59 protein-coding genes and 1 tRNA gene (1 of these 60 cut by a window edge) are annotated in these 53,996 nt (G+C 70.4%); 25 read left to right on the plus strand and 35 right to left on the minus strand.

The window, feature by feature from the left end:
* The 4 genes from ACYVO7_RS20305 to ACYVO7_RS20320 all read left to right on the plus strand — a co-directional run.
* Positions 1-439, plus strand: partial view of a glycerophosphodiester phosphodiesterase gene (locus ACYVO7_RS20305; protein WP_460451626.1) — the 3' portion only. It extends 311 nt beyond the left edge of the window; 439 of the gene's 750 nt are visible here — the last part of the coding sequence; the start codon falls outside the window, past its left edge; its stop codon occupies positions 437-439.
* Between the two features lie 84 nt (positions 440-523).
* The gene (locus tag ACYVO7_RS20310) at positions 524-1,732 is read left to right on the plus strand and encodes a GNAT family N-acetyltransferase (protein ID WP_460451627.1); all 1,209 of its coding nucleotides are present in this window, start codon (positions 524-526) and stop codon (positions 1,730-1,732) included.
* Positions 1,733-1,824: 92 nt separating this feature from the next.
* Entirely contained in the window at positions 1,825-2,130 is a 306-nt protein-coding gene (locus tag ACYVO7_RS20315; RefSeq protein ID WP_460451628.1) for a hypothetical protein, read from the plus strand.
* A gap of 96 nt (positions 2,131-2,226) precedes the next feature.
* Positions 2,227-2,652: an HIT family protein gene (locus ACYVO7_RS20320; RefSeq protein WP_460451629.1), complete on the plus strand. Its 426-nt coding sequence runs from the start codon at positions 2,227-2,229 to the stop codon at positions 2,650-2,652.
* Between the two features lie 3 nt (positions 2,653-2,655).
* Here ACYVO7_RS20320 and ACYVO7_RS20325 read toward each other — a convergent pair whose 3' ends face one another.
* The 6 genes from ACYVO7_RS20325 to ACYVO7_RS20350 form a co-directional block, all read right to left on the minus strand.
* On the minus strand, positions 2,656-3,015 hold the full coding sequence (locus ACYVO7_RS20325; protein WP_460451630.1) for an AzlD domain-containing protein: 360 nt from the start codon (positions 3,013-3,015) through the stop codon (positions 2,656-2,658).
* On the minus strand, positions 3,012-3,746 hold the full coding sequence (locus ACYVO7_RS20330) for an AzlC family ABC transporter permease (protein WP_460451631.1): 735 nt from the start codon (positions 3,744-3,746) through the stop codon (positions 3,012-3,014). Before ACYVO7_RS20330 ends, ACYVO7_RS20325 begins: the two co-directional genes overlap by 4 nt.
* A 16-nt stretch (positions 3,747-3,762) precedes the next feature.
* Complete coding sequence (locus ACYVO7_RS20335) at positions 3,763-3,951, minus strand: hypothetical protein (RefSeq protein WP_460451632.1); 189 nt, start codon at positions 3,949-3,951, stop codon at positions 3,763-3,765.
* A gap of 255 nt (positions 3,952-4,206) precedes the next feature.
* Positions 4,207-6,711, minus strand: coding sequence for an ATP-dependent Clp protease ATP-binding subunit ClpA (gene clpA / locus ACYVO7_RS20340; RefSeq protein WP_460451633.1), 2,505 nt, complete (start codon positions 6,709-6,711; stop codon positions 4,207-4,209).
* A 14-nt stretch (positions 6,712-6,725) separates the two neighbouring features.
* Complete coding sequence (gene clpS, locus ACYVO7_RS20345) at positions 6,726-7,169, minus strand: ATP-dependent Clp protease adapter ClpS (RefSeq protein ID WP_406853852.1); 444 nt, start codon at positions 7,167-7,169, stop codon at positions 6,726-6,728.
* A 332-nt stretch (positions 7,170-7,501) separates the two neighbouring features.
* Positions 7,502-7,843 carry a phasin family protein gene (locus ACYVO7_RS20350; RefSeq protein ID WP_460451634.1) on the minus strand — a complete coding sequence of 114 codons (342 nt, stop codon included), beginning with the start codon at positions 7,841-7,843 and terminating at the stop codon, positions 7,502-7,504.
* Between the two features lie 358 nt (positions 7,844-8,201).
* Here ACYVO7_RS20350 and ACYVO7_RS20355 point away from each other — a divergent pair, with 358 nt between their 5' ends.
* Positions 8,202-9,959: a serine hydrolase gene (locus ACYVO7_RS20355; protein WP_460451635.1), complete on the plus strand. Its 1,758-nt coding sequence runs from the start codon at positions 8,202-8,204 to the stop codon at positions 9,957-9,959.
* 209 nt (positions 9,960-10,168) lie between these two features.
* Here the strand turns inward: ACYVO7_RS20355 and ACYVO7_RS20360 are convergent, their stop codons facing one another.
* The 9 genes from ACYVO7_RS20360 to ACYVO7_RS20400 form a co-directional block, all read right to left on the minus strand.
* Complete coding sequence (locus ACYVO7_RS20360; RefSeq protein WP_460451636.1) at positions 10,169-10,885, minus strand: DnaJ domain-containing protein; 717 nt, start codon at positions 10,883-10,885, stop codon at positions 10,169-10,171.
* Positions 10,886-10,892: 7 nt separating this feature from the next.
* Positions 10,893-11,621 carry a vWA domain-containing protein gene (locus ACYVO7_RS20365; RefSeq protein WP_460451637.1) on the minus strand — a complete coding sequence of 243 codons (729 nt, stop codon included), beginning with the start codon at positions 11,619-11,621 and terminating at the stop codon, positions 10,893-10,895.
* A gap of 88 nt (positions 11,622-11,709) precedes the next feature.
* A complete protein-coding gene (locus ACYVO7_RS20370) occupies positions 11,710-11,994 on the minus strand; it encodes a hypothetical protein (RefSeq protein ID WP_460451638.1) in 285 nt (94 codons plus the stop codon).
* 87 nt (positions 11,995-12,081) lie between these two features.
* Positions 12,082-12,519 carry a DUF1489 family protein gene (locus ACYVO7_RS20375; protein WP_460451639.1) on the minus strand — a complete coding sequence of 146 codons (438 nt, stop codon included), beginning with the start codon at positions 12,517-12,519 and terminating at the stop codon, positions 12,082-12,084.
* Positions 12,520-12,612: 93 nt separating this feature from the next.
* A complete protein-coding gene (locus ACYVO7_RS20380) occupies positions 12,613-14,583 on the minus strand; it encodes an acetyl/propionyl/methylcrotonyl-CoA carboxylase subunit alpha (protein WP_460451640.1) in 1,971 nt (656 codons plus the stop codon).
* Positions 14,584-14,596: 13 nt separating this feature from the next.
* Positions 14,597-15,217 (minus strand): Uma2 family endonuclease, encoded by a 621-nt coding sequence (locus ACYVO7_RS20385; protein WP_460451641.1) that lies wholly within the window; start codon positions 15,215-15,217, stop codon positions 14,597-14,599.
* On the minus strand, positions 15,214-16,821 hold the full coding sequence (locus ACYVO7_RS20390; protein ID WP_460451642.1) for a carboxyl transferase domain-containing protein: 1,608 nt from the start codon (positions 16,819-16,821) through the stop codon (positions 15,214-15,216). The genes ACYVO7_RS20385 and ACYVO7_RS20390 overlap by 4 nt, the downstream gene beginning before the upstream one ends.
* Before the next feature lie 235 nt (positions 16,822-17,056).
* Positions 17,057-17,482: a rhodanese-like domain-containing protein gene (locus tag ACYVO7_RS20395; RefSeq protein WP_460451643.1), complete on the minus strand. Its 426-nt coding sequence runs from the start codon at positions 17,480-17,482 to the stop codon at positions 17,057-17,059.
* A gap of 46 nt (positions 17,483-17,528) precedes the next feature.
* Positions 17,529-17,654: a hypothetical protein gene (locus ACYVO7_RS20400; RefSeq protein WP_460451644.1), complete on the minus strand. Its 126-nt coding sequence runs from the start codon at positions 17,652-17,654 to the stop codon at positions 17,529-17,531.
* A gap of 191 nt (positions 17,655-17,845) precedes the next feature.
* Here ACYVO7_RS20400 and ACYVO7_RS20405 point away from each other — a divergent pair, with 191 nt between their 5' ends.
* Both ACYVO7_RS20405 and ACYVO7_RS20410 read left to right on the plus strand, forming a co-directional pair.
* Positions 17,846-18,544 carry a DUF599 domain-containing protein gene (locus ACYVO7_RS20405; protein WP_460451645.1) on the plus strand — a complete coding sequence of 233 codons (699 nt, stop codon included), beginning with the start codon at positions 17,846-17,848 and terminating at the stop codon, positions 18,542-18,544.
* Positions 18,545-18,589: 45 nt separating this feature from the next.
* Positions 18,590-18,874 (plus strand): DUF3253 domain-containing protein, encoded by a 285-nt coding sequence (locus tag ACYVO7_RS20410; RefSeq protein ID WP_460451646.1) that lies wholly within the window; start codon positions 18,590-18,592, stop codon positions 18,872-18,874.
* A gap of 12 nt (positions 18,875-18,886) precedes the next feature.
* On the opposite strand, the gene ACYVO7_RS20415 is transcribed toward ACYVO7_RS20410, so the two are convergent.
* The 3 genes from ACYVO7_RS20415 to lipB form a co-directional block, all read right to left on the minus strand.
* Positions 18,887-19,594 (minus strand): ribonuclease activity regulator RraA, encoded by a 708-nt coding sequence (locus tag ACYVO7_RS20415; RefSeq protein ID WP_460451647.1) that lies wholly within the window; start codon positions 19,592-19,594, stop codon positions 18,887-18,889.
* Between the two features lie 119 nt (positions 19,595-19,713).
* Positions 19,714-20,547, minus strand: coding sequence for an aldo/keto reductase (locus ACYVO7_RS20420; protein ID WP_460451648.1), 834 nt, complete (start codon positions 20,545-20,547; stop codon positions 19,714-19,716).
* Between the two features lie 73 nt (positions 20,548-20,620).
* Positions 20,621-21,334 carry a lipoyl(octanoyl) transferase LipB gene (gene lipB, locus ACYVO7_RS20425; RefSeq protein ID WP_460451649.1) on the minus strand — a complete coding sequence of 238 codons (714 nt, stop codon included), beginning with the start codon at positions 21,332-21,334 and terminating at the stop codon, positions 20,621-20,623.
* Positions 21,335-21,498: 164 nt separating this feature from the next.
* Between lipB and ACYVO7_RS20430 the strand changes: the two genes are divergently transcribed.
* Both ACYVO7_RS20430 and ACYVO7_RS20435 read left to right on the plus strand, forming a co-directional pair.
* Positions 21,499-21,753 (plus strand): FliM/FliN family flagellar motor switch protein, encoded by a 255-nt coding sequence (locus tag ACYVO7_RS20430; protein ID WP_460451650.1) that lies wholly within the window; start codon positions 21,499-21,501, stop codon positions 21,751-21,753.
* A gap of 120 nt (positions 21,754-21,873) precedes the next feature.
* Positions 21,874-21,960 (plus strand) — tRNA-Leu (locus tag ACYVO7_RS20435).
* Positions 21,961-22,034: 74 nt separating this feature from the next.
* Here the strand turns inward: ACYVO7_RS20435 and ACYVO7_RS20440 are convergent.
* Both ACYVO7_RS20440 and ACYVO7_RS20445 read right to left on the minus strand, forming a co-directional pair.
* Positions 22,035-22,898 carry a polysaccharide deacetylase family protein gene (locus ACYVO7_RS20440; protein WP_460451651.1) on the minus strand — a complete coding sequence of 288 codons (864 nt, stop codon included), beginning with the start codon at positions 22,896-22,898 and terminating at the stop codon, positions 22,035-22,037.
* A gap of 48 nt (positions 22,899-22,946) precedes the next feature.
* Positions 22,947-24,029 (minus strand): acyltransferase family protein, encoded by a 1,083-nt coding sequence (locus ACYVO7_RS20445; protein WP_460451652.1) that lies wholly within the window; start codon positions 24,027-24,029, stop codon positions 22,947-22,949.
* 157 nt (positions 24,030-24,186) lie between these two features.
* On the opposite strand from ACYVO7_RS20445, the gene mgtE reads away from it, so the two are divergent.
* Both mgtE and ACYVO7_RS20455 read left to right on the plus strand, forming a co-directional pair.
* Positions 24,187-25,596 (plus strand): magnesium transporter, encoded by a 1,410-nt coding sequence (gene mgtE, locus ACYVO7_RS20450; RefSeq protein ID WP_460451653.1) that lies wholly within the window; start codon positions 24,187-24,189, stop codon positions 25,594-25,596.
* A gap of 94 nt (positions 25,597-25,690) precedes the next feature.
* Positions 25,691-26,587: a glycoside hydrolase family 25 protein gene (locus ACYVO7_RS20455; protein WP_460451654.1), complete on the plus strand. Its 897-nt coding sequence runs from the start codon at positions 25,691-25,693 to the stop codon at positions 26,585-26,587.
* Between the two features lie 13 nt (positions 26,588-26,600).
* Here the strand turns inward: ACYVO7_RS20455 and ACYVO7_RS20460 are convergent, their stop codons facing one another.
* On the minus strand, positions 26,601-27,080 hold the full coding sequence (locus tag ACYVO7_RS20460) for a methyltransferase family protein (RefSeq protein WP_460451655.1): 480 nt from the start codon (positions 27,078-27,080) through the stop codon (positions 26,601-26,603).
* 95 nt (positions 27,081-27,175) lie between these two features.
* Here ACYVO7_RS20460 and ACYVO7_RS20465 point away from each other — a divergent pair, with 95 nt between their 5' ends.
* The 12 genes from ACYVO7_RS20465 (at position 27,176) to ACYVO7_RS20520 (ending at position 38,424) form a co-directional block, all read left to right on the plus strand.
* Positions 27,176-28,348: an isovaleryl-CoA dehydrogenase gene (locus ACYVO7_RS20465; protein ID WP_460451656.1), complete on the plus strand. Its 1,173-nt coding sequence runs from the start codon at positions 27,176-27,178 to the stop codon at positions 28,346-28,348.
* A gap of 97 nt (positions 28,349-28,445) precedes the next feature.
* Positions 28,446-29,066, plus strand: coding sequence for a glutathione S-transferase family protein (locus tag ACYVO7_RS20470; protein ID WP_460451657.1), 621 nt, complete (start codon positions 28,446-28,448; stop codon positions 29,064-29,066).
* Positions 29,067-29,077: 11 nt separating this feature from the next.
* Positions 29,078-29,770 (plus strand): SDR family NAD(P)-dependent oxidoreductase, encoded by a 693-nt coding sequence (locus ACYVO7_RS20475; RefSeq protein ID WP_460451658.1) that lies wholly within the window; start codon positions 29,078-29,080, stop codon positions 29,768-29,770.
* Between the two features lies 1 nt (position 29,771).
* A complete protein-coding gene (locus ACYVO7_RS20480) occupies positions 29,772-30,077 on the plus strand; it encodes a (2Fe-2S)-binding protein (protein WP_460451659.1) in 306 nt (101 codons plus the stop codon).
* Entirely contained in the window at positions 30,070-31,449 is a 1,380-nt protein-coding gene (locus tag ACYVO7_RS20485; RefSeq protein ID WP_460451660.1) for an FAD/NAD(P)-dependent oxidoreductase, read from the plus strand. The genes ACYVO7_RS20480 and ACYVO7_RS20485 overlap by 8 nt, the downstream gene beginning before the upstream one ends.
* Positions 31,446-32,606 carry an NAD(P)/FAD-dependent oxidoreductase gene (locus tag ACYVO7_RS20490; RefSeq protein ID WP_460451661.1) on the plus strand — a complete coding sequence of 387 codons (1,161 nt, stop codon included), beginning with the start codon at positions 31,446-31,448 and terminating at the stop codon, positions 32,604-32,606. Before ACYVO7_RS20485 ends, ACYVO7_RS20490 begins: the two co-directional genes overlap by 4 nt.
* A 109-nt stretch (positions 32,607-32,715) precedes the next feature.
* Positions 32,716-34,257 (plus strand): ABC transporter substrate-binding protein, encoded by a 1,542-nt coding sequence (locus tag ACYVO7_RS20495; protein WP_460451662.1) that lies wholly within the window; start codon positions 32,716-32,718, stop codon positions 34,255-34,257.
* An 8-nt stretch (positions 34,258-34,265) separates the two neighbouring features.
* Positions 34,266-35,207 carry an ABC transporter permease gene (locus ACYVO7_RS20500; protein ID WP_406853882.1) on the plus strand — a complete coding sequence of 314 codons (942 nt, stop codon included), beginning with the start codon at positions 34,266-34,268 and terminating at the stop codon, positions 35,205-35,207.
* On the plus strand, positions 35,204-36,103 hold the full coding sequence (locus ACYVO7_RS20505; RefSeq protein WP_460451663.1) for an ABC transporter permease: 900 nt from the start codon (positions 35,204-35,206) through the stop codon (positions 36,101-36,103). Before ACYVO7_RS20500 ends, ACYVO7_RS20505 begins: the two co-directional genes overlap by 4 nt.
* Positions 36,100-37,113: an ABC transporter ATP-binding protein gene (locus tag ACYVO7_RS20510; RefSeq protein WP_460451664.1), complete on the plus strand. Its 1,014-nt coding sequence runs from the start codon at positions 36,100-36,102 to the stop codon at positions 37,111-37,113. The genes ACYVO7_RS20505 and ACYVO7_RS20510 overlap by 4 nt, the downstream gene beginning before the upstream one ends.
* Entirely contained in the window at positions 37,110-38,099 is a 990-nt protein-coding gene (locus ACYVO7_RS20515; protein WP_460451665.1) for an ABC transporter ATP-binding protein, read from the plus strand. Before ACYVO7_RS20510 ends, ACYVO7_RS20515 begins: the two co-directional genes overlap by 4 nt.
* Positions 38,100-38,160: 61 nt before the next feature.
* Entirely contained in the window at positions 38,161-38,424 is a 264-nt protein-coding gene (locus tag ACYVO7_RS20520) for a hypothetical protein (protein ID WP_460451666.1), read from the plus strand.
* 9 nt (positions 38,425-38,433) lie between these two features.
* On the opposite strand, the gene ACYVO7_RS20525 is transcribed toward ACYVO7_RS20520, so the two are convergent.
* From ACYVO7_RS20525 to ACYVO7_RS20535, 3 genes are all read right to left on the minus strand, one after another.
* Positions 38,434-38,895: a gamma-glutamylcyclotransferase family protein gene (locus ACYVO7_RS20525; protein ID WP_460451667.1), complete on the minus strand. Its 462-nt coding sequence runs from the start codon at positions 38,893-38,895 to the stop codon at positions 38,434-38,436.
* 7 nt (positions 38,896-38,902) lie between these two features.
* Positions 38,903-40,906, minus strand: a complete 2,004-nt coding sequence (locus ACYVO7_RS20530; protein ID WP_460451668.1) for an acetyl-CoA carboxylase biotin carboxylase subunit — start codon at positions 40,904-40,906, stop codon at positions 38,903-38,905.
* Positions 40,907-41,039: 133 nt separating this feature from the next.
* On the minus strand, positions 41,040-41,483 hold the full coding sequence (locus ACYVO7_RS20535) for a hypothetical protein (RefSeq protein WP_460451669.1): 444 nt from the start codon (positions 41,481-41,483) through the stop codon (positions 41,040-41,042).
* 221 nt (positions 41,484-41,704) lie between these two features.
* Between ACYVO7_RS20535 and ACYVO7_RS20540 the strand changes: the two genes are divergently transcribed.
* Positions 41,705-42,538, plus strand: coding sequence for a glycosyltransferase family 2 protein (locus ACYVO7_RS20540; RefSeq protein WP_460451670.1), 834 nt, complete (start codon positions 41,705-41,707; stop codon positions 42,536-42,538).
* Between the two features lie 45 nt (positions 42,539-42,583).
* Here the strand turns inward: ACYVO7_RS20540 and ACYVO7_RS20545 are convergent, their stop codons facing one another.
* The 5 genes from ACYVO7_RS20545 to ACYVO7_RS20565 all read right to left on the minus strand — a co-directional run bounded on the left by ACYVO7_RS20545 (position 42,584) and on the right by ACYVO7_RS20565 (position 47,050).
* Entirely contained in the window at positions 42,584-43,219 is a 636-nt protein-coding gene (locus ACYVO7_RS20545) for a hypothetical protein (protein WP_460451671.1), read from the minus strand.
* A 155-nt stretch (positions 43,220-43,374) separates the two neighbouring features.
* Positions 43,375-44,907 (minus strand): acyl-CoA carboxylase subunit beta, encoded by a 1,533-nt coding sequence (locus ACYVO7_RS20550; protein ID WP_460451672.1) that lies wholly within the window; start codon positions 44,905-44,907, stop codon positions 43,375-43,377.
* 128 nt (positions 44,908-45,035) lie between these two features.
* Positions 45,036-45,461 (minus strand): organic hydroperoxide resistance protein, encoded by a 426-nt coding sequence (locus ACYVO7_RS20555; protein ID WP_406853892.1) that lies wholly within the window; start codon positions 45,459-45,461, stop codon positions 45,036-45,038.
* Between the two features lie 94 nt (positions 45,462-45,555).
* Positions 45,556-46,347: an ATP12 family chaperone protein gene (locus ACYVO7_RS20560; protein ID WP_460451673.1), complete on the minus strand. Its 792-nt coding sequence runs from the start codon at positions 46,345-46,347 to the stop codon at positions 45,556-45,558.
* Between the two features lie 67 nt (positions 46,348-46,414).
* Positions 46,415-47,050 (minus strand): HAD-IA family hydrolase, encoded by a 636-nt coding sequence (locus ACYVO7_RS20565; RefSeq protein WP_460451674.1) that lies wholly within the window; start codon positions 47,048-47,050, stop codon positions 46,415-46,417.
* Between the two features lie 197 nt (positions 47,051-47,247).
* On the opposite strand from ACYVO7_RS20565, the gene ACYVO7_RS20570 reads away from it, so the two are divergent.
* A complete protein-coding gene (locus ACYVO7_RS20570; protein WP_460451675.1) occupies positions 47,248-47,433 on the plus strand; it encodes a Flp family type IVb pilin in 186 nt (61 codons plus the stop codon).
* Between the two features lie 134 nt (positions 47,434-47,567).
* Here the strand turns inward: ACYVO7_RS20570 and ACYVO7_RS20575 are convergent, their stop codons facing one another.
* From ACYVO7_RS20575 to ACYVO7_RS20600, 6 genes are all read right to left on the minus strand, one after another.
* A complete protein-coding gene (locus ACYVO7_RS20575) occupies positions 47,568-49,025 on the minus strand; it encodes an RluA family pseudouridine synthase (RefSeq protein ID WP_460451676.1) in 1,458 nt (485 codons plus the stop codon).
* On the minus strand, positions 49,022-49,405 hold the full coding sequence (crcB, locus tag ACYVO7_RS20580) for a fluoride efflux transporter CrcB (protein ID WP_460451677.1): 384 nt from the start codon (positions 49,403-49,405) through the stop codon (positions 49,022-49,024). Before crcB ends, ACYVO7_RS20575 begins: the two co-directional genes overlap by 4 nt.
* A gap of 94 nt (positions 49,406-49,499) precedes the next feature.
* Entirely contained in the window at positions 49,500-50,807 is a 1,308-nt protein-coding gene (locus tag ACYVO7_RS20585; protein WP_460451678.1) for a replication-associated recombination protein A, read from the minus strand.
* 47 nt (positions 50,808-50,854) lie between these two features.
* Positions 50,855-52,276 (minus strand): DegQ family serine endoprotease, encoded by a 1,422-nt coding sequence (locus tag ACYVO7_RS20590; protein WP_460451679.1) that lies wholly within the window; start codon positions 52,274-52,276, stop codon positions 50,855-50,857.
* Positions 52,277-52,437: 161 nt separating this feature from the next.
* Positions 52,438-52,863, minus strand: coding sequence for a 50S ribosomal protein L17 (gene rplQ, locus ACYVO7_RS20595; RefSeq protein WP_460451680.1), 426 nt, complete (start codon positions 52,861-52,863; stop codon positions 52,438-52,440).
* A gap of 103 nt (positions 52,864-52,966) precedes the next feature.
* A complete protein-coding gene (locus tag ACYVO7_RS20600; RefSeq protein ID WP_460451681.1) occupies positions 52,967-53,983 on the minus strand; it encodes a DNA-directed RNA polymerase subunit alpha in 1,017 nt (338 codons plus the stop codon).
* Between the last annotated feature and the right edge of the window lie 13 nt (positions 53,984-53,996).

Here is a 53,996-nt window from a genome sequence, read left to right on the forward strand (position 1 = left end):
CGGCCGCACGCCGCTGGTGCTGGAGATCAAGAGCGCCTTCGAGGGCGACATGCGGCTCACCCGCCGAGTCGTCGAGGTGCTGAAGGACTATGACGGCCCCGTCGCGATCAAGAGCTTCGATCCCGACATCGTCGCCCTGCTGCGCGAGCTCGCCCCGGACCGCCCGCGCGGGATCGTGGCCGAGAACGACTACGAGCACGGCGAATACGCCAGGCTGTCCGCCCAGACCAAGCGGGCCATGGCCAACCTGCTCCACTATGAGCGCAGCCGGCCGGACTTCCTGTCCTGGCAGGTGAAGGACCTGCAGAGCGCCGCGCCCTATCTCTGCCGCAAGGCGGTGGGGCTGCCGGTGATGACCTGGACGGTCCGCACGCCCGAGGAGCGGGCCGAGGCCAAGGCCGGAGCCGACCAGATCGTCTTCGAGGGCTTCCTGCCCTGAGGCGCGCCCGCGACGACGCGCCCGGCTTGCCCTCGGGGCTGCAAAGCCTAGCTTGGGGGAAGCTGCCCGGTTCGAACTGGCGACATGGCCGAACACTCCCCGCCTGAAATCCCCGCCGATTTCGTCCTGAAAGTCGCCTCCAGCCTCAAGGCCGTGGACGCGGCCGCGTGGGACGCCTGCGCCCATCCGGGGGGCGCGCCTGAATCGGCGTCTCAGGACGACCCCGCCAACCCGTTCATCTCGCACGCCTTCCTGTCGGCGCTGGAGGAGTCCGGGTCGGCCGTGGCCCGCACCGGATGGGCGCCGGCCCATGTGCTGGTCGAGGACGGCGAGGGCCAGCTGCTCGCCTGCGCGCCGTGCTACCGCAAGTCCCATTCGCGCGGCGAATACGTCTTCGACAGCGGCTGGGCCGACGCCTATGAGCGGGCCGGCGGCAGCTACTATCCGAAGCTCCAGGTCTCCGTGCCGTTCACCCCGGCGACGGGCCGGCGCCTGCTGGTGCGCCCCGGCCCGCGGGCGGCGCTCGCCCGCGAGGCGGCCATCCACGCCCTGCGGGCGCTCCGCGCCCAGACGGGCTCGTCCTCCATCCACCTCACCTTCCTGCCGAAGGCCGATTGGGACGACCTCGGCGCCCGCGGCTTCCTGCAGCGCACCGACCAGCAGTTCCACTGGTTCAACGACGGCTATGCGAGCTTCGAGGGCTTCCTGGAGGCGCTGGCCTCGCGCAAGCGCAAGGCGATCCGGCGCGAGCGCCGCGACGCGGTGGCGAACGACATCGTCGTCGAACGCCTGACCGGCGCCGCCATCACGGAGGCGCACTGGGACGCGTTCTTCACGTTCTACATGGACACGGGCTCGCGCAAATGGGGCCGGCCCTACCTGACCCGGACCTTCTTCTCGCTCATCGGCGAGCGCATGGCCGACAAGGTGCTCCTGGTGATGGCGCGGCGCGGCGGCCGCTATGTGGCGGGGGCGATCAACTTCATCGGCGGCGACGCCCTCTATGGCCGCAACTGGGGCTGCATCGAGGATCACCCCTTCCTGCATTTCGAAATCTGCTACTATCAGGCCATCGAATTCGCGATCGAGCGGGGCTTCTCCCGGGTCGAGGCGGGCGCCCAGGGCGAGCACAAGCTGGCCCGCGGCTACCGCGCCGTGACCACCTACTCGGCGCATGACCTCGCGGACCCGTCCTTGCGCAAGGCGGTGGCGGACTATCTCGCCCGCGAGCGCAGCTACGTGGCGAGCCTGCACGAGGAATATGAGGAGCACGCGCCGTTCAGGAAGGCGTGATCGGCGCGGACAGGCCGGAACGCCCGGCGCGAGCGGGGCATTGATCGACGGCTGGCGCCCGGGCGGCGCTCGCAAGGCAGGAGAGTCTGGCGATGTGGCGCAGTCTATTCGTCCTGACGGCGGCCGGCGCGGCCGTCGCCGCCCAGGTCCCGGCGATGGCGCAGGGCCGTCCGCAGACCCCCGCCATGACCTGCGCGCAGACGCGCAGCATCGTCGCCGCCAATGGCGGGATCGTGCTCGGCACGGGCGGCTACACCTATGACCGCTATGTCAGGGACGCCAGCGCCTGCCTGCCCGGCCAGGCGGTGAAGCGCCAGTTCGTGCCCACGCGCGACCAGCCCGCCTGCCTGCTCTATGTGTGCTTCGACCCGACCTTCGACCGCTTCTTCGACGACTGAGGCCGGCCCGCCGGCGATGGCCGGGGCGGCTTGACGGCGTGCGCCGCGCGCGCGACATCCGGGGGGCGCCGGCTGGGCGCGCGACGGGGCGGACCGATGACGACCTATGACGACCAGAACGTCTTCGCCAGGATCCTCAGGGGCGAACTGCCCTGCGAGAAGGTCTACGAGGACGAGGCGACCTTCGCCTTCATGGACATCATGCCGCGCGCCGACGGGCACGTGCTGGTGATCCCCAAGACGCCGGCCCGCACCATCCTGGACATCCGCACCGAGGACCTGTCGCGCCTGATGGTCACCGTCCAGAAGATCGCCCGGGCGGTGAAGGCCGGCATGGCGGCGGACGGCCTGACGATCCAGCAGTTCAACGAGAGCGCCGGCGGGCAGGTCGTGTTCCACATCCACGTTCACGTCCTGCCGCGATGGGACGGCGCGCCGCTGCGCCCCCATACGGGCCAGATGGAGAAGCCGGAGGCCCTGAAGGCCCATGCGGACCGGATCCGCGCCGCGCTGGCGGAGTGAGCCTCAGGGCATCGCCGCATAGGCCGCCGCGATGAGCACGGCTTCGCCGACGATGACGCCGGCGAAGAAGGAGCGGCGGAAGGCGAAGAACGCGACGAAGCCGGCCAGCACGCCGCCGACCCTGCCCCACCAGGGCGCGAGGGCCAGCGCGCCGCTGGGGGTGAGCAGCAGCTTGGCGACGACGGCGGCCAGCAGGGCCGTCGCGACCGCCCGGACCCAGACCAGGAACACCGATCCGTCGGACAGCCCCCGCGAGGCGAAGACGCCCAGCGTGCGCCAGATCTCGGTCGGCGCCATCCCGCAGATCACGATCAGCACATAGGGCCAGAGGGGGCCGTGCACGACGGCGAGGTCGAAGCTCACCGGCGCCGCTCCAGTCCCCGCCCGACCCAGAAGGCGGCCGTGCCGCCGATGAGCCCGACGCCCAGCAGGTCGAAGCCGTCGCCCAGCACGGCGCGGATCGGCGGCTCGAGCGCGAAGCCGAGCCCGATCGCGATCCAGTCGGCCGGAACGCGGGCGCCGGCGCTGATCGAGATGGTGAAATAGATCGGGCTGACGAACAGGATCGCGGCGGCCAGCGCCGGCGGCAGCGACGCCACCAGGAAGTAGCCGACGCCCGTCGAGACCGTGCTGAGCAGGATGCAGGCGGCGGCGAAGCCGAAATAATAGGGCGCGCGGGCCGCCGTCGGCAGGTGGGGCAGCCGCCTCAGGCACTCCGTCCACACCGTGACGGCGACGAAATGCGCGGACGCGATCTGGGTGGAGAGCCGCTGGCCGGGGCGGCGCAGCAGCGGCAGGATCGCCACCGTCATCGGAAAGAACCGCACCGACGAAAAGCCGATCGCCGCCGCGATGGCGAAGGGGGTCATCCCGGCCGCGACCCCGCCATAGAAGATCACCTGCGCCGGGCTCGCCCAGATCAGCAGCGTCGACGCCATGGCGGCGCCGACGGGGTGGCCGACGGACTGGGCCAGCCCGCCGACGCCGACCAGCGACAACGCCACCACCCAGGCCGGCAGCGCCAGGGCGTCGCGCACGCCCTTGAGGAACCAGCGGGCGTCCCCGGAGGGCTCCTGCGCGGGCGTCAGCTCCACGGGACCGCGCCGCCGCTCACGGGCCGCCCTTGTCCTTGCCGGTCAGGATGCCCATCAGGGGCGTCGCCTTGACCTGGTCGCGGACCTGCAGCCAGCCCCAATAGAGGCCGAACGCCATCGCGGGCACCAAGATCCAGGCGATCAACTCCTCCAGCCGCTCCCGTTTGCGCCGGCGTTGCCGCCGCTTTTCGAACCACGAGGCCACTTGTCCCCTCCCGACGCCGGCCGCATCCGGCCCCGAACATGAGGATGGGCGGAGCGCTTCCGCCCCGCCCGTCCCTCTCGGTCCGTTCTAGCGCAACACGGCCGCGGCCGAAACCGCCGAAGCGCGTTCCCCCGTCGGGACTGGCCGGCTCTGGACGCCCGGCTGGGCCGCGCGGAAAGACCGGGCGGATGCGAAACGACCCGGACCATGCGGCGCATGATCCGGGTCGGCGATGTCGAAGCGCGGGGAGCCGCGTCAGCTGCGGACCAGCGGCACCTTGGGGACGGTGCGGACCGGCTTGCCGTCGCCGCCGCCCCCGGCGGCCGGGCCGGCCGGCGCGGGGCCGCCCGGGTCCTTCTTCGGTCGGGAGACCTTGCGGGGCGAGGCCGCGGACTTGCGGGTGGCGCGCTTCTCGCGGGTCTTGGTGGCCTCCTCGACGTCCTTTTCGGGCTTGGGCGTGACCGGGCCGGCCGGGAACTCCAGGCCGAGCGCCTTCTTGCCCTCCTTCTCCTCGACCACGACCTTGACCGCGCCGCCGTTCTTCAGGCGCCCGAAGAGCACCTCGTCGGCGAGCGGGGTCTTGATGGTGGACTGGATCAGGCGCGCCATCGGCCTGGCGCCCATCGTCTCGTCATAGCCGTGCTCGACCAGCCACTCGCGCGCCCCGTCGGTGAGCTCGATCGTGACGTTGCGGTCGGCGAGCTGCGCCTCCAACTGCATCACGAACTTGTCCACGACCTTCGAGACGACCTCCTTGGGCAGCTGGCCGAAGGAGATGATCGCGTCGAGGCGGTTGCGGAACTCCGGCGCGAAGAGGCGGGTGATGGCCTCGTTGTCGCCGCTGTCGCGCTTGGACTGGGTGAAGCCGAAGACGGGCTTGGCCAGCTCGGCCGCGCCGGCGTTCGTCGTCATGATCAGGATGACGTTGCGGAAGTCGACCTGTTTGCCGTTGTGATCGGTCAGCTTCCCGTGGTCCATGATCTGCAGGAGGATGTTGAACAGGTCCGGATGGGCCTTCTCGATCTCGTCCAGCAGCAGCACGCAGTGCGGGTGCTGGTCGATGCCGTCGGTCAACAGGCCGCCCTGGTCGAACCCGACATAGCCGGGGGGCGCGCCGATGAGGCGGCTGATCGTGTGCCGCTCCATGTATTCCGACATGTCGAAGCGCACGATCTCCACCCCGAGGCTGGCGGCGAGCTGGCGCGCCACCTCGGTCTTGCCGACGCCCGTGGGGCCGGCGAAGAGATAGTTGCCGATCGGCTTTTCCGGATCCCGCAGGCCGGCGCGGCTGAGCTTGATCGCCGAGGACAGCGCCGTGATGGCGGCGTCCTGGCCGTAGACGACGCGCTTGAGGGTCTCGTCGAGGGCCTTCAGCACCTCGGCGTCGTCCTTCGACACGGTCTTGGGCGGGATCCGCGCCATGGTGGCGATGGCGGCCTCGATCTCCTTGATGCCGATCTGCTTCTTGCGCTTGCCCTCCGGCAGCAGCATCTGCGACGCGCCGGTCTCGTCGATCACGTCGATCGCCTTGTCCGGCAGCTTGCGGTCGTGGATGTAGCGGGCCGACAGCTCCACCGCCGCCTTGATGGCGTCGTTGGTGTAGCGGATATGGTGGAACTCCTCGAAATAGGGCTTGAGGCCCTTGAGGATCTCGATGGCGTCCGGCACCGACGGCTCGTTGACGTCGATCTTCTGGAAGCGGCGCACCAGGGCGCGGTCCTTCTCGAAGTACTGCCGGTACTCCTTGTAGGTGGTCGAGCCGATGCAGCGCAGGGTGCCCTGCGCCAGCGCGGGCTTGAGCAGGTTGGAGGCGTCCATCGCGCCGCCGGAAGTCGCCCCGGCGCCGATCACCGTGTGGATCTCATCGATGAACATGATCGCCTTGGGGTGGTTCTCGATCTCCTTCATCACCTGCTTGAGGCGTTCCTCGAAGTCGCCGCGATAGCGCGTGCCGGCGAGCAGCGTGCCCATGTCCAGCGCGAACACGGTCGCGTCGGCCAGCACCTCGGGCACCTCGCCGGTGGCGATCTTGCGCGCCAGGCCCTCGGCGATGGCGGTCTTGCCGACGCCGGGATCGCCCACCAGGAGCGGGTTGTTCTTCTGTCGCCGGCAGAGCACCTGGATGGTGCGCTGCACCTCGGGCTCGCGCCCGATCAGCGGATCGATGCGGCCCTCGCGGGCCCGCTTGTTGAGGTTGACGCAATAGGCCTCGAGGGCCTCGCCCTTCTTCTTCGGGCCGGCGCCGCCCTCCTCGCCTCCGCTGGACCGTTCCGTCTGCTCCTCCTCGGCGCCGCGCGGCGAACGGGTTTCCGACATGCCCGCGCGCTTGGCGATGCCATGGGAGATGTAGTTCACGGCGTCGTAGCGCGTCATGTCCTGCTCCTGCAGGAAATACGCGGCGTGGCTCTCGCGCTCGGCGAAGATGGCGACCAGCACGTTGGCGCCGGTGACCTCCTCGCGGCCGGAGGACTGCACATGGATGACGGCGCGCTGGATGACGCGCTGGAACCCGGCGGTCGGCTTGGAGTCGTCGCTGCCGTCGGTGATCAGGTTGCCGAGCTCGGCGTCGACATATTCGGTCAGGTTCCGCCGCAGCGCGTCGATGTCGACGTTGCAGGCGCGCATCACGGCCGCAGCGTCCTGGTCGTCCACGAGCGCCAGGAGCAGGTGCTCCAGGGTGGCGTATTCGTGATGGCGCTCGTTGGCGAGCGCGAGGGCCCGGTGAAGAGCTTGTTCGAGATTGCGAGAGAAGGACGGCATCGGGCCTCAGCCTTTCACTTCTTTTCCATCACGCATTGCAGAGGATGCTGGTGCTTTCGCGCGAAGTCCATCACGAGCGTGACCTTGGTCTCCGCGACTTCGTACGTGAAAACGCCGCACTCCCCGACACCGTGCTGGTGAACATGGAGCATGATGCGGGTGGCTTCGTCCGCATCCTTGTTGAAGAACCGCTGGAGCACGTGGACCACGAACTCCATCGGCGTGTAGTCGTCGTTCAGGAGCAGCACGCGATACAGGTTGGGGCGCTTGGTCCTGGTCTTGGTTTGGGTGATGACGGCGGTGCCCGAGCCGCCGTCGCCCGGTCTGCCCGGACCCCGCCTGCGCTCCGCCGAACGCAGGGGATCTGTCCGGATCAGGCCGGATGCGAGGTGCCTGCCGCGCAGGAGCGCACGCTTGAGGCGGAGAACCATGTCGGGAAAGATCAGCTTGAGGTCCATCGCGGAAACGGCGGTCCCATTCGGGTGATCGGCTCGACCCCGGCCGGACGACCGGGGGCGGCGACCGCAGCCCAACGGGAGAGCGTCACGGCCGGTTCCGTTAATCTAGTGTTACCCGGCCCGCTTCGCCAGACCGTACTTCAGGCGATCGCGGCGGCGTCTGTGACGCAGGGCGCGCAGGCGCACGGCGAGCCGCGGCGCGCTTGGACAGCCTGGGCCTGGAGAAAGCGGGGAAGCGGGCCTGAGGGCGCGGGCTTCCGGGCCGCCGGGAACGCAAAAAGGCCCGGGAAACGCCCGGGCCTTTGCGGTCGCCGTCGAAAGACGGAGACGGATTACTTCGCGGCGGCGGTGGCCTTGGCGAACAGGGTCTCGTAGGGCTTCACCGTGTCCTTGGCGAGGCTGGAATAGAGCTCGCCGACCTTGGAGGCGTAAGCCACGAAGCCCTCATAGGCGGTCTTCAGGTAGTCGCTCTGGATCTCGAAAGCCTTGTCGAGCGTCTTGACGCCGACCAGCTTCTCGGCCACGGCCGAGGCGCCTTCGAAAGCCTTCTTGGAGTAGTCGGCCGTCTCGGCGGCGATCGCCTGCACGCCCTTGGAGGCGGTGCCGAGGCTCTTCATCGCCACGTCCACGTTCTCCTTGCCGAGCTTCTGGAAATCTTCGAACTGCGTAGCCATGGTGCACCCCTTAATGTTTGCGCCCTCGGGCGCCTGAAACAGGGTTCCTGGCCTGATCACTCAACGCCGGACCGGCGAACCCGATGCGCCTCTTTTATATGCAGCGCACAACGACGTCAACAAAAATGTTGCACCGCACCATTCTCTGCTCGGGCCAATCGGCGGTTGAGCGGTTAACTCCCGCGTAACCCCAACTCGATACCGTCCAAGACTGTGCCGCGGATGCGACAGTGTGGGCTCCCCTCGCCCGCCGCGCAGGCCCAGGCCCCGGCTGCGTCAACAGGCCGGACAGACGGGGACGAGTGGTATGAGTGCGTGTTTGGGTTCTATCGCGGGGCGTTTCGGAACGTTCGCCTCGGTGGTCGCGACAGCCTCCCTCATCGCAGCCGTCGCGTCGTCGCCGGCCGAAGCCCGCAGGAGGCATCACGGCCATGGCGGGGGGTACAATCCCCCCTACGCCGCCATGGCGCTGGACGCCAAGACCGGCCGGGTCCTTCACGCCGAGAACGAGGATGCGCTGCGCCATCCCGCCTCGGTCACCAAGGTGATGACCCTCTATCTTCTCTTCGAGCAGCTCGAGAAGGGCCGCTTCACCCTGGAGACGCCGCTGCGGGTCTCGGCGCACGCCGCCGCCCAGGCGCCGTCCAAGCTCGGCCTGCGGCCCGGCTCCACCATCGAGGTGGAGGACGCCATCAAGGCGCTGGTGACGAAGTCCGCCAACGACGTCGCCGCCGCGGTGGCGGAGAACATCGGCGGGTCCGAGAGCGCCTTCGCCGACATGATGACCCGCAAGGCGCGGCAGATCGGCATGAGCCGCACGACCTACCGCAACGCCTCGGGCCTGCCCAATCCCGGCCAGGTGACGACGGCGCGCGACCTGATCACGCTGGCGCGGTCGCTGCAGGACCGCTTCCCCCGCTACTACCGCTATTTCTCGACGCCCTCCTTCACCTATGCGGGCGCGTCGCATCGCAACCACAACCATCTGCTCGGCCGCGTCGAGGGGATGGACGGCATCAAGACCGGCTACACCCGGGCGTCCGGCTTCAACCTCCTGACGTCGGTGCGCACCGAGGGGCGGCACGTCGTCGCCGTGGTGCTGGGCGGCCGCTCCGCCTCCTCGCGCGACCGCCAGATGGTCGCGCTTCTCGACGACACTCTCGAGCGCGCCTATGCGGGCGCCCGCACCGCTCCCCCGGTCGGGGAATCGACGGCGGTCGCGTCCGCGGAGCCGCCGCGGCAGGAGACGGCCCGGCAGGACTCCAGGCAGGAGGCGGCCCGGCAGGAGTTGGCCCGGCTCGAAGCGGCCCGCAAGGAAGCCGTCGCGGCCCGCGAGGCCGCCAAGGAGGCCGAGCTCACCGCCGCGCGGGAAGCCGCCAAGCTCGAGTTCACCCGCCAGGAGCTCGCCCGGCAGGAAGCGCTCCGTCAGGAGGCCGCCCGGAACGCCGCCCGCGAGGCGCCGCGCGTGCGGGTCGCCTCGGTGGACGACGCCGTGCCGATGACGACCTCGACCGTGTCGCCGCGCTCCGGGCTGCGCCCGCCGGCCGACGTGGCCCGCTCGGGCCAGGACGCCGGCGCCATGCAGCCCTCCCCCGCCGCTCCCGTTCACCGGACCGTCGACGTCTCCGCCGCCCGGCCGGTCGTCGCCTCCGCGCTCGGCGCCTCGACGGCTACGCCGTCCAGCGGCATGCGCTGGGTCGTGGGCGCCCCGTCGACCGTGCGTCCCGAGACCGAGACCCGGACCGCCCGGCTCGAAGCCCCGCGCGGCGAAGCCAAGGCCGAACCGAAGCCCGAGCCCAAGGCGGAGGCCAGGGCCGACAGGCCGGAGAGCCGCGTCGAGAAGTCCGACGCCAAGGCCGCCCCCCGCCTGACGATCTCCGGCTGGGTGATCCAGCTCGGCGCCACCGACGAGGAGGACAAGGCCAAGGACATCCTGGCCCGCGCCAAGGCGAGCGGCCGGTTCATGGCCAAGGCCGCGCCCTTCACCGAGAAGGTCAACAAGGACGGCTCCACGCTCTACCGGGCCCGCTTCTCGGGCTTCGACGAGGACGACGCCCAGTCGGCCTGCAGGCAGCTCAAGCGCAGCGGCTTTTCGTGCTTCGCCGTTAAGGGCTGAGCCACCTTTTCCAGTCAGGATGCGGTCGGTCGCAAGACCGGCCGGGCACGACCCGGACCAGATCGGAGCGGCGGTCAGCGCCGCCCGAAGACGCCGCGCAAAGCGGCGCGAGGGACAGAGGGCGCCGCCGCAAGGCGGCGAAGGGGCCGGGCGCGTTTCACCCGGTCCTGTCGACAGACGGACGTAACCACCGGAACGCGCGTGGAGTATCAGCGATGCCGGTTCAGCAGAATGTCCTTGGCCTGGTTCACGCGGGTGGCCAGATACGTCGAGCCCCCCTGGTCGGGATGGAGTTTCTTCATCAGCGCGCGGTGCGCGCGGCGGACTTCGTCGTCCCCCGCCCCCGGCTGAAGGCCAAGGATCTCGTAGGCCTCCTGCTCGGTCGGAGCGCCCGCGCCGCGGCCCCCGCCGACGCGCGGCCCCGCATCCGCGTCGTCCTGTGCTGCTTTGCGCCGTCCGGGAAACCTGCGGTCCAGATACGCCTCCAGAAGCCGTGAGCCCTCCGGGTCGGCGCTGAGGCAGAGCGCGGCGAGATCCGCGAGCTGGGCTTCGCCGAGTTCGTCGAGGCTGCGGCCCTCGAAAGGGCCGGCCAGCACATGGCCGGCGAGCGCGCCTGTGTCGTGGTCCAGCGTCATCTCCAGCAGAGCGGAGCGCACGCGCGACTGGGCGCCGGGCGTCGCCTGCGTCCGCTGGGCCCAGCCCGGCAAGGCGAAGCCGCGCAGGCCGAGCAGATAGGCCCCGAAGCCGCCGACCGGGATGGCGACGTCCAGGCGCCCCCGGAACAGCAGGAAGGCCGCGAGCGCCAGCGAGGCCACGCCTCCGATCTGACGCACCAGCCTGGCGAGCGCCTTCGGGCTGGCGGCGGAATAATTCTTGCCGACCCACCACAGGATGAACAGGACCGCAGCCCCGACAAGCAGCGCCACTGTGTTCCTACCTCATCTGGCCCAGCAGGCGCTGGGCGCCCGCGTCGCGCCGGGCCAGATCCTCGAGCGCGATCCGGCCCCCGGCCGCATAGGCGGCGGCCGCCCTGAGCAGAGCCGCGAGTTCGGCCGGAGCCGACGCGTCGAAGCGCGCATAGGCGCCCCCGGTGAGCCTCGCGATCTCGCGGAAGGCCCGTTCGGCGGCCGGATCGCGCCCCTCGTGGAACATGAACGCCTTGACGCCCGACAGCCCCAGCTCGCCCGCCAGGGCGCACAGGTCGTCGAGCCTTTCCTCCATTGCGTCGCCCACATAGACCAGGGCGTGCACCGCACGCTCGCGGGTCTCGCCCCGGACATGGTCGAGCACCCTCTGGATCTGCGTGTGGCCGCCGCGGCAGCCGATCTGCTCCATCAGCCCGGTGAGGGCGCGGGGATCGGCCACGAAGCGCGAGGCGCGGCATTCGGAGAAGCCGCGGAAATAGACGAGCTGGACGTCGAGCCCGCCGGCCTGCGCCGCCTGGGCGAACATCTCGCCCTGCAGGCGGCAGGCGAGGTCCCAGGTGGGCTGCCGGCTCATGGTGGCGTCGAGCGCGAACACCAGCCGGCCCCGTTTGCCGTCGCGCCGCGGCGACAGGGACTTGGCGGCCTGCAGGAAGGCGTCCACGGCGGCGGGGTCCGTGCGGGCGTCGAGCGCTCGCCCGCTCTTCGGGGCGATCCCGCTGCTGTCGTCCGCGCTCATGACTGGCCGCTCATGCCCACTCCGTTCCGCGTCAATGTGGCGGTTGGGCGGCGATTTGCAACAGGCGCGCCGTGACGGGACGGATCGCTCAGGGTTTCGAGCGTTGCTGCATCTCGAAGCGCGCCGATCCTCCGACGCGGATCTCGGTGTCGCCGAACCGCATGCCGGTGGGCTGGCCGCTCATATACGGGATGGCGCTCGTCGGCTCGGCGCGGCGCTGCGGGTGCGTCTCGAAGAGGTTGGAGCAGACGCCGGAGCGCATCTTCACTCCCGGGGCGACCTCGGTCACCGCACAGGCGCGGTCCATGGCGTCGGCGGATCCGGAGGACATCAGGCCCCCGACCGCTCCCACCGCCAAAATCAACATCCGCATGAATCGCCCCTCGATGCGCTGCAGACAGCCGAGCGCCCGAACTGCGGAGAATGTGTGACATGGCGCGAGATTCGGGAACCGCACCGGTCAGATCAGCCCCAGTTCGGCGAGCTCGCGGCGCAGCGTCTCGGGCAGTGCGGCGAGGCCCACGCCAAAGTCGCCGAGGTCGCGCGGAGCGGACCTGGCCTCCAGGTAGCGCCAGCCCTGGAAAGGCCGGCACGGCCGCGGGTCGACCGGCGTCACCACCGGCTCGAGCACCAGGTGGCAGCGCCCGATCCCGTCCGCGTCCTTGAACGGCCGGATCTCCAGGATCGGCTGCCGGCACGCGATCTGGCCCTTGATGACCCAGAACAGCGACCCGCCGTCGACGATCTCGTCGACCCGCTTGGGAACCATGCGGGTCGTGTGCGCCTGCTCGTAGGGCCGCTTGAGGCGCCGCGCCATCGCGGCGTTCTCGTCGATCCAGCCTTCCAGATCGGAGATCGAGTCGCAGCCGACGCAGAGTTTCAGGATGTGCAGGGCCATGCCCCACTCCTAGCGCGGGCGTCGCCTCCCGCCAACGCGGCGTCGCGGCGCCTGTGGACAACGGCCGGCGCGGCGGCCGGCCGGCGGCGGCCGTCAGTCCGGGTCGCCGATCACGATGAGCCTGGCCCCCTCCGGCGTCTGCTGGCCGGCCTCGACGGCGATCTCGGTCACCACGCCCGCCCGCGGCGCCACGAGCGCGTGCTCCATCTTCATGGCCTCCACGATGGCGAGCCTCTGGCCCTTCTCCACCGTCTCGCCCTCGGTCACGAAGAGGGCCACCACCTTGCCGTGCATCGGCGCTTTCACGACCCCGCCGGCGTCGGCCTCGTCGAAGGACATGTCGAGCGCGTCGAACAGGCGCACATGGGTCTGGCGGCCATGGTCGAGCACGATCAGGCCGTCCTCGGTCTCGACGATGTCGAGCTCATGCGACCCCGGCGGCACGGCGTGGCCGGGAAGCTCCACGCTGGGGCCCTCGGCGTCCCAGCCGAGCACCGCGTCCAGGCGTTCGCCCTCGATCAGGAGCGGCAGCCCGATCTGGCGCTCCCCGGACAGCTGGAACCCGTCGGCCGCGTCCCAGGGCGACGGCGCGCCCCCGCTGGCGACCGCGGCGGCCGCGATGCTGCGGCGGACCGCCTGGCCCACCAACGCCAGCGCGCCGGCGGCGGCGGCGGCGGCCGGAAACGGCCGGGCCGTCGCGCCGAGCGCCTCGAGATTGCGGTCGATGAAGCCCGTGTCGAAACGGCCGGCCCGGAACTCCGGCGCCCGGCACAGCGCCTCCAGGAAGGCGACGTTGGAGCGCGGGCCGGCCACGACGGTGCGCGCCAGCGCGTCGGCGAGGCGGTCCAGGGCCTGCGAGCGGGTGTCGCCATGGGCGATCACCTTGGCGATCATGGGATCGTAGAACGGGCTCACCTCGTCGCCTTCCGCGACGCCGGTGTCGATGCGCAGGCGGTCGCTCTCCTCGGGGAAGCGCAGCGCCCACAGCCGCCCCGTCGAGGGCAGGAAGCCGCGCTCCGGGTCCTCGGCGTAGAGACGCGCCTCCACGGCGTGGCCCTGGATGGCGAGATCGTCCTGCGTGAAGGGCAGGCGCTCGCCCGCGGCGACGCGGAACTGCAGCTCGACCAGATCGAGGCCCGTGATCGCCTCCGTGACCGGATGCTCAACCTGCAGGCGCGTGTTCATCTCCATGAAGAAGAAGCTGTCCGCCGTGAGGCCGTTCGAGCCGTCCGCGATGAATTCGACCGTGCCGGCGCCCACATAGCCGACGGCCCGCGCGGCGTCGACGGCCGCCTGGCCCATCGCGGCGCGGACCTCCGCCGACATGCCCGGCGCCGGGGCCTCCTCGATGACCTTCTGGTGCCGGCGCTGCAGCGAGCAGTCGCGCTCGAAGAGATGCACCACGTTTCCGTGCCGGTCGGCGAAAACCTGCATCTCCACGTGCCGGGGCGAGCGGACATATTTCTCCACCAGCACGCGCGGGTCGCCGAAGGCGTTGGCGGCCTCGCGCTGCGCGCCGAGCAGCGCCTCCTCGAAGTCGATCAGCCGGTCGACCCGGCGCATGCCCTTTCCGCCGCCGCCCGCCACGGCCTTGATGAGCACCGGAAAGCCGATATTGGCCGCCCTCTCCCGCAGGAAGGCGGGATCCTGCTTGTGGCCGTGATAGCCGGGCACGACCGGCACGCGGGCCCGCTCGACGAGCGTCTTGGCGGCGTCCTTCAGGCCCATCGCCCGGATGGCGGACGGCGGCGGCCCGACGAACGTCACCCCGGCCTTGGCGCAGGCCTCCGCGAATTCGGCGTTCTCGGAGAGGAAGCCATAGCCCGGATGGATGCAGTCCGCCCCCGCGTCGCGCGCGACCTCGAGGATCCGGCTTCCCACCAGGTAGCTCTCGCGCGCCGGCGCCGGCCCGATCGCATAGGCCTCGTCGGCGTCGCGCACGAAGAGCGCGTCGGCGTCGGCCTCCGAATGCACCGCGATGGTGCGCATCCCCAGCCGCCTGGCGGTGCGGATGATGCGGCAGGCGATCTCGCCGCGGTTGGCGATCAGGACGGAGGAGAACATGAGGGCTCGCAGATCAGCGGAGCGTGACGCCCGCGTAGATTTCGGACAATGAAAGGCCGGCCTCGACGGCCGAAAGCAGCAGCCGGTCGTCGGGCGCGTTCAGCACCTGAGGCGCTTCGCTCCAGGCGAGGTCGTCCGGGCGAGACCAGTGCTCGATGCGCATCTCGTCCTGATACACGAGGACGAGATGACGCAGACTGGCGAAGGCCATGTAGGCCTTCAGCTTGTAACCGCGGTCGTCCGCCATGGTGGAAGGTGACAGAACCTCGATGACGACCACCGGATCGGGTACCCACCGGCGACGATCGTCGACAGGGCCGCACCGGACCATGACGTCCGGCTCCGGCAGAAAATCCGCGTCGTCGCTGTGGGCGATGCCTGCGTCGCGGTAGCTCGTACAGCCACGATCGCGGATTTGGCCGCGTAACGAAGTATCGATGTTGCCCGCGATCAGGCTATGCCGGAGCGTCCCCGGCGCCATCGCGACCGGCTCGCCCGCGAGCAGCTCGAAGCGTTGCATCGGGCGGGCGTCCGCGAACGCGAGATATTCGGCCACGGTCATCATGGCGTGAGCTTGCGCCGGCTGGTTCATCGCAGCAATCCCTTCCTGAAAAAGGCTGGTTTCGAAGGTCACATCCGGAACACGCCGAAGCGCGTCTCCTCGACGGGAGCGTTGAGGCAGGCCGAAAAGGCCAGCCCGAGGACGCGGCGGGTTTCGGACGGGAGAATGATCCCGTCGTCCCAAAGCCGCGCGGTGGCGTAATAGGGGTTGCCCTCCGTTTCGTACTGGGCCCGGATCGGGGCCTTGAAGGCCTCCTCCTCGCGCCCCGGCCACTTGCGGCCCTCCGCCTCGATATTGTCCCGCCGCACGGTGGCGAGCACGCTGGCGGCCTGCTCGCCGCCCATGACGGAGATGCGCGAGTTCGGCCACGAGAAGAGGAAGCGGGGGCCGTAGGCGCGCCCGCACATGCCGTAATTGCCCGCCCCGAAGGAGCCGCCCACCAGCAGGGTGATCTTCGGCGTCCTGGCGCAGGCCACCGCGGTGACGAGCTTCGCCCCGTCCTTGGCGATGCCGCCGGCCTCGTACTGGCGGCCGACCATGAAGCCGGAGATGTTCTGCAGGAAGAGGAGCGGGATGCGCCGCTGGGCGCAGAGCTCGATGAAATGGGCGCCCTTCAAGGCCGATTCGGAGAACAGGATGCCGTTGTTGCCGAGGATGCCGACCGGGATGCCCCAGATCCGCGCGAAGCCGGTCACCAGCGTGGTCCCGTAGAGCGCCTTGAACTCGTCGAAGCGCGAGCCGTCCACCAGCCGGGCGATCACCTCGCGGATGTCGTACTGCTTCTTCAGGTCCGTCGGGACCAGGCCCTCGAGCTCGTCGGTGTCGTAGCGCGGGTCCTCCGGCTCGGCGATCGGCAGGTCGTCGGGCTTGCGGGTGTTCAGGTTGGCGACGATCCGGCGCGCCATCGCAAGCGCATGGGCGTCGTCCATGGCGTAGTGGTCGGCGACGCCCGAGACGCGGGCGTGCACGTCGGCCCCGCCCAGATCCTCGGCCGAGACCTCCTCGCCGGTGGCGGCCTTCACCAAAGGCGGCCCGCCGAGGAAGATCGTGCCCTGCTTGCGCACGATGATGGTCTCGTCCGACATCGCCGGCACATAGGCGCCGCCCGCGGTGCACGAGCCCATCACCACCGCGATCTGCGGCACGCCCAGCGAGGACAGCGTCGCCTGGTTGTAGAAGATGCGGCCGAAATGCTCCCGGTCCGGGAAGACCTCCGTCTGGTGCGGCAGGTTCGCGCCCCCCGAATCGACCAGGTAGACGCAGGGCAGCCGGTTCTCGCGCGCGATCTCCTGGGCGCGCAGGTGCTTCTTCACCGTCATCGGGTAGTAGGTGCCGCCCTTGATGGTGGAATCGTTGCACACCACCATGACCTCGCGGCCCTCGACCCGGCCGATCCCGGCGATCATGCCGGCCCCGTGGATGGCGTCGTCATACATGCCGAAGGCCGCCAGCGCGCCGATCTCCAGGAACGGCGATCCCGGGTCCAGGAGGCGCATCACCCGCTCGCGCGGCAGCAGCTTGCCGCGGGCGAGGTGGCGCTCGCGGGCCCGCGCCGGGCCGCCCAGGGCCGCTTCGGCGCGGCGGCTCCTGAGCTCGTCGGCGAGCTGGCGCCACTGGGCGGCGTTGGCGTCGAACTCGGGCGAACGACGGTCGAGGGTGGAAGACAGAACGGCCACGCAAGATCCCCTGAGGCCCGGTCCAGGTCCGGGCGCGCAGATCATGCCGGAAGCGGGCGCGAACGCAATCGCGGCGGCGCTCGCCGTCGACGCGCTCCGGGCCGCGCCGCCGCCCTGCCCGACGACGCCTTCGGCGGCCTGCCGCCCGGGGCGGCCACGGACGGCCGGGCCCTGATTCAGACCTCGAGCGGTTCCCGAAAAGCCTCTGATTCGGCTCGCCGAACCGGCTCCGGCGTCAGCCCTGGCGCGAGGGCTTGGGCTCGGCCGTCGGCGGCTCAACGGGGCCGCCGGCGGCCTTCCAGGCCCCGAAGCCGCCGCCCAGATGGGCCACGGGCTTCAGTCCCATTTCGCGGGCCGTGCGCGCCGACAGCGCCGAGCGCCAGCCGCCCGCGCAGAAGAACACGAAGCGCTTGTCCTCGGCGAAGACCGGCTTGTGATAGGGGCTCTCCGGGTCGATCCAGAACTCCAGCATGCCGCGCGGGCAGTGGAAGGCTCCGGGCATGCGCCCTTCCCGCTCCAGTTCGCGCGGGTCCCGCAGATCGACGAAGACGACGTCGTCGCGCCCCGCGAGGGCGAGCGCGTCGGCGGCCGGGATCGTGTCCACGATGGCGTTCGCCTCGGCGAGCAGCGCCTTGTAGCCCTTGCTGATGGTCTGCGACATGGAACCTCCGATGAGGGGTCAGGATGTCGCGCCGGATGGCCGACCGTCAACGGGTCGGCGTCGCCCTGTCGAGCCCGCCGAGCAGAAAGGCGAGGAACGCGAGGACGGCGAACAGGCAAAGCGTCGCGGCGGCGACGCTCCAGCAGGAGCGCGGCTGGGCGTGAGAGATCATGGGCGATGTCAGGGCGGCGTCCCGGGACCCTGCGGCAGGGCCGCGATCCCGTCCGGTCCTCACCGGCGGCGCTCTCTTAAGGCTTCGTCAACCCTGCCTCAAGCCCTGTTTTGGAAGGTCCGGCCCAGGGAGTTGGTCCGAGCCGGGCCCGGCCCTTGCATCGCGCCCCGCGGCCGCCCCAAGGTGCACGCATGATCCTCGCCCCGCTCGACATCGCCGCTCTCGCCTTCTTCGTCGTCTCGTGGTTCGGCTACGCCATCGTTGTGGAGGGCGACAGGCTGGGGCGTCACAGCCTGAACGGGATCATGCACGACTTCCGCACCCGGTGGATGGAGCGGATGCTGGCGCGCGAGGTGCGCATCATCGACACGCAGATCATGGCCAGCCTGCAGAACGGGACGGCCTTCTTCGCCTCGACGTCGCTGCTGGCCGTCGGCGGGTCGCTGACGCTGCTGCGCGCCGCCGACGACGTGCTGCGGGTGTTCGCGGACCTGCCGCTCGGCATCGCGACGCAGCGCGGGCTGTGGGAGCTGAAGGTGATCGGCCTGGCCGTCATCTTCGTCTACGCCTTCTTCAAGTTCGCCTGGAGCTACCGCCTGTTCAACTACGCGGCGATCCTTCTCGGCGCCACGCCGCCCCACGAGGAGGCGGACACGGCCGCCGCCGTGCGGCACGCGCACCGCACCGCGGGCATGACCACCGCGGCGGGGCGGCACTTCAACCGCGGCCAGCGCGCCTTCTTCTTCGCGCTCGGCTATCTGGGGTGGTTCTGGTCGCCGGTCGTGTTCATCGCGTCCACCACGGCCGTGCTGGTCGTGATGGGAGCGCGGCAGTTCCGCTCGGACGGCCTCAGGGCCGTGAGCCACGCCTACGACCCGACGGGCGTCTGACCCTGGCGGCTTGACGAACGGCCCCGCCGGGCGCACGCACGACGCATGAACGCGAAATCCACCGTGTCCGCGCCGCCCGAGGCGCTGGAAGCCGCCATCCTGGACCTCGCCCGGCAGCGCGGCGCCGAGAAGACGATCTGCCCGTCCGAGGTGGCGCGCCATCTGGGCGGCCCGCACCCGGACGGCTGGGGGCCGCTGATGGTCCCCGTCCGCCGCGTCGCCGTGCGCCTCGCCCATGAGGGCAAGATCGTCATCTACCGCAAGGGCAAGCCCGTCGATCCGGACGACTTCAAGGGCGTGTACCGCCTCGGCGCGCCCCGGGAGGAGTGAGGCCCGACGGCCTCAGCCCTTCGCCTTCCAGGCCTCGTAGCGGGCCTTGGTCTCGGCGTTCGGGGGATAGAGCCCCGGCAGCGGCAGGCCGCGGTCGACCTCCGTCATGATCCAGGCCTCCAGGCGCTCCTGCTCCGGGCCTTCCTTCAGCACCGTCTCCAGATAGGCGGCCGGGATGCAGACCGCGCCGTCGGCGTCGGCCACCACCACGTCGTCCGGGAACACGGCGACGCCGCCGCAGGCGATCGGCTCCTGCCAGCCCACGAAGGTCAGGCCCGCCACCGAGGCGGGCGCCGCGGTGCCGCGGCACCAGGTGGGCAGCCCCGTCCCGAGCACGCCGGCGATGTCGCGCATCACGCCGTCGGTCACCAGCGCCGCGACGCCCCGCTTGGCCATGCGGGCGGTGAGGATGTCGCCGAAGATGCCGGCGTCGGTGACGCCCATGGCGTCGACCACGGCGATGCAGCCCTCCGGCATGTCCTCGATGGCGGCGCGGGTGGAGCGCGGCGACGACCAGGATTCGGGCGTGGCGAGGTCCTCGCGGGCGGGCACGAAGCGCATCGTGAAGGCGCGTCCGGCGATGCGCTTGCCCTCGGCGGTGGGCAGCGGCGCCGGGCCGCGCATCCAGAGCCGGCGCAGGCCCTTCTTGAGAAGGACGGTGGTGATGGTGGCCGTCGAGATCGTCTCGAAGGCGGCGAGCGTGTCAGCGTCGAGCTTCATGTCGGGTGTCCCGCGAAAAGGCCGCGGAGAGTGTCACCGCAGGGCGGGCGGCGCAAGGCGTGGCGGGCAGGGCTGGGTCCCGGCCCGGCCAGGCCTCGGCCGCTCGTCGGCTTCGCGCGTCACGCGTCCCAGGTCGGGGCGAAGGCCGGATTGATCATGCGCCCGTCCGCCCGCGCGAGGCGGGAGATGGCCGCCATCTCGTCCGGCGAGAGGCTGAAGTCCCAGATGTCGAAATTCTCGGCGATGCGGCCGGGATGGGACGACTTGGGGATGGCGCAGACGCCCGCCTGTTGGACGTGCCAGCGCAGCACCGTCTGCGCGCCGGTCTTGCCATGCGCCACCGCGATCTCCTGCACGGTCTTGTCCTCCGTGTCGGCCCCCTTGCCGATCGGCGCATAGGAGGTGAACGCCATGCCGTGGCGCCGGACGGCTTCCAGCAGCCGGTGCTGCCCGAGCGTGGGGTGATACTCGCATTGCAGCGCCGCCAGCGGCTCGGTGGAGAGCCGCACGGCTTCGTCCAGGAGCGCCACCGTGAAGTTCGACACGCCGATGTGGCGGGCCAGGCCGCGGCGCTTCGCGTCGCAGAGCGCCCCGATCGAGTCGGCGAGCGGGATCTCGGGGTTCGGCCAGTGGATCAGCAGGAGATCGACCGCGTCGAGCCCGAGCTTGCGGAGGCTGGCCTCGGCGGAGCGCTGCAGCGCGCCGGGCCCGATCTCGCTCCACCAGACCTTGGTGGTGACGAAGACCTCGTCGCGCGCCACGCCGCCGGCGCGAAGGCCCTCGCCCACCTCCGCCTCGTTGCCATACATGGCGGCGGTGTCGATGTGCCGGTAGCCGACCTTCAGGGCCGTGGCCACGGCTTCGACGCAAGCCTGCCCCTCGGACCGGAACGTGCCGAGGCCAAGCGCCGGAATGCGGGCGCCGTTGGCGTCCACGATGATCTGTTGGGACATGAGGAAGTCTCCTGCTGGGTCGTTCCAGAACCTAGGGCGAGGCGGGCCTTTGTCACCCCCGGGCCTGGCGCGCTCACCCGGCCAGGGACGTCACGGTCGGGCCGAACACGTCCTCGAAGGCGGCGCGCAGCGCGGCGTCGGCGTCCTGCATGGTCACCGGGAGCCCGAGGTCGACGAGGCTCGTCACGCCGTAGCGCGGCTCGACGACGCCGCACGGCACGATGCCGCCGAAATGCGCGAGGTCCGGCTCCACGTTCAGGCTGACGCCGTGGAACGTCACCCAGCGGCGCACCCGGATGCCGAGCGCGGCGATCTTGTCTTCGGCGCCGGGGCCCTTCTCGGGCCGCCTCACCCACACGCCGACGCGATCCTCCCGGCGTTCGCCGCGGATGTTGAACGCGGCCAGCGTCTCGATGACCCAGGCCTCCAGGGCGGCCACGAAGGCCCGCACGTCGGGCCTGCGGCGCTTCAGGTCCAGCATCACATAGGCTACGCGCTGGCCCGGGCCGTGATAGGTGAACTGCCCTCCCCGGCCGGTGCGGTGGACGGGAAAGCGGGCGTCCACGAGGTCCTCGTCGCGCGCCGAGGTTCCGGCCGTGTAGAGCGGCGGATGCTCGACCAGCCAGACGCATTCGGGCGCGCGCCCCTCCGCGATGGCCTCGGCGCGGGCCTCCATGACGCGAACGGCGTCCTCATAGTCCGTGATGCCGGGGCTCGTGACCCACTCGACGGGTTCCGATCCCTCGGCAGCCCACAGCCGTCCGGCCAGCTCTTCCCTGATCTTCACCGCGCATTAACCCTGTTGGCCGCTCACTGAGGCGGCGAACGGACCGGAGCCGGGGGCCGTCCCCGGATCCGCTGCTCCAGCCTTAGACAACCTTCGCCGCCGCTTCCACCGGAATGGTCCGGCGGCTGCCTGCATCGACCTTGAGTTCTCGTGGAGCGTGCTTCGTGGCATCTGGTCTGGACATCGTTGGCGTCGACATCTCCATCGTCCTGGGCCGCTCCAGGATGCCGATCCACCAGCTGCTGCGCATGGGCCGCGGCGCGGTGATCGCGCTCGATTCGGCCGAGGGCGACGAGGTCGAGATCCTCGCCAACGACCTGCCGATCGCGCGCGGAAACGTCATCGTCAGCGGCGCCGCCATCACGGTCGAGGTCAAGGAGCTGCTGCGCCGGCCTCCCAGCGAGAAAATCGGCGGCTGAGCCCCGCGCCGGGTTTTCCCCCGCGCCGGACAATGGTCGCTTGTCGAGCCGGAATCGATCTGTTACACGGAGCGCCGTTCCGGTCGGGCGGCCTTTTGGGGCCTCTTCCCGGAACACGTTGCGGTCGTGGCGGAATTGGTAGACGCGCTAGCTTGAGGTGCTAGTAACTTAACCGTTGTGGAGGTTCGAGTCCTCTCGACCGCACCACTCTCTTTCGAGCCCCCGGGCTCCGAACGGCGGCAGGATCGAAAGATCCGGGCCGCCGTTTCGTTTTTCGGCGGTCACACCGCCCGGCGCCGGCGCATCGAGGCGATGATCTTCTCCGTCTCGCTCGACCAGCCGGGCCGGGCCGGAACGGTGACGGCGGCGCCCGAGCCGCGCTCCATGTGGACCACGGCGTAGCCCTCGCTCTTGAGCGCCCGCAGGAAGGCCGGGACCATGGCCGCGGTCTGCGGCTGGATGTCGTGCAGCAGGATCATGCCGCGCCCGGCATGCGCCAGCCGCTCCAGCATGCGGCTGAGCTGGAAATCGGGCGCCATGCGGACCCAGTCCGACGCCCACAGGTCGCAGCCGAAGACGCCGATGTCCCGCTCGGCCGCCCAGGCGTTCGTCGCGGGAGTGTCGGCGAAGCCCGGATAGCGCAGGAAGGGCGCGACGCCGCCCTGGCCGGGCCTGGCCTCGGGCTCGCCCAGCGCGGCCGAGATGGCGGCGAAGCCGCGTTCGACCTGCTGGATCTGGGCCGCCTCGCCGAGGTCGCGCATCGTCCAGGGATGGGACCAGGTGTGGCAGGCGAGCGTATGCCCCTCGTCGCGCATGCGCCGCACCAGCGCCGGGTGCGCGGCGGCGTTCCGGCCAATCAGGAAGAACGTCGCCCGGACGCCCTCGCAGGCGAGCGCGTCGAGCACGCGCGGCGTGGTCCCGGGGGCCGGGCCGTCGTCAAAGGTCAGCACGACCTCGCGAGGGCCGAGCGGCAGCGCGGCCGGGTAGGTCTTGAGGCCGACCTGGAGCCCGCCTCGCGTCCCCACCGGCAGGATGCGGGCCGTCCCGAGCCGGTCCGGCGCGCAGGCGCCAGCCCAGGCCGGACCCGCCCCGGCCGTGGCGAGCAGGCCGGCCGCAACGGCGCGGCGGGTGAGGAGGCGTGTCATGCGCGGCGATGCTCCGGGGTTGGGGCCGCAAGGGACGGAGGGCGACATTCAGGCCGGCGCGAGCGCCGCGCGCGACGGCGTCAGCCGCGCCGCCCAGGCGATGAAGGGCTTCTCGATCCACCGGTGCGTCGCCAGCGACGCCACGAAGGAAGAGCCCACGACCAGCGGATAGTGCGCCAGAAGCGTCCACCCGTCCGCATGGGGCGCCACGACTTCGGCGAGCCTGAGGCACGGAAGCAGCAGGACGAAATGCGTCAGATACATGCTGTAGCTCACCTCGCCGAGACGCCGCATCGGCCGGCTGGCCAGGAGAGCGGGCGGATGGCCGGCCGCGCACGCCGTCACCACCGCCGCGCAGGCGGCGAAAAGCAGCTCCGGCGCCGGCGCGAGCACGATCGTGGCCAGCAGGGCGAGGATGGCGCCCTGCCCCGCGGGCGGCGCGAAGCGCCGGGCGGCCAGCGCGGCCGTGACGCCCAGAAGGAACACGGGAGCCTGGGTCGCCGGGTGGATGTGGATCGCGAATTCCGACGCCCCGGCGAGCAGGGCGTGGCGGCGGAACGCCTCGGCGACGAGCATGGCCAGGACGGTGAGGAGCGCGCCGCGCAGACGCTTCCCGTCGATGAACGCCAGGAGCAGCGGCAGGGCGATGTAGAAGGCGACCTCGCACGCCACGGACCAGCCGCCCGGGACCACCGCGACGGACGCGTCGCCCCGCCACGCGCCGCCGAAGACGGCCGCGACCGCGACGTCCGCTACGGTCAGCCCCTCCTCGGCGGACAGCCTCGGCCCGAGGCCGGCCAGAGCCGTGTAGCCCAGCAGGGCGGCCCAGTAGCCGGGCGCGATCCGCGCCAGCCGACGCAAGGCGTAGCATCCCAGCCCGCCGGGATGGTCGCTCATCCGGCATGTCAGCGTGAAGGCGCTGACGACGAAGAACAGCTCGACCCCGTATTGGCCCGTGGAGGCGATGGACGCCAGCCACGCAGGCAGCGACGGCATGGCCTCCGGGCTGACCGGCTGGTGAATGGCCAGCGCTCCATAGGCGCCCTGCGCGGCGTGGTGCAGGATCACCATCAGGATCGCCACGCCTCGCAAGCCGTCCAGCGCGGGCATATGCTTGGGAAGGCTGGTCACGCTGCAGGGGCCCCCGCGAGGTTGAGCGGGTCCATCCTGAGCCCCTTCGATTAAGGTTCCGAAAACCGGAAGGGCCGCGACCCGGACTGGCGCGTTGCGCGCGCCGGCGCGAGTGCTACAAGGCGCCAGGCCACCTCACGAAAACGCGGACCGTCGCATGCTGGATCTCGACGACCAGACCAAGCCGGCCGATCGCATCCTCGCTTTCCGGAACGAGGACGGCGACGTCAGCCAGGCGTTCGTCGACGCCGTCGCCCAGGCGATCGAGGCTGGCGACGCCGAGCAGCTGCGCGAACTGGTCAGGCCGTTCCACGAGGCCGACCAGGGCGCCCTGCTGGAGGCGCTCCCGAGCGAGCTGCGCGCCCGGCTGATCGGCCTGCTCGGCGACGTGTTCGACTTCGCCGCGCTGACCGAGGTCGACGATTCGACGCGCGAGGAGATCCTCGACGAGCTGCCGACGCAGACCGTCATCGAGGGCATGAAGGACCTCGATTCCGACGACGCGGTCTACATCCTCGAGGACCTCGACAAGCAGGACCAGGACGAGATTCTCGAGGGCCTGCCGGCCTCCGAACGCGTCGCCCTCCAGAAGAGCCTGGACTATCCGGAGGATTCCGCCGGGCGCCTGATGCAGACCGAGCTGGTCGCGGCCCCGCCCTTCTGGACCGTGGGCCAGACGCTCGACCACCTCCACGCCAGCGCCGACCTGCCCGAGAGCTTCTACGAGGTCTTCGTGGTCGACCCCGGCCACCGGCTGCTCGGGCAGATCTTCCTCGACAAGCTGGTGCGCAGCCCCCGCGGCGAGCGGGTCGACGCCCTGATGAGCACCGACCGCCGGCGCGTCCACGCCACCGACGACCAGGAGCAGGTGGCGCGGCTCTTCGAGCGCTACAACCTCGTCTCCGCGCCGGTGGTGGACGAGGCCGAGCGGCTGGTCGGCGTCGTCACCATCGACGACATCGTCGACGTCATCCAGGAGGAGGCGGACGAGGACGTGAAGGCGCTGGGCGGCGTCAGCTCGGAGGAAGAACTCTCCGACACCGTCACCACCATCGCCCGCAGCCGCTTCGTGTGGCTCTTCGTCAACCTCATCACGGCCTTCCTGGCCTCCGCCGTGCTGGGGCTGTTCGAGGGCCAGCTCCAGAAGATGGTGGCGCTCGCCGTGCTGGCCCCCATCGTGGCGAGCCAGGGCGGCAACGCCGCCACCCAGACCATGACGGTCGCCGTGCGGGCGCTCGCGGTGCGCGAGCTCGGCGCAGCCAACGCCTTCCGGGTGACGCTGCGCGAGACCTTCGTGGGCCTCGTCAACGGCGCGGGCTTCGGCGTCCTCACCGGGCTGGCGGCCGCGCTCTGGTTCCAGGACTGGAATCTGGGCGTGGTGATCGGCGTCGCCATGGTGGTCAACCTCGTGGCCGGCGCGCTCGGCGGCATCCTCATTCCGCTCACGCTGGAGAAGTTCGGCGCCGACCCGGCCGTCTCCTCCGGCGTCTTCGTCACCACCGTCACCGATGTCGTCGGCTTTTTCGCTTTCCTGGGCATAGCAACGCTTTGGTTCGGTTTGGGGTGATTGCAATCAGCTTCAGCTTCGTATTTCCTCTTTCTTAAGACCTTTGGTCGAATTGCTGGGTATCGCGTTCCCGTCCACGAAGCGGCGAGCCTTGATGCGTATCTTCACCCGCGTTCTCCAGGCCAAGGGCCTTCTCGCCGCCAGCCTTGCTTTCGCCCTCGCGGGGGCGGGCTGCACCATGGCGCCCGACTATTATCCCCGGAAGGGAGACGCCAAGCCGCATGCCGGCGTGGCGCGCGCCAAGACGCTGCCGATCCACGGCATCGACGTGTCGCGCTGGCAGGGCGAGATCGACTGGAACTCGGTGCGCGACGCCGGCACCCGCTTCGCCTTCGTCAAGGCGACGGAGGGCGGCGACCACCTCGACCCGGCCTTCAACCGCAACTGGACCGGCGCGAAGGCCGCCGGCGTGCCGGTGGGCGCCTACCACTTCGTCTATTGGTGCCGCTCCGCCCAGGAGCAGGCCAAGTGGTTCGTTCAGCACATCCCGACCGACCCGGACTCGCTGCCCCCCGTCCTCGACGTGGAGTGGAACGGCTCGTCCCAGACCTGCCCGAAGAAGATCCCGCGCGAGATCGCGCTGGAGAAGATCCGGGTGATGCTGGCGGAGCTGGAGCGGCACACGGGCAAGAAGCCGATCATCTACACCGACATCACCTTCCACGAGGAGGTGCTGCGCGGCGAGCTGAACGAGTATCCGTTCTGGATCCGCAGCGTCGCGGCCGAGCCGCACGAGCGCTACTCCAGCCGGCCTTACGCGCTGTGGCAGTGGACCACGACCGGCCGGGTGCCAGGCATCAAGGGGGACGTGGACCGCAACGCCTTCCACGGCACCGAGAGGCAGTGGGTGGCCTTCCTCGACCGCTCGCGCCGGCAGGACGACGAGCCCGCCGCGCCCTCGCCCGGCCTGCCCTCCCCCGGGCTGACGCCCCCGGCCGCGGTCGCCGAGGTCGAGGCCACGGCCTCGGTCCGCAGCTACCTGCCGTTCTGAGCCGGCGGCCCGCCTAGATCCAGCGCCGCACCTTGGCGGCGTAGTCGCGCCACGACTGGCCGAACCGGCGCTCCAGATGGGCCTCCTCGCGCGAGATCGCCAGCCAGTTCACGGCCGCGACCGTGACCGGCGCGAGCAGCAGCAGCCACCCCCAGCGCAGCGCGACGGCGAAGCCGACCAGCGCCGCCGTGTTGGCGAGGTAGATGGGGTTGCGCGAGAAGCGATAGGGCCCGGTCGTCACCAGCTTGCGGCTGGGCGCGTTCGGCAGCACGGTGGTCCCCTGGCGCCGCAGCACGAGGAAGCAGCCGAAATCCACCATCACGCCCGCCGCGAACAGCGCCATGCCGAGCCAGGCCGGGATGACGCCGAGCGCGCGATCGAGCCAGACGAACGGGTCGACCTGCTCCAGCCCCCACGCGACCAGGAGCGCCCCCGAATAGATCAGCGGCGGCCACGGGATCTGGTTGGGCCGCTCGCCGAAGTCCTGCGCCATCCCTGATCCCCCCGTTCGTGCGGCCCTCTACACGCCGCGCGCGCCTGGGTTATCCTGCAGCCAAGCGCAGTCGCACAAGAGGAAACGCATCCGCCATGCTGGCCAACGCTCCGCGTCCCTTCAACTTCGATCTCGGCGAGACCGCCGACGCCATCCGCGAGACCGTCGCGGGCTTCGCCCAGTCCGAGATCGCCCCGCGGGCCGAGGAGATCGACAAGTCGAACACGTTCCCCCGCGACCTCTGGCCCCGCATGGGCGAACTCGGCCTGCACGGCATCACCGTCGAGGAGGAGTATGGCGGGTCCGGGCTGGGCTATCTGGAGCACGTCGTCGCCATGGAGGAGGTCAGCCGCGCCTCCGCCTCCGTCGGGCTGAGCTACGGCGCCCACTCCAATCTCTGCGTCAACCAGATGCGCCGCAACGGCTCGGAGGCGCAGAAGCGCAAATACCTGCCCAAGCTCATCTCCGGCGAGCATGTCGGCGCCCTGGCCATGTCGGAGCCCGGCGCCGGCTCGGACGTGGTCTCCATGCGCACCCGCGCGGAGAAGAAGGGCGACCGTTACGTCCTCAACGGCTCCAAGATGTGGATCACCAACGGCCCCTGCGCCGAGACCCTCATCGTCTACGCCAAGACCGACCCGGAGGCCGGACCGCGCGGCATCACCGCCTTCATCGTCGAGCAGGGCATGAAGGGCTTCACCACCGCCCAGAAGCTCGACAAGCTCGGCATGCGCGGCTCCGACACCGGCGAACTCGTCTTCGAGGACTGCGAGATCCCCGAGGAGAACGTGCTCGGCCAGGTCGGCAAGGGCGTCAACGTGCTGATGTCGGGCCTCGACTACGAGCGCGCCGTGCTGGCCGCCGGCCCGCTCGGCATCATGCAGGCGGCGCTGGACGTGGTCATGCCCTACGTCCATGAGCGCAAGCAGTTCGGCAAGCCCATTGGCGAATTCCAGCTCGTCCAGGGCAAGCTCGCCGACATGTACGTGACCATGAACGCCTGCAAGGCCTATGTGTACGCCGTCGCCAAGGCCTGCGACCGCGGCGAGACCACCCGCGAGGACGCCGCCGGCGCCATCCTGATCGCGGCCGAGAAGGCCACCCAGATGGCGCTCGACGCCATCCAGCTCCTGGGCGGCAACGGCTACATCAACGACTACCCGACGGGCCGCCTCCTGCGCGACGCCAAGCTCTACGAGATCGGCGCCGGCACCAGCGAGATCCGCCGCATGCTCATCGGCCGCGAGCTGTTCGCCAAGACGGCGTGAAAGGGTTCGTCGAATCGACGCCCAACGGACACAACCTCTGGACAGGACGCCCGTGGCGGGCGTCTTATCGGGCGCATTCTGACAAGGGACCCTCTCGATGCTCGTGATCTGGGGCCGCATCTCGTCCGTCAACGTCCAGAAGGTGGCGTTCGCCGCCGGCGAGCTGGGGCTCGCCTTCGAGCGGCGGGAGGCGGGCGGCAAGTTCGGCGTGGTGCAGACGCCCGAATACAAGGCCAAGAATCCCAACGCGCTCGTTCCCACCATCGAGGACGACGGCGTCGTGCTGTGGGAGTCCAACGCCATCGTGCGCTATCTGGCGGCGCGCTACGGCCAGGGTTCGCTGTGGCCGCAGGACCCGGCCGAGCGCGGGCTGGCGGACCGCTGGATGGACTGGCAGCAGACCTCGCTCAACCCCGCCATCGGGCCGGCCTTCATGAACCTCGTCCGCCTGCCGCCGGACAAGCGCGACGCGGCCGCCGCCGAGGCGGCGCTGGCCAAGAGCGAGACCATGCTGGCCATCCTGGAGGCCCACCTCGCCGGCAGCCCCTATCTGGCGGGCGAGACGATCACGATGGCCGAGATGGTCGTCGCGCCCTCCGTGCATCGCTGGCTCAACCTGCCCGCCGCCCGCCAGAGCCGCCCGCATGTGGAGGCCTGGTACGCCGGGCTCTTCGCCCGCGAGGCCGCCCGGCAGGCGCTGCCGCTGCCGATCGAGTGAAAGCCGCCCCCATGCGCGTCGCCATGGTCTCCGGAGCGAATCGCGGCATCGGCCTTGCGGTGGCGCGCGAACTGAAGGCCGCCGGCTTCGCCCTGTCGCTCGGCGTGCGGCGGCCGGAGAGCGCGCCGGCCGAGCTGTCGCAGGGCGGCGACGCGCTGGTCCACCGCTACGAGGCGACGGACCGCCCGTCCGCCCGCGCCTGGGTGGAGGCGACGGCGGCCCGCTTCGGCCGCATCGACGCGCTCGTCAACAACGCCGGGATCGCCCCGCAGGTGCGCCTGGAGGACGGCGCTGAAGAGGACCTGGACGCCCTCTTCGACGTCAACGTGAAGGGGCCCTTCCGGCTGATCCAGGCCGCCCTGCCCCACCTCAAGGCGTCGGGCGCGGGGCGCGTGGTCAATGTCGCGTCGCTGTCCGGCAAGCGCGTGATGGGGCTCAATGTCGGCTACCAGATGTCCAAGCACGCGGTCGTGGCGCTCACGCACGGCGTCCGCCGGCTCGGATGGGAGCATGGAATCCGCGCCACGGCGCTCTGTCCGGGCTATGTCGACACCGATCTTACCGCCCAGGTCCAGGACTTGCCGCACGAGGAGATGACCCGGCCCGAGGACCTGGCCCGGATCGTCGCGCTGGTCCTGCAGCTTCCCAACAACGCCGCCATCGCCGAGGTTCTGGTGAACTGCCGCTACGAGCACATGCTCTGAAATGTCGATCCCCCCGACGCCGCTCTTCCACCGGCTCGTCCCCCGCGACGGGCCTCCCGTGACCTTCACCATCGACGGCGCGCCGGCGGCCGCGCAGGCCGGGGACCTCCTCCTCACGGCGCTGCTGCTGAACGGCTCCGCGCTGCGGCGCTTCGAGTTCGGCGAGGGACGCCGGGCCGGGTTCTGCCTGATGGCCGCCTGCCAGGATTGCTGGGTGACGCTGGCGGACGGACGGCGCCTGCGCTCCTGCACCACGCTGGTGGAGGACGGCATGGCCGTCGTGATCGAGGGCGGCCCACATGGCTGACGCCGCGACCCGCGGCCCCGTGGTCGCCATAGTGGGGGCCGGCCCGGCCGGGCTGCGCGCGGCCGAGGCGCTGGCCCTGGCGGGCCTGCGCCCCGTGCTGTTCGACGAAGCGCCCCGGCCGGGGGGCCAGATCTACCGCCGACCGCCGCCCGGCGCCGAGCGCCCCGGGCGCGACCTCTATGGGCTGGAGGCCGGCAAGGCCGCCGCCCTGCACGCCCTCCTGCCCGCGCTGGGCGAGCGCATCGACCACCGGCCGTCGACGCTGGTGTGGAACGTCCATGAGAACCGCCTCGACACGCTGTGCGACGGCGCCTTCGGCGAGCTGGCCTTCGACCGCCTGATCCTGGCGACGGGCGCGATGGACCGCGTCATCCCCTTCCCGGGCTGGACTCTGCCCGGGGTGTTCACCCTCGGCGGCGCGCAGATCGCCTTGAAGGCGCAGGGCGTCTCGATCGGCCGCAGGGTCGCGCTGGTCGGGGCCGGGCCGCTCTTGCCGCTGGTCGCCCATCAATACGCCAAGGCTGGCGCGCAGATCGCGGCCGTGCTGGACGCCACGCCCTTCTCGGCCAAGCTGCGCAACGCCGCCGGGCTCGCCGCCGAGCCCCTCACGCTGGCCAAGGGGCTCTACTACACGGCGCGGACGGCCCTGCGCGGCGTGAGAAGGGCCAGCGGCGTGCAGGCGATCCGGGCGGAGGGCGCCGGCCGGGTCGAGGCGCTCTCCTGGCTGGGCGCGGACGGGCGCGAGCATCGCGTGGCCTGCGACGCCGTCGGCGCCTCCTTCGGGCTGCGCAGCGAGACCCAGCTCGCGGACCTTGCCGGCTGCCGCTTCGCCTTCGACGAGCCGACTCGGCAATGGACGCCGCAGCGCAAGCCCGACGGCCGCTCCAGCCGGCCCGGAGTCTACCTGGCCGGCGACGGCTCGGGCGTCGGCGGCGCCGACGTGGCGGAGTTGCAGGGCCGCCGCGCCGCTCTCGCCGTGCTGGAGGACATCGGCCGCCCCGTGGACCCGGCCGAGGTCGCCAGGCTGGACCAGGCACTGGCCCGGCAGGCGCGGTTCCGCGCCGCGCTGGAAGCGGCCTATCCCTATCCGGACCACCTGATCGGCGCGATTCCCGACGACGAGATCCTGTGCCGCTGCGAGGGCGTCACGGCCGGCGCGCTGCGCGACGCCGTGCGCGGCAAGGCGGCCGCGGAGGTGAACCGCGTCAAGGCGTTCACCCGCATCGGCATGGGCCGCTGCCAGGGCCGCGTCTGCGGCCACGCGGCCGCCGAACTCGTCGCTCGCGAGCTCGGCCGCAGTCCCGCCGAAGCGGGCCGGCTGCGGGGTCAGCCTCCGGTCAAGCCCATCCCGGTCCTCGGAGCGCCCCAATGAGCGAACGCCTGGCAGTCGACGTCTGCGTCATCGGCGGAGGGATCGCCGGCTGCGCCGCGGCCGTGCGTCTGCGCCAGGCCGGCATGACGGTGGCGGTGCTCGACCGCGGGCTGTGCGGCGCCGGAGCGAGCGGGGTGAATTTCGGCGGCGTCCGGCAGCAGGGCCGCAACCTTCACGAGCTGTCCCTCGCCCGGCGCGCGCGCGCCCTCTGGGACGGCCTGTCCGCCATGCTGGACCAGGACGTCGAGTTCGACGTCTCGGGCCACATCAAGCTCGCCCGCTCGGAGGCCGACATGGCCGAGCTGGAGCGATACGCCCGCGACGCCCGCGACTACGGGCTGGAGCTGCAGATGCTGGGCTCCAACCGCGTGCGCAGCGAGATCCCGTGGCTCGGGGACAAGGTGGTGGGGGCCTCGCTGTCGCCGCAGGACGGGCAGGCCAATCCGCGCGTCGTCGGCCCGGCCTTCGCCCGGCTGGCGCGCCGGCTCGGGGCCGAGATCCGCGAGAACAGCCGCGTGACGGCGGCGCGCCGCACCGAGCGCGGCTACGCCGTGGAGGCCGGCGACGCGCTGACCGTGGAGAGCGCCTGGCTGGTGAACACGGCCGGCGCCTTCGGCGGCGCCGTGGCCTCGTGGTTCGGCGAGACCGCCCCGGTGGAGCCCCTCATGCCCAACATGCTGGTGACCGAGCCGCTGCCCTATTTCGTCAGCCGCTCCATCGGGGTCTGCGGCGGCGACGTCTATCTGCGCCAGACCGGGCGCGGCAACGTCATCTTCGGCGGCGGCCGCGGCTGGGGCGACGCCGACCTGGCGGTGTCCCGCCCGCTCACCGACCAGTCGCTCGCGGGCATGAACCGGACGCTGGACCTCGTGCCCGCGCTCGCCAACGCCCAGGTGATCCGCACCTGGACCGGCATCGACGGCCAGACGCCGGACCGCATCCCGGTGATCGGCCATTCGGCGACGGCGCCGCAGCTCGTGCACGCCTTCGGCTTCTCGGGGCATGGCTTCCAGCTCGGCCCCGCGGTCGGCGAGGTCATCGCCGAACTCGTGCTGGACGGCCGCACCCCCACCCCGATCGCGCCGTTCGCGATCGAGCGGTTCGCCGGCGGGAACGCCGGCGTGAACGTCGCAGGGGACACGCATACCGAGCATTGACGACAACGCTGGTCGGAGCCCGGCAAATCCGGCTACGATCTACAGCGATAAAATGGAAATCGGCCCGAACCGAATTCCGACACGCCGTCGACAGAGGGATATTCGACACATGAGCAAGAGCCTGATCGCCGCCGCCGCCCTGCTGCTGCTGGCCTCCACCGCGCCCGGAGCCTACGCCCAGGGAACCCTGAATGTCGGAATGGCGGCGGCCGATGTCGGCCAGCTCGACCCGCACCGCGCCACCACCACCCAGGACAAGCCCGTCGTGTCCTGGATCTTCAACGGCCTGGTGCGCTTCAAGCCGGGCTCCGCCAGCCTGGAGACGCTGGAGCCGGATCTCGCCGAGAAATGGGAGGCTTCGCCCGACAAGCTCACCTGGACCTTCACCCTGCGCAAGGGCGTCAAGTTCCATGGCGACTACGGCGAGCTGACCGCTGACGACGTGGTGTTCTCGCTCAAGCGCGCCGCCGACACGAAGACCTCGTCCTTCGCCGCCGACTACGCGGCGATCGACACGATCGAGGCGGTCGACCCGCTCACCGTGCGCATCAAGCTGAAGCAGGCGATCCCGTCCCTGCTCGGGCTCGTGACGAACTACCATGGCGGCAACATCGTCTCGAAGAAGGCGGTCGAGGCGCTGGGCGCCGACTTCCGCCTGAAGCCGATCGGCACCGGACCGTTCGTGTTCCAGGAGTACAAGCCCAACGAGAGCCTCACGCTGCTCGCCAACAAGAGCTATTTCCGCGGCGCCCCGAAGCTCGACAAGATCGTCTACCGCTTCATTCCCGCCGACTCGGCCCGCGACCTCGCCTTCGCGTCCGGCGAGCTCGACGTGGTCTATGGCCGCCAGGACCAGAAATGGGCCGAGCGCTTCAAGAAGGAGAAGGACGTCGTCGTCGACGTCCTGCGGCCGGCCGAGCTGTCGGTCATCCACCTGAACATGGCCATGAAGCCGCTGGACGACAAACGCGTCCGCCAGGCCATCGCCTATGCGATCAACCGTCCGCAGATGGTGCAGTTCAAGGGCGAGCTGACGGCCGAGCCGCCCGTCTCCGTGGTGCCGAACGGCTATCTGGGCACCACCAAGGCGCCGCTCTACCCGCATGACGTCGCCAAGGCGAAGGCCCTGCTCAAGGACGCGGGCTTCGAGAAGGGCCTGCAGGTGAAGTCGGTGCAGACCAGCCTGCCCACGATGCTGAACTCGATGCAGATCGTGCAGAGCCAGCTCAAGCAGGCCGGCATCGACCTGCAGCTCGAGGTGGTGGACCACCAGACCTACCACGCCAACATCCGCAAGGACCTCAGCGGCGTGACCTACTACTCGGCCGCCCGCTTCCCGGTCGCGGACGTCTATCTGACGCAGTTCTTCTCCTCCAAGTCGATCGTCGGCACGCCGACGGCCGTGACCAACTTCTCCCACTGCGCCGTGGCCGACAAGGAGATCGAGGCCGCCCGCAGCGAGCCCGACCTCGCCAAGCAGAAGGAGCTCTGGGCGGCCGCGCAGACCAAGATCGTCGAGGAGGTCTGCGCCGTGCCGCTGTTCGAGCAGCTCCAAATCTGGGCGCACAAGACGAATGTCGACTTCGGCTACGACCTGAAGGACGCGATCCATCTCGGACCGGTGATCACCGAAGCCACGACCAAGAAGTAAGACCGCCGATGCTGCGCTTCGTCGCCAAGCGGCTGGCCCTCGCGATCCCGACGCTGTGGGCCGTCCTGACGCTCGTCTTCGTGCTGGTGCGGATCGTCCCCGGCGATCCCACCATCGTGATCCTGGGCGACCAGGCGAGCCCGGCGGCGCGCGCGGCGCTGCGCGAGAGGCTGGGCCTCGACCAGCCGCTCCTGTCCCAGTACTGGGACTTCATGACCCAGATCCTGCACGGCGACCTGGGTCGTTCGCTCGTCACCAACCGCCCCATCGTCACCGATGTCTGGGCGGTGCTGCCCTTCACCATCGAGCTCACCTTGGCGGCGCTGGCGATCGGGGTCGTGATCGGCGTGCCGCTCGGCGTCATGGCGGCCCAGAACCGCGACGGCTTCGCCGACTGGTTCGCCCGGATGTTCTCGCTGGCCGGCCTCTCCTTCCCGGCCTTCGTGTCGGCGATCCTGCTGCTGATCGTCTTCGCCGTTCAGCTGCGCTGGTTCCCGGTGATCTCCACCGCCAACGCGGCCGACCCAGCCGAGCGCCTGCGCGCGCTGGTGCTGCCGGCCTTCAATCTGGGCCTGATCATGGTGGCCTACGTGACCCGTGTGACCCGCTCGGGCATGCTGAAGGCGCTGGGAGAGGACTATATCCGCACGGCCCGGGCGAAGGGGCTGCCGCAGCGGCTCATCGTCTGGCGGCACGCGCTGCGCAACGTGCTGATCCCCATCGTGACGGTGGTGGGCCTCTATCTCGGCGTGCTCATCGGCAACGCCGTCGTGACCGAGATCGTGTTCAACCGGCCGGGCCTCGGCAAGCTGATCGTCACCGCCCTGAACCAGCGCGACTACGCGCTCCTGCAGGGCCTGATGGTGGTGTCGGCCTTCGCCATCGTGGTCGCCAACATCCTCACGGACCTCACCTACGGGCTGGTCGATCCCCGGGTGAAAACCGCATGAGCGACGCCGCGGCATCCCCTCCGGCGGCCCCCGCCCCGCTCGCCCCCGCGCCCGTGTCGCTGGCGGCGCCCTCCGCCTGGACCCGCGCGACCCGCTCCGGCGGCCTGCTGCTGGGCGTCGTCCTGGTGGCCGCCATGATCCTGATCGCGGCCTTCGCCGCCAAGGTGGCCCCCTACGATCCGGACGACCAGGACGTGATCCTCAACCTGGTCGGCCCCTCCGCCGAGCACTGGTTCGGCACCGACGCCTTCGGCCGCGACGTGCTCTCCCGCGTCATCTGGGGCGCCCGGATCTCGCTCTTCGTCGGCTTCGTGGCGACGCTGGCGGGCGTGGTGATCGGGACGGTGATCGGCGTCGTGTCGGGCTATTACGGCGGCGCCATCGACAAGGCCATCACGGCGGCGACGGACGTGCTGCTGAGCTTTCCGCAGCTCATCATGGGCCTGATGCTGGTCGCGGTGCTCGGCCCCAACCTGCGCAATCTCATCCTGGCCATCGCCGTCACCGCCATCCCGGCCTTCATCCGCGTCGCGCGCGGCTCCACGCTGGCCATGAAGGAGCGCGACTTCGTCGACGCCTGCCGGGCGCTGGGCTATGGCGACCTGCGCATCATGTTCCTGCACGTGCTGCCCAACATCATGGACGAGGTGGTCGTCATGGCGTCGCTGTGGCTGGCCACCGCCATCCGCACCGAATCGACGCTCGCCTTCATCGGCCTGGGCGTCCCGCCGCCGACCGCCACCTGGGGCGGCATCGTGCGCGAGGGATTCGACAACCTGCTGGACGGATGGTGGCTCTCGGTGTTTCCGAGCCTCGCCATCCTGCTGGTCATGATCGCCCTCAACCTCATCGGCGATGGGCTGCGCGACGCCACCGACCCGAGGGCCCCGCAATGAGCGCCGCCGCCCAAGCCGCCGTCACGTCGGCCGACCGGGAGCCCGAGGCGCTTCGGGTCGAAGGCCTGACCACGTCGATCCGCATCGCCGGACGCTGGTTCGACGCCGTCCGCGACGTCTCCTTCGCGGTGCGCCAGCGCGAGACGCTGGCGCTCGTCGGCGAATCGGGCTGCGGCAAGAGCCTGACGGCGCTCTCCATCATGGGGCTGCTCCCGGCGGGGGTCGGCCGGGTCTCCGAAGGCCGGATCGTGGTGGACGGGGTCGACATGACGGCCGCGGACGAGGCCGAGAGGCAGGCGATGCGCGGCGACCGCATCGGCATGATCTTCCAGGAGCCGATGACCTCCCTGAACCCGGTCCTGCCGATCGGCTTCCAGATCTCGGAGGCGCTCCTCCAGCACCGCGGCATGAGCAAGGCCAAGGCCCGCCAGCGCGCCGTGGAGCTCATGGAGCGCGTGCGCATCCCGGCCGCGACGGAGCGGCTGGACGCCTATCCGCACCAGTTCTCCGGCGGCATGCGCCAGCGCGTCATGATCGCCATGGCTCTCGCCTGCTCGCCGCGCGTCCTGATCGCCGACGAACCCACCACGGCGCTCGACGTCACCATCCAGGCGCAGGTCCTGGCGCTCCTGGCGGAGATCCAGAAGCAGGAGGGCCTCGCCGTCCTGCTGATCACCCACAATCTGGGCGTCGTCGCCTCGGTGGCCGACCGGGTGATGGTCATGTATGGCGGCGACGTCGTGGAGAGCGCGCCCGTGCGCTCCTTCTTCAAGGCTCCGACGCACCCCTACAGCCAGGCCCTGCTCGCCGCGATGCCGCGGGTGGACAGGTCGATCCCGCTCGCGCCCATCCCGGGCCAGGTGCCGACCCTGCCCGACATGCCGGCGGGCTGCCGCTTCCAGTCGCGCTGTCCGCTGCGCTTCGACAAATGCGCCGAGAAGCCGCCGCTCGCGCCCCTTCCGTCCGATCCGCAGCATGGCGTGCGCTGCTGGGCGAAGGCGGCGGCATGACGGACGCAACCCCCATCCCCGGCCCGCTCCTGCAGGTCCGCGACCTGTCCAAGACCTTCCTCAGCCGCCGCGGCTGGCCCGTCGCCAGGACGGTGGCGGTGCGGGCGGTCGACCATGTGTCCTTCGAGGTCGGCCGCGGCGAGGCGCTCGGCGTCGTCGGCGAGTCCGGCTGCGGCAAGTCGACGGTGGCGCGGCTAGCCTTGCGGCTCATCGGGGCCGACGGAGGCGACGTCGTCTTCGACGGCGCGCAGGTGCTGCAGGCCTCCAAGGGCGACCTGCGCCGCCTGCGCAGGCGCATGCAGATCGTCTTCCAGGACCCCGCCTCGGCGCTCGATCCGCGCCAGCGCGTGGGCGAGGCGCTGGGCGAGGCGCTGCGCGTGCACGGCCTCGCCGCCCGGCGCGACGTGCGCGCCGTCGTGGAGCGCCTGCTCGACGAGGTCGGGCTGCCCAAGGTCGCCGCGGACCGGTTCCCGCACGAATTCTCCGGCGGCCAGCGCCAGCGCATCGGCATCGCGCGCGCCCTGGCGCTGGGACCCGACATCGTCTTCGCCGACGAGCCGGTCTCCGCGCTCGACGTCAGCGTGCAGGCCCAGATCCTGGTGCTGATGGAGCGGCTGAAGGCCGAGCGCAACCTGGCTTTCGTGTTCATCTCCCACGATCTCGGCGTGGTGCGACACTTCTGCAAGCGCGTGGTGGTGCTCTATCTGGGCCGGGTGGTGGAGACGGGTCCGGTGCCGGAGATCTTCGAGTATCCGTTGCACCCCTACACGCAGCTGCTCAAGGCGTCATCGCCATCGCCTGACCCCGATGCCGCAGTGGCGATGACCTTCCAGGAGGGCGAGCCGCCCTCCCCGGTCAACCCGCCTTCGGGCTGCCACTTCCACCCGCGCTGCCCCCACGTCATGGAGGTCTGCCGCAGCGTCGCGCCCGCGCCGCGCAAGGCGGCCCAGGGCCGCGTCGTCGCCTGCCACCTTTATCCGGAGTGACGCTCACGGAATCGCAACGAACATGAATGATGATTGGTAAGAACCAACCAGACGGTAGATCATGTTCGACGCCCAATCCGGGAAACGGATCCGCATCACGCTCACCTTGGTGGACGGCCGAACCATGATCGGCGCCATCGCGAGCGGCCTTTCGGCGTCCGTAGCCGCCACCCTGAACCGCGAAGGCCTGTTCCTGGAGTTCATTGCGGACAGCGGCGGCGAAACGATCTACATCGCCAAATCGAGCATCGCGATGGTCCGGGAAGGCGCGGTCGCGAAAACCATCGACCTGCCCGCCCTCGGCCTCGAGCATGCCGCCCGATGACGCGCGGGTTCAGATCGGCGTCTTGAAGATCGGCGTTCCAGGCCTGCGCGGCGCTGGCTCTCCATGCTCCAGCTCGTACAGGTACTCCGCCGGCAGCCCCGCATCGCGGGCGGCCGCCAGCACGCCCTCCAGATAGCCCGGCTTCGGCTTCCCCGGCCTGGCGCTGCGGCCGACATAGACGAGCGCGCGCCGCGCGCCGCCCGGGGTCACGACAGGCTGGCTGATTTTCACATACAGGCCGGTGTGCAGGCTCTCGTAGCGGTCCAGCGCGGGCACGTCCGACAGCGCGAGATCCCACAGCACGCCGTGGACCGTCCGGCGCGGGTCGCTCGTCACCGAGGCGTAGCCGTCGGCGGTGATCAGGAACCGGCGCCGCGGCAGGCGCGCGAGCCCCAGCGGGCGTGACCCCGGGCAGCGCTGCGCCATGGCGGCGCGGTCCATGTTGGACCCATAGGCGAAATAGAGCGGCATCGGGCGGTCAGGAGAACTCCATGATCACCGCGTCGACGGCGAGGCTCTCGCCCTCCTTGGCGACGATCTTGGAGATCCTGGCGTCCTTCTCGGCGCGCAGCACGTTCTCCATCTTCATCGCCTCCACCATGCACAGCATCTCGCCGACCTTCACCTCCTGGCCTTCCTTGACCAGGATGGTCTTGACGAGGCCAGGCATCGGGCAGAGCAGGAACTTGCCCGTATCGGCCGCCACCTTCTCGGGCATCAGCGCCGCAAGCTCGGCCTCCCGGCGCGTATAGACGCGGGCGGCGGCGGCCGCGCCGGCGTGGGAGAGCGCCACCCCGTTGAGCAGCGGGCGCACCTGGAGGGCGACTTCGACGCCGTCCACCGCGCCCTGCCAGACCGGCTCGCCGGGCCGCCACCCCGAGGAGACCTCGTGCGAGTGGCCCTCGCCGAAGCGCACCACGGTGGCGTAGGCCATGTCTTCGACGACGACCGGGTAGCGCTGCGTTCCGAGCTGAACCACCCGCTCGCGCTCGAACCTGACCGGTTCGGCCGCCCGGAGCTGGCCGGAGACGCCGCGCTTGCGCTGGTTCATCTTGTGGTCGATCGCGGCCGCCACCGCGGCCATCAGATGGGCGGTCTCGCCTTCCGGCTGAATCGGCTTGAAGCCGTCGGGAAACTCCTCGGCGATGAAGCCGGTGGACAGCCGTCCCGACTTCCAGCGCTCATGGTCCATCAGGGCGGACAGGAACGGGATGTTGTGGCGGATGCCCTCGATGGCGAAGGCGTCGAGCGCCCTCGCCTGCGCGGCGATGGCCTCCAGCCGGGTCGGCGCGTGGGTGACCAGCTTGGCGATCATCGGATCGTAGTAGATCGAGATCTCGCCGCCCTCATAGACGCCGGTGTCGTTGCGCACGGTCACGTCGCCGACGACGCCCTCGGCCGGGGGGCGATAGCTGACGAGACGGCCCGTCGAGGGCAGGAACCCCCGCGTCGGATCCTCGGCGTAGACGCGGCTCTCCACCGCCCAGCCGTTCAGCCTGACGTCGTCCTGCGTGATCGAGAGCTTCTCGCCGGCGGCGACGCGGATCATCTGCTCGACGAGGTCGACGCCGGTGATCATCTCGGTGACGGGATGCTCCACCTGCAGGCGCGTGTTCATCTCCAGGAAGAAGAAGGAGCGGTCCTGCCCGGCGACGAACTCGACCGTGCCGGCCGAGTCGTAGCCCACCGCCCGGGCCAGCGCGCAGGCCTGCTCGCCCATCAGCCGGCGGGTCGCCTCGTCCAGCAGCGGCGACGGGGCCTCCTCGATGACCTTCTGGTTGCGGCGCTGGATGGAGCACTCGCGCTCGCCCAGATAGATGACGTTGCCGTGCTTGTCGCCCAGCACCTGGATCTCGATATGGCGCGGGTCGACGATGAACTTTTCGACGAAGACCCGGTCGTCGCCGAAGGAGGACGCCGCCTCCGAGCGGGCCCGGGCGAAGCCCTCCGCCACCTCGTCGGCCGAATAGGCGATGCGCATGCCCTTGCCGCCGCCGCCCGCGGAGGCCTTGATCATCACCGGATACCCGATCTCGTCGGCGATCTTCACCGCGTGGGCGGGGTCCTCGATGACGCCGAGATGCCCGGGCACGGTCGAGACCCGGGCGGCGTTCGCCGCCTTCTTGGACTCGATCTTGTCGCCCATGGCCTCGATGGCCCGGGGATTGGGACCGATGAACACGACGCCCGCCGCCTCGAGCGCCTGCGGGAACGCCGCCCGCTCGGACAGGAAGCCGTAGCCGGGATGCACGGCCTGCGCGCCCGTCGCCCTGCAGGCCTCCACGATCCGGTCGATCAGCAGATAGGACTGGGCCGCGGGCGGCGGGCCGATATGCACCGCCTCGTCCGCCATCTCGACATGCAGGGCGTCCCTGTCCGCGTCGGAAAAGACGGCGACCGTCTTGATGCCCATGCGCCGCGCGGTCTTGATGACGCGGCAGGCGATCTCGCCCCGGTTGGCGATGAGAATTTTTTCGAACATGCCCTGTCCCGAGCTCGAGGTCTCGCTGAAGCCAGGGTCGTTTCTAGGATGGACCGGAGGGGGCGTCCACTCACCGAAGGGCGGAGACGGCGCCGATTGCGGGCGCCCGCATCCGCCGCGGGGGGCGGGCGCGTCAGGCGGCGCGGCGGACGACGGTGACGACCGGCTCGCCCTCGCTCGCGAAGGAGCGGTTCTCCTGCAGCGCCATGGCGATCAGGGCCTGGTCGACCCGGTCGGCCTCGCGCACGAGATTCACCAGCAGCGGCCCCACATGGCGGGCCGGACCGGTGCGCGTCATCTGCAGGCAGGTGAGCAGCCAGGCGGCGTCTTCGTCGCGCAGCACGCCGGTCGGACGGCGCTCCCAGACGAGATGCGCGGTCAGGGCGTCGACGAAGAAGTCGCCCCAGGCGTCGCAGCACTCGGCCACGGTCCGCTCCATGCGGATCAGGGCTTCTGCTTCCTGCTGCGAGAGGCCGCCCTCTTCCAGGGCCAGCTGCAGCTCCCGCACGTCGTCCAGCGTGATGGACTGCTTCTCGATCGTGCGGATCACGATATTCTGGATGCGATTGGCCTTCATCTGCTCGCTCCTCCGCGGCTTTATTTACGCCGCTCTTGTCTCTCTTGTGCAGTAACTATTGGTCCACTTGAATGGAGCGCTGGTTAACGTGGAGATCCTAACGATCGTTCAGGTTAAACGGCGCTGACGATCGTTGGTTTCTTGGGTGTGAATCACGCCGGCGCCGGCTGGCGCCGGCTGGGGCGCGGCGCTAGAGATGCAGCCAGGACAGGACCCGCGCCATGCTCGTCTCGATCGTCATCCCAGCCTGCGACGCTCAGGACTGCATCCGGGCCGCGCTCGCCAGCGTGCTCGCCCAAACTTACTCGGAGTGGGAGGCGATCATCGTCTCCGACGACGGCCGCGATTACCTCGCCCGCCTCGCCTCCCAGGGCGTCGCCGATCGGCGCATCCGCCAGGTCAGCACCGGCAAGGTGCGCTCAGGCTGCCACCGGGCCCGCAATGTCGGGCTTGAAGCCTGCTCCGGCGCCTTCGTCACCCAGCTCGACGCCGACGACGAGATCGCGCCCGAAAGGCTGGAGCGCCTCCTGCCGCTGGCGCGGGAGCGCGGCGCGGCGGCGGACAACCTCGTCCTGCGCGACGCCGAGACCGGAGACACGCTCTATCGCGTGCTGGGCGACGCGCCCGTCCAGGTCGAACTGGACATCGAGGGGATGATGGGTCTGACGTCGCCCGTGGTTCCGCTGGTGCGCCGCGACTGCATGGCGCCGCGCGTCGAAGGGGTGGAACTGGCCGAGGACGTGATCGCCAACATGCAGCTGATCGGGCGCATCGGCAGGCTGCCCGTCGTTCCGGAGAGCAGCTACGTCTACAACGTCGCGGTCGGCTCCATCTGCCACCGGCCCGGAGTCGCCTTGCGCTTCGACGAGGCCTACGCCGGCTACATCGACCGGCTCGAAAGGGGCGACGGCTACGGCCTGCCCGACGCGCTGCGGCCCGCGGCGATCCGCGGGCTCACCGCCAAGCGCAAGCTCAACCTGCGCTACGACCACGCGACCGAGCTGGGCTTCGTGGGCACGTTCCAGGATTTCGCCGCCGCGACCCGCGGCGACTGACGTTTCGCGCCGGGCCTTTCGACCACGCCCGCGCTTGCGGCCGAATCAGGCCGCCTGGGCCAGGCTCGCGGCGCGGGGCCGGGCCAACTCGCCCAGGAAGGCGGAGAGCCGAGAGTCGACCGCCGAGGCCGCGGGCGCCCGGGACAGGCGCTCGGCCACCCAGTTGCCGGCCGGGACGCCCGCCGCGAGTTCGCGGAGCGCCGAGTCGGCGGCGGCGCGGGGCGCCCAGCCCTCTTCGGCGCAGATCGCGTCCTCCGAGAGCACGGCGGTGAGCACGCGCGCGAAACAGGCGCCGACGCTCGCGACCGGAGCATGCGCCAGCGAGATCCAGGCGCCCCGCGCCAGCGCCGGAGCGGCCGCCGGGCCGACGGAGGTCGACAGCGACAGAAGATGGCTGGCCACGGCGGCGAGGAACAGCGCCTCGAGCGGGCCGCGATCCGCCCTGCCCTCGGCGGCGGCGGCGAGGTCCCACATGGCCTCGGCCTCGCGCCGGGTCACCGGTCCGTTTCCGCCCTTGCGCAGCGCCTCGGCCGCGCTTGCGGCCACGGCGTCGGGCGCGGCGCCGGAGAGGACCGCCTCACGCGCCTGCCTCAGGCCGGCGAGGCAAGCCGCCGCGCCGTCGTCCTGGCGCGCCGGGGGAGAGGGAACGCAGAAATCGGGATCATACGCAGACCAAGGCACTGCTGAACTCCTGGAGGAATCACGGTGGTTCCCGCCAGCATCCCTCGTGCGGGTCAGCGGCGGGTTAAGGGTCGCGAGCCATGACGGCTCATGCTTACGACCCCGTTAAACCAACGGCTTCGTCCCCCATTTCGTTCAAACGAAGTCGGCCCGCGTCAGAGCGGCAGGTTGTCGTGCTTGCGCCAGGGCTGCTCGGCCTTCTTGTCCGCCAGCATCGCCAGCGCCCGGGCCACCCGCCTGCGCGTGCCGTGCGGCATGATGACCTCGTCGACATAGCCGCGCTCGGCCGCCACGAAGGGCGAGAGGAAGCGCTCTTCATATTCCTTGGTGCGCGCCGCGATCTTGTCGGCGTCCCCGATGTCCTGCCGGAAGATGATCTCCACCGCCCCTTTGGCGCCCATCACGGCGATCTGGGCGGTCGGCCAGGCGTAGTTCACGTCCGCGCCGACGTGCTTGGACGCCATCACGTCATAGGCGCCGCCGAAGGCCTTGCGGGTAATCACGGTGACGAGCGGCACGGTCGCCTGCGAATAGGCGAAGAGCAGCTTGGCGCCGTGCTTGATGAGGCCGCCATATTCCTGCGCCGTGCCCGGCAGGAAGCCCGGGACGTCCACGAAGGTCACGATCGGAATGTTGAAGGCGTCGCAGAAGCGCACGAACCGCGCCGCCTTGCGGGAGGCGTCGGAGTCCAGGACCCCGGCCAGCACCATCGGCTGGTTGGCGACGACGCCGACGCTGCGCCCCTCGATCCGGGCGAAGCCGGTGACGATGTTCCTGGCGTAGCTCTCCTGGATCTCGAAGAAGTCGCCCTCGTCGACCACCTTCGCGATCAGCTCCTTCATGTCGTAGGGCTTGTTCGGGTTGTCGGGCACCAGAGTGTCGAGCGACATCTCGACCCGGTCCTCCGCGTCGAAGCTCGGCCAGGAGGGCGGGCCCTGGGTGTTGTTGGAGGGCAGGAAATCCATCAGCCGGCGCACCTGCAGGAGCGCCTCGACGTCGTTGTCCCAGGCGCCGTCGGCGACCGACGACTTGGTGGTGTGGACCTTGGCCCCGCCGAGCTCCTCGGCCGTCACGGTCTCGTTGGTGACGGTCTTCACCACGTCCGGCCCGGTCACGAACATGTAGCTCGTGTCGCGCACCATGAAGATGAAGTCCGTCATGGCCGGCGAATAGACGTCGCCGCCGGCGCACGGCCCCATGATGACCGAGATCTGCGGAATGACCCCGGACGAGACCACGTTGCGGCGGAACACCTCGCCATAGCCGCCGAGCGCCGCCACGCCCTCCTGGATGCGGGCGCCGCCGGCGTCGAAGAGCCCGATCACGGGCGCGCGCATCTTCAGCGCCATGTCCTGGATCTTGGTGATCTTGGCCGCGTGCGTCTCCGACAGCGAGCCGCCGAACACCGTGAAGTCCTTGGCGAACACGAAGACGGTGCGGCCGTTGATGGTGCCCCAGCCGGTGACGACGCCGTCGCCCGGAACCTTGCTGGCCTCCATGCCGAAATCCGTGCAGCGGTGCTGCACGAAGGTGTCGAACTCCTCGAAGGACCCGGAGTCGAGCAGGAGCTCGATGCGTTCGCGGGCGGTGAGCTTGCCGCGCGCGTGCTGCGCCTCGATGCGCTTGACGCCGCCGCCGAGCTTGGCGTCGGCGCGCCGCGCGTCGAGCCTCTCCAGGATGTCCTTCATCGAACCCCGTCCTTCCCGTCCCGCCGGCCCGTCGCCGCCGTTCAGGCCGGCGGAGACGGACAATGATCCTCGACAGGCTGCTTAGCACGCGCCTGCGGCCCGGTGGAACTCGACGGATGGACGAGGGCCTATTCGACGGTCAGGCTGACTTCCACATTGTTGCGCGTGGCGTTGCTGTAGGGGCAGACGATGTGGGCGTCGTGCACCAGCGTCTCGGCCTGGGCCCGCTCGATGCCGGGCAGCGAGATGCGCAGGTCCACCTTGATGGCGAAGCCGGTCGGGATCGGGCCGATGCCCACATCGGCCGACACCTTGGCGTCGTCCGGGATCTTGACGCTGCTCTTGCGCGCCACCGCCTTGATGGCGCCGAGGAAGCAGGCCGAATAGCCCGCGGCGAACAGCTGCTCCGGGTTCGTCGCGGCTCCGCCGGCTCCGCCCATCTCCTTGGGCACGGAGAGCTTGACGTCGATGACGCCGTCGGACGACACGGCGCGGCCATCGCGGCCCCCGGTGGCGGAGGCGTGGGCGGTGTAGACGACTTTCGGCTGGTCCATGGGGGAGTTCTCCTGTTGGGCTGGCGTCGGCCAGCGGATCACGAGTTCCACATAGGGCGCGGCTCGCCGCCGGCATCCCCGCCGCAGCAGGGGCCTAGGCCGGACCAATCAGCTGGATCATCCGGGCCGACGCCTCCATCTCGGTCCACCGCCTTGCGCGGCGCTCCAGCGCCTCGTCGTCCATGCCCCAGACCTCCATCTGGAAATCTTCGTCGACGTGCGCGGCCGCCCAGGCCTCGACGGCGGACAGGCGCCCCCTGGCGACGGCGAGCGCCAGCAGGACGGAGCCGGTGAGGCTCGTGATGGTGGAGAGCGCCGCCAGCGAGATCGGATCCTGAACCCACGCGACCGCGCCGCGCACCGCCTCCACCGAGCCCGGCGGCTGCTCGGCGAAGACCACGCCCTCGGTGAGGAAGAAGCGCGCGCCGAGCGCCTCGCGCGCCCAGTCCAGCACCGGGTCCCAGGCGTCGGCCTGCATGGCGACGAGCCTCGCCGGTTCGCCTGCCCGGTAGCACAGCAGGTCCGACCCGGCGTAGCGGGCGATTTCGTCGACGACCTCCCCGCGCATCCGCGCGACGCCGTCGAGCCCTGAATTGACCAGGCGGGTGAGCGGCATTCGGGCAGGGTCGATCTCCGCGCCCTGCGCCGCCCACTCGGCCGCGACGGCCTCCGCGGCGGCGGCCGTGGGAAGAGCGAGCGGCGCCTTGGCGGGCGTGCGGGCCGGGCGGCCGTCCAGCGTCAGGACGAAGCCGGCGTCGGACTGCGTCGCGGACGCCTCCCGGTAGAAGCGGCGCGGCAGGACGGGCTTCGCGCCGATCCGGGCGGAGCGCCGGGGATCGGGCGCCTCGTCCTCGGGGGCGAACCAGGGGGGTGCGTCGTCGGTCATGGGCTTGGATGTGGAGCCCCGCCCGCCCCTTGTCCAGTGCCGTGCGTCTGTCGAACGGCCGCGGTCCTCAGGGGTCCAACTCGTCGAAGCTGGAGATGACCCGTTCCGCGCCGGCGGCCCGCAGCAGGTCCGGGCCGTGATGGCCCCAGTCCACCCCGATCGCCCGCAGGCCCGCGGCCCTCGCCATCTCGACGTCGAAAGTGGTGTCGCCGATCACGACCGCGTCGCCCGGCTCCGCGCCGATCGCGGCGAGAGCCTGCAGGGCCATGGCCGGATGCGGCTTGGAGGGCGCGTCGTCGGCGGTCTGAACGGTCGCGAAGAGCGGGCCCCATCCCTCCGCCTCGAGGATCCGCGCCACGCCACGGCGCGACTTGCCGGTGACGAGACCCAGCGCCGTCCCGGGCCGCGCGGCGAGCCGCCTCAGGACCGCATCGGCCCCCGGAAAGAGGCGCTCACGATGGCCCGGAGCCGAAACGCGGGACCGAAACGCCTCGCGGTAGCGCGCGACCAGGTCCTCCACGGGCCCGTCCGGCCCGACCAAAGCTTCGTAGGTCGGGATCAGCGACACGCCCACCAGAGCGAGCAGGGTCGCCGGGGCGGGCGGCTCCATGCCGAGCGCCTCGAAAGCCGAGGCGTGTGACGCCAGGATCGTCGACGCGCTGTCGACGAGCGTTCCGTCCATGTCGAAGAGATAGGCGCGCACCGGTCAGGCGCCCGAGGCGGCGGGGCGCACGGACGACCCCGCAACCAAGCACCATCCGGAAAGCGGGGGTTTAGCATATGTCACATCGAAAGTCAAAACAGGCATCTCATTTCTTGAAAATAATCATCAGTTAAGCGGCGGCGGCTAGGTTCGCTCATGCCACAACGAATGGCATTCAAAAACCAGGAGCCAAGCCGATGCTTTCTCTCATCAAGTCTTTCGCCCGCAACGAGTCTGGCGCCACCGCGATCGAGTACGGCCTGATCGCCGGCATCCTCGGCATCGGCATCGTCGCCGGCGCGAACATCCTCAAGAACAGCGTCAACACCAACTTCCAGAAGCTGGGCGGCCAGCTGATGAAGTGTAACGACGGCACGTGCTGATCTTCGCAGCACCTTCAGCCTGCTCTTACGGAAGACCCCGGCGGCGACGCCGGGGTCTTTTGCTGAACGCCATGGGCGCTTCGCGAGAAACGGCATGAACTCGTCCCACGCCTGCTCGTCCTGGCCCAAGCGCCTCAAGCTTCCGGCGCCTCCTCGATCGGATCGTAGCGGGCCGTGTCGAAGCCCAGCAGGTTCCAGGATTGCCGCATGTGCGGCGGCAAAGGCGCGGTGACGTCGATCGGCTTGCCCGTCCGCGGATGCGGGATGACGATGCGCCGCGCCAGAAGATGCAGGCGGTTCTGAATCCCGCCCGGCAGCTCCCAATTCTCGATGTTGAAATATTTTGGATCGCCCACGATCGGATGCCCGATATGGACCGTGTGGGCGCGTAGCTGGTGCGTGCGGCCGGTGACCGGCTTCAGCGACAGCCAGGCGAGCTTTTGCGCCGCCGTCTCCACCACCGCGTAATAGGTGACCGCATGCGTGGCCCCTTCGGCCCCGTGCTTGGCGACGTGCATCTTGGCGTCGCCTTCGTCATCCTCGCCTTTGGCCAGATAGGTCGAGATGCGGCCCTGCTTGACCCGCGGGACCCCGGCCACGAGCGCCCAGTAGGTCTTGCGGGTGTCGCGCGACCTGAAGCTCTTGGCCATGGTGGAGGCCGCGAAGCGCGTCTTGGCGATCACGAGGCAGCCTGACGTGTCGCGATCGAGCCTGTGCACCAGCCGGGGCGTCTGGCCCTTGGCGTCGGTCAGCGCTTCCAGCATCTTGTCCACATGGGTCGTCATGCCCGACCCGCCCTGGACCGCGAGGCCCATGGGCTTGTCGATGACGAGCATGTCGTCGTCTTCATAGAGCGTGATGGACTTCAGAAAGGCCCTGGTCTCCTCGTCCGCCTTCGAGGCGCGCGGCCCCGTCTTCGGCGGCTCCAGCGACAGGGGCGGTATCCGGACGGCCTGCCCTTCCAGGAGCCGGTCCTTCGTCTCGACCCGCTTGCCGTTCACCCGCAACTCGCCCTTCCGGACGACCCGCTGGATATGGCTGAAGGACAGCCCCGGAAAGCGCGCCTCCAGGAAGCGGTCCACCCTCATTCCGGCTTCGTCCGCCGTGACGGCGACGGTCTGCACGCCGGTCATCGCCGGCGCGACCTCCTGGGCCTCCGGGGAGCCCTGCTCTCCCCGGGCCGGCGCACGCGGCGCCGGCTGGGCCTCCTCGGCCTGACGCGGAGACGCGGCTTCGCCGGTCCAGCCGCGCGACCGGCGAGGCGCGGACGTTTCGCTGGGCATGAAGCGCAAGGGCTCCCCGCCGCTCTCGTCCGCACGCCGGCGGGTCCGCCCCGCCGAGAGGGGCGCTCCGGTCCCGTAGGGCTTGGCCGAGCGCGAGGCCTTGCCGGCGCCCGACGGGCCGCCCGCGCCGAAGGACTTGCCGGCGTCGCGGGACGGCCGGTCCGGCGCCCCGGATCGTTCGCCCGCGCCCTTGGCCGCACCCTTGGCCGCGCCGCCGCGGGGCGCCGCCGTCCCCGGCCGCGTCCGTCCGGCCCGTCCGCCCGCGCTCGGGCGGCCGCCGCCTGGCCTCTTGGGTCCGCCGCTCTTCATGTCAAGCTCCTGACGATCGCGAGGCCGGCGAGCAGCCCCAATATGGACAGCACGACCGAGGCGATCGCGTAGGCGATGGCGAGGCTCGTCGAACCCCGCTCCCACAGCAGGACGGCGTCGAGCGAGAAGGCCGAAAAGGTCGTGAAGCCGCCGCACACGCCCGTGGTCAGGAACAGCCTGGCCGGCTGCGACCAGCTTTCGCCGGCCTTGAACGCGAAGAACGCCGCCAGCAGACCCATGGCGGCCGAACCGGCCACGTTGATCACCAGCGTGTTCCACGGGAATGCCGTCCCGAAGCTTCGGGCGATGGCGACATTCGAGGCGTGGCGCAGCGCCGCCCCGAGCCCGCCTCCGATGAAAACCAGTAATGTCGACTGCATGTCCGTCCGGCCCCGCCGCAAGACCGCGCGGTCTCATAGCCAGAGCGGGTGGTAGCACCGCCGGCCGGTCCTGAATACCCCGGCGGGGCGCGGATCACCCGCCGCGCTCGCCGCGCAGCTTGTCCCACCACTCCATCCGCTTGCGGATCTCCCGCTCGAAACCCCGCTCCACCGGCGCGTAGAAGGCCTGGCGCCCAAGCTTCTCCGGCCAGTAGTCCTGGCCCGAGAAGGCGTCCGGCTCGTCGTGGTCGTAGCGGTAGCCCGCGCCGTAGTCCTCCTGCTTCATCAGCTTGGTCGGCGCGTTCAGGATGGTCTTGGGCGGCGTCAGCGAGCCGCCGTCCCTGGCGGCCCGCAGCGCGGCCTTGTAGGCGGTGTAGACGGCGTTGGATTTGGGCGCCGTCGCCAGGTAGACGGTGGCCTGGGCCAGCGCGAGCTCGCCCTCCGGCGAGCCCAGATAGTCGTAGGCGTCCTTGGCGGCGTTGGCGATCACCAGGGCCTGGGGATCGGCCAGCCCGATGTCCTCGACCGCCATCCGGACGAGGCGGCGGCCGATATAGAGAGGGTTCTCGCCGGCGTCGAGCATCCGGGCCAGATAATAGAGAGCGGCGTCGGGATCCGATCCGCGCACCGTCTTGTGCAGGGCGCTGATGAGATTGTAGTGCCCGTCCTGGCCCTTGTCGTAGATCGGCGCCCGCCTCTGGACGACGCGCGACAGCCCGGCGACGTCGAAGACCTCGCCGGGCTTGGCGGCGCGCCAGAGCTCCTCGGCGAGCGTCAGCGACGCCCGTCCGTCCCCGTCCGCCATCGCCACGAGGGCGGCCCGGGCCTCCTCCTCGAGGGGAAGCGGCCTGCCCTCCACCGCCTCGGCGCGGGCCAGAAGGCGCGCGATGGCGCTCTCGTCCAGCGACCGGAAGGTCAGCACGCGCGCCCGCGACAGAAGCGCGGCGTTGAGTTCGAAGGACGGATTCTCGGTCGTCGCCCCCACGAGGGTGATCGTGCCGTCCTCCATCACGGGCAGGAAGGCGTCCTGCTGTGAGCGGTTGAAGCGGTGGATCTCGTCGACGAAGAGCAGCGTGCCGCGCCCGGTCGCGCGTCGGCCCCGCGCCGCCTCGAACACCTTCTTGAGATCGGCGACCCCGGTGAAGATCGCCGAGATGGGCTCGAAATGCAGCGTCGTCTCATGCGCGAGCAAACGCGCGACCGTGGTCTTGCCGGTGCCGGGCGGCCCCCAGAAGATGAGCGATCCGAGCGACCCGGACTCGACCAGCCGCGTCAGCGCGCCCTCGGGCCCGACCAGATGCTCCTGGCCGACCACCTCGTCGAGAGTCGTCGGGCGCAGCCGGTCCGCCAGGGGACGGGGCGCGCCCTTCTCCAGGCCCGCGGCTTCGAACAGAGTGGACATGAACCAGAGATAGCGACGTCAGGGCCGCGACGCCATCCCCCGCGCCCCTACCCGCCCACCGCGGTGGTGAGGACTTCCCCGCCCCGCTGCACGACCAGCTTCCAGTAATACTGCCGGGGCTTGGCGAGCTTCTCCAACTCGCGGGTGGACTTCACCGGATTGTCGTCGACGTTCAGGATCACGTCGCCTTTCTTGAGGCCGAGTTCGGCGGCCTGCGAGCCGGGCGCGACGTCGGCCACCACGACGCCATCCAGCCCGATCTCGGCGGAGATCTCCTCCGCCACGGCCGGCGAGGCGTTCATCACCGTGGCCCCGGCCAGCGGCCAGCGGCCCTTGAGCACGACGGTGTCGCGGGGGCGGCTTTCGGGCGCGGGCGAGAGCTTCACCGGCACGACGATCTTCTTGCCCGCCCGCAGCACGCTGAGCGAGGCCGTCCCGCCCAGGGGCTTGGTGGCGAAGCGGAAGCCGAAGCCGTCCGGATCGTCGACGGTCTGTCCGTCGACGGACAGGATCACGTCCCCGGCCTTCAGCCCCGCCTCGGCGGCCGGGCTCTTGTCCACCACGGAAGCCACGAGGGCGCCGGTCGGCCGGTCGAGGCCCAGGCTCTCGGTCAGGTCCGACGAGACGGCCTGGAGCTTGCCGCCGAACCACGGCCGCCGCACGCTCTTGCTGCCGCCCTTGGCCGACGCCACCACCACCTTGACCATGTTGGCCGGAATGGCGAACCCGATGCCGTGGCTGCCGCCCGACTGGGAGAAGATGGCGGTGTTGACGCCGATGAGCTTGCCGTTCACGTCGATGAGCGCCCCGCCGGAATTGCCGGGATTGATCGCCGCGTCGGTCTGGATGAAGAACTGATAGTCCGAAACGCCCACCTGGGTGCGCGCCAGCGCGGACACGATGCCGGACGTGACGGTCTGGCCGACCCCGAACGGATTGCCCACGGCGAGGACGAGGTCTCCGACCTCCAGGGCGTCCGAATCGCCGAGTTCGAGCGCCTTGAAGGGCTCCGATCCCTTGATCTTGATCACAGCGAGGTCAGTGCGCGGATCGCGCAGCACGATGTCGGCCTCGAACTCGCGCTTGTCGGCGAGCGCGACCTTCACCTCCGTCATGCCCTCGATGACGTGATGGTTGGTGACCACGAAGCCGGACGGATCGACGATGACCCCGGACCCGAGCGAGCGCTGAACCCGCTCCTGCGGCTGGTCCGCCCCGCCCCCGAAGAAGCGACGGAAGATGGGATCGTCCAGGTAGGGATTGCGCGGCATCTTCTGGACGCGGGTGGCGTAGACATTGACCACGCCGGGGCTGACGCGATGCACCAGCGGCGCGAAGCTCGCCTTGGCCTGCGCCATGGTCTGTGGAACGGGCGCCTGCAGGCCCTGCGCCGAGGCGTCCCTGCCGGCTCCGCCCCAGGCCAGGATGAGGAACGCCGCGCCGAGCAGTGGCTTGATCATCGTCCGCATGGCGTGATTCCCATCAGGGTTGAAGGTGAAGCGCATATAGCGAGCCCCGTGGGCGCGAGGAAGAGCGGCCGCGCACGCTCAGCGGCGCAAGACCTCGCCGGCCGAAACGAAAAAGGGCGGCCCGAGAGCCGCCCTGAAGGTCGCTGGCGATGGGAGAGGGCTTACGCCGCCTCCTCCATGTCGGCGCCGGCGTTCTGGCTCGGGCCGGAATCCTGGCCGCGGGCGTCGACGTCGCGGTCGACGAACTCGATCACCGCCATCGCGGCGTTGTCGCCGAAGCGGAAGCCCGCCTTCATGATGCGGGTGTAGCCGCCATTGCGCTCGGCGTAACGCGGGCCGAGCACGTCGAACAGCTTCTTGACGAGCTGGACGTCCTTGATCTGCGCGATCGCCTGGCGGCGGGCGTGCAGGTCGCCGCGCTTGCCGAGCGTCACCAGCTTCTCGACGACCGGACGCAGGTCCTTGGCCTTCGGCAGCGTGGTGATGATCTGCTCGTGCTTGATGAGGGCCTGGCACATGTTCGCGAACATGGCCTTGCGGTGCTCGGCCGAGCGGTTGAACCGGCGGCCCCTGAATCCATGGCGCATAGGATCTCTCCTCGATGGTTCGGCCGCCGTGCCACGGGTCGGCCGTCTTCATTGTGGGTCAGGCGACGGTTGATCCGTCGCCCGCCCGGGTCGAAAACTTGGCTCAGTAGTGCTCTTCGAAGCGCTTCGCGAGCTCTTCGATGTTCTCCGGCGGCCAGCCGGCGATTTCCATTCCGAGATGAAGGCCCATGCCCGCGAGCACTTCCTTGATCTCGTTCAGCGACTTGCGGCCGAAGTTCGGGGTGCGGAGCATCTCCGCCTCCGTCTTCTGGATCAGGTCGCCGATATAGACGATGTTGTCGTTCTTCAGGCAGTTCGCCGAACGCACCGAGAGCTCCAGCTCGTCCACCTTCTTGAGCAGCGCCGGGTTGAAGGCGAGCTCCGGCATCGCCGTCTTCTCTTCCTCGCGCCGGGGCTCCTCGAAGTTCACGAACACTTCGAGCTGGTCCTGCAGGATGCGGGCGGCGTAGGCCACCGAGTCTTCCGGCGAGACGCCGCCATTGGTCTCGACCGTCAGCGTCAGCTTGTCATAGTCGAGGATCTGGCCCTCGCGGGTGTTCTCGACGCGGTAGCTGACCTTCTTGACCGGCGAATACAGGCTGTCGACCGGGATCAGGCCGATCGGCGCGTCCTCGGGACGGTTGCGGTCCGCCGCGACATAGCCCTTGCCCATCTTGACCGTGAACTCCATGCGGATCTCCGCGCCCTCGTCGAGGGTGCAGATCACGAGCTCGGGGTTCAGGATCTGGCAGTCGCCAGGGGTCTGGATGTCGCCGGCCTTGACCTGGCCGGGGCCCTGCTTGCGCAGCGTCAGGCGCTTCATGCCCTCGGCCTGCATCTTGATCGAGATCGCCTTGATGTTCAGGACGATGTCGGTGACGTCCTCACGCACGCCCGGGATGGACGAGAACTCGTGCAGCACGCCGTCGATGTGGACGGAGGTGATGGCGGCGCCCTGGAGCGACGACAGGAGGATGCGGCGCAGGGCGTTGCCCAGCGTCACGCCGAAGCCGCGCTCGAGCGGCTCGGCGACGAGCGTGGCCACCCGCTTGCCGTCGTCGCCCGCAGTGACGTCGAGCTTCGTCGGCTTGATCAGGTCTTGCCAGTTCTTCTGGATCACGGGTGTTGTCCCT

Source organism: Alsobacter sp. SYSU BS001988, assembly GCF_054796215.1.

What these genes read in the sequence shown, in the direction of transcription:
- ACYVO7_RS20485 (WP_460451660.1), top strand. Translation starts at nt 30,070, where the DNA reads ATGGCTGACGCCGCGACCCGCGGCCCCGTGGTCGCCATAGTGGGGGCC.
- ACYVO7_RS20375 (WP_460451639.1), bottom strand. Translation starts at nt 12,519, where the DNA reads ATGGCCCTGCACATCCTGAAACTCTGCGTCGGCTGCGACTCGATCTCC.
- crcB (WP_460451677.1), bottom strand. Translation starts at nt 49,405, where the DNA reads ATGCAGTCGACATTACTGGTTTTCATCGGAGGCGGGCTCGGGGCGGCG.
- clpA (WP_460451633.1), bottom strand. Translation starts at nt 6,711, where the DNA reads ATGCCGTCCTTCTCTCGCAATCTCGAACAAGCTCTTCACCGGGCCCTC.
- ACYVO7_RS20410 (WP_460451646.1), top strand. Translation starts at nt 18,590, where the DNA reads ATGAACGCGAAATCCACCGTGTCCGCGCCGCCCGAGGCGCTGGAAGCC.
- ACYVO7_RS20455 (WP_460451654.1), top strand. Translation starts at nt 25,691, where the DNA reads ATGCGTATCTTCACCCGCGTTCTCCAGGCCAAGGGCCTTCTCGCCGCC.
- ACYVO7_RS20480 (WP_460451659.1), top strand. Translation starts at nt 29,772, where the DNA reads ATGTCGATCCCCCCGACGCCGCTCTTCCACCGGCTCGTCCCCCGCGAC.
- ACYVO7_RS20525 (WP_460451667.1), bottom strand. Translation starts at nt 38,895, where the DNA reads ATGCCGCTCTATTTCGCCTATGGGTCCAACATGGACCGCGCCGCCATG.
- ACYVO7_RS20535 (WP_460451669.1), bottom strand. Translation starts at nt 41,483, where the DNA reads ATGAAGGCCAATCGCATCCAGAATATCGTGATCCGCACGATCGAGAAG.
- ACYVO7_RS20520 (WP_460451666.1), top strand. Translation starts at nt 38,161, where the DNA reads ATGTTCGACGCCCAATCCGGGAAACGGATCCGCATCACGCTCACCTTG.
- ACYVO7_RS20490 (WP_460451661.1), top strand. Translation starts at nt 31,446, where the DNA reads ATGAGCGAACGCCTGGCAGTCGACGTCTGCGTCATCGGCGGAGGGATC.
- ACYVO7_RS20540 (WP_460451670.1), top strand. Translation starts at nt 41,705, where the DNA reads ATGCTCGTCTCGATCGTCATCCCAGCCTGCGACGCTCAGGACTGCATC.
- ACYVO7_RS20365 (WP_460451637.1), bottom strand. Translation starts at nt 11,621, where the DNA reads ATGAGCGCGGACGACAGCAGCGGGATCGCCCCGAAGAGCGGGCGAGCG.
- ACYVO7_RS20505 (WP_460451663.1), top strand. Translation starts at nt 35,204, where the DNA reads ATGAGCGACGCCGCGGCATCCCCTCCGGCGGCCCCCGCCCCGCTCGCC.
- ACYVO7_RS20555 (WP_406853892.1), bottom strand. Translation starts at nt 45,461, where the DNA reads ATGGACCAGCCGAAAGTCGTCTACACCGCCCACGCCTCCGCCACCGGG.
- ACYVO7_RS20475 (WP_460451658.1), top strand. Translation starts at nt 29,078, where the DNA reads ATGCGCGTCGCCATGGTCTCCGGAGCGAATCGCGGCATCGGCCTTGCG.
- ACYVO7_RS20415 (WP_460451647.1), bottom strand. Translation starts at nt 19,594, where the DNA reads ATGAAGCTCGACGCTGACACGCTCGCCGCCTTCGAGACGATCTCGACG.
- ACYVO7_RS20510 (WP_460451664.1), top strand. Translation starts at nt 36,100, where the DNA reads ATGAGCGCCGCCGCCCAAGCCGCCGTCACGTCGGCCGACCGGGAGCCC.
- ACYVO7_RS20350 (WP_460451634.1), bottom strand. Translation starts at nt 7,843, where the DNA reads ATGGCTACGCAGTTCGAAGATTTCCAGAAGCTCGGCAAGGAGAACGTG.
- ACYVO7_RS20585 (WP_460451678.1), bottom strand. Translation starts at nt 50,807, where the DNA reads ATGTCCACTCTGTTCGAAGCCGCGGGCCTGGAGAAGGGCGCGCCCCGT.
- ACYVO7_RS20515 (WP_460451665.1), top strand. Translation starts at nt 37,110, where the DNA reads ATGACGGACGCAACCCCCATCCCCGGCCCGCTCCTGCAGGTCCGCGAC.
- ACYVO7_RS20575 (WP_460451676.1), bottom strand. Translation starts at nt 49,025, where the DNA reads ATGAAGAGCGGCGGACCCAAGAGGCCAGGCGGCGGCCGCCCGAGCGCG.
- ACYVO7_RS20405 (WP_460451645.1), top strand. Translation starts at nt 17,846, where the DNA reads ATGATCCTCGCCCCGCTCGACATCGCCGCTCTCGCCTTCTTCGTCGTC.
- ACYVO7_RS20550 (WP_460451672.1), bottom strand. Translation starts at nt 44,907, where the DNA reads ATGAAGGACATCCTGGAGAGGCTCGACGCGCGGCGCGCCGACGCCAAG.
- ACYVO7_RS20470 (WP_460451657.1), top strand. Translation starts at nt 28,446, where the DNA reads ATGCTCGTGATCTGGGGCCGCATCTCGTCCGTCAACGTCCAGAAGGTG.
- ACYVO7_RS20315 (WP_460451628.1), top strand. Translation starts at nt 1,825, where the DNA reads ATGTGGCGCAGTCTATTCGTCCTGACGGCGGCCGGCGCGGCCGTCGCC.
- ACYVO7_RS20370 (WP_460451638.1), bottom strand. Translation starts at nt 11,994, where the DNA reads ATGCGGATGTTGATTTTGGCGGTGGGAGCGGTCGGGGGCCTGATGTCC.
- ACYVO7_RS20570 (WP_460451675.1), top strand. Translation starts at nt 47,248, where the DNA reads ATGCTTTCTCTCATCAAGTCTTTCGCCCGCAACGAGTCTGGCGCCACC.
- ACYVO7_RS20495 (WP_460451662.1), top strand. Translation starts at nt 32,716, where the DNA reads ATGAGCAAGAGCCTGATCGCCGCCGCCGCCCTGCTGCTGCTGGCCTCC.
- ACYVO7_RS20420 (WP_460451648.1), bottom strand. Translation starts at nt 20,547, where the DNA reads ATGTCCCAACAGATCATCGTGGACGCCAACGGCGCCCGCATTCCGGCG.
- ACYVO7_RS20380 (WP_460451640.1), bottom strand. Translation starts at nt 14,583, where the DNA reads ATGTTCTCCTCCGTCCTGATCGCCAACCGCGGCGAGATCGCCTGCCGC.
- ACYVO7_RS20465 (WP_460451656.1), top strand. Translation starts at nt 27,176, where the DNA reads ATGCTGGCCAACGCTCCGCGTCCCTTCAACTTCGATCTCGGCGAGACC.
- ACYVO7_RS20440 (WP_460451651.1), bottom strand. Translation starts at nt 22,898, where the DNA reads ATGACACGCCTCCTCACCCGCCGCGCCGTTGCGGCCGGCCTGCTCGCC.
- ACYVO7_RS20460 (WP_460451655.1), bottom strand. Translation starts at nt 27,080, where the DNA reads ATGGCGCAGGACTTCGGCGAGCGGCCCAACCAGATCCCGTGGCCGCCG.
- ACYVO7_RS20395 (WP_460451643.1), bottom strand. Translation starts at nt 17,482, where the DNA reads ATGTCGCAGACCATCAGCAAGGGCTACAAGGCGCTGCTCGCCGAGGCG.
- ACYVO7_RS20320 (WP_460451629.1), top strand. Translation starts at nt 2,227, where the DNA reads ATGACGACCTATGACGACCAGAACGTCTTCGCCAGGATCCTCAGGGGC.
- clpS (WP_406853852.1), bottom strand. Translation starts at nt 7,169, where the DNA reads ATGGACCTCAAGCTGATCTTTCCCGACATGGTTCTCCGCCTCAAGCGT.
- ACYVO7_RS20530 (WP_460451668.1), bottom strand. Translation starts at nt 40,906, where the DNA reads ATGTTCGAAAAAATTCTCATCGCCAACCGGGGCGAGATCGCCTGCCGC.
- ACYVO7_RS20560 (WP_460451673.1), bottom strand. Translation starts at nt 46,347, where the DNA reads ATGACCGACGACGCACCCCCCTGGTTCGCCCCCGAGGACGAGGCGCCC.
- ACYVO7_RS20500 (WP_406853882.1), top strand. Translation starts at nt 34,266, where the DNA reads ATGCTGCGCTTCGTCGCCAAGCGGCTGGCCCTCGCGATCCCGACGCTG.
- ACYVO7_RS20400 (WP_460451644.1), bottom strand. Translation starts at nt 17,654, where the DNA reads ATGATCTCTCACGCCCAGCCGCGCTCCTGCTGGAGCGTCGCCGCCGCG.
- rplQ (WP_460451680.1), bottom strand. Translation starts at nt 52,863, where the DNA reads ATGCGCCATGGATTCAGGGGCCGCCGGTTCAACCGCTCGGCCGAGCAC.
- ACYVO7_RS20310 (WP_460451627.1), top strand. Translation starts at nt 524, where the DNA reads ATGGCCGAACACTCCCCGCCTGAAATCCCCGCCGATTTCGTCCTGAAA.
- mgtE (WP_460451653.1), top strand. Translation starts at nt 24,187, where the DNA reads ATGCTGGATCTCGACGACCAGACCAAGCCGGCCGATCGCATCCTCGCT.
- ACYVO7_RS20590 (WP_460451679.1), bottom strand. Translation starts at nt 52,276, where the DNA reads ATGCGGACGATGATCAAGCCACTGCTCGGCGCGGCGTTCCTCATCCTG.